The organism is Thalassospira lucentensis, from assembly GCF_050516545.1.
Taxonomy (GTDB): domain Bacteria; phylum Pseudomonadota; class Alphaproteobacteria; order Rhodospirillales; family Thalassospiraceae; genus Thalassospira; species Thalassospira lucentensis_C.
This window is the reverse complement of record NZ_CP191544.1, coordinates 560,172-617,842: the sequence shown is the minus strand read 5'-3', so window position 1 is coordinate 617,842 and position 57,671 is coordinate 560,172. Positions and strand designations below refer to the sequence as shown.

Annotated in this window: 52 protein-coding genes (2 of these 52 cut by a window edge); 26 read left to right on the top strand and 26 right to left on the bottom strand. The window is 53.8% G+C overall.

Features of this window, described 5'->3' with window-relative positions; genetic code table 11:
- The 5 genes in view from ACQ0MK_RS02685 to ACQ0MK_RS02665 are tightly spaced (at most 54 nt apart) and all read left to right on the top strand, a layout consistent with a single transcriptional unit that may run on beyond the window.
- Positions 1 to 362: the 3' portion of a branched-chain amino acid ABC transporter permease gene (locus ACQ0MK_RS02685; RefSeq protein WP_350043055.1), read on the top strand. 511 nt of this gene lie to the left of the window's left edge; the window shows 362 of its 873 coding nt (coding positions 512-873); its start codon lies off the left edge, out of view; its stop codon occupies positions 360 to 362.
- Complete coding sequence (locus ACQ0MK_RS02680) at positions 359 to 1,345, top strand: branched-chain amino acid ABC transporter permease (RefSeq protein WP_430474713.1); 987 nt, start codon at positions 359 to 361, stop codon at positions 1,343 to 1,345. The genes ACQ0MK_RS02685 and ACQ0MK_RS02680 overlap by 4 nt, the downstream gene beginning before the upstream one ends.
- Positions 1,342 to 2,076 (top strand): ABC transporter ATP-binding protein, encoded by a 735-nt coding sequence (locus tag ACQ0MK_RS02675; protein ID WP_430474712.1) that lies wholly within the window; start codon positions 1,342 to 1,344, stop codon positions 2,074 to 2,076. The genes ACQ0MK_RS02680 and ACQ0MK_RS02675 overlap by 4 nt, the downstream gene beginning before the upstream one ends.
- A complete protein-coding gene (locus ACQ0MK_RS02670) occupies positions 2,069 to 2,785 on the top strand; it encodes an ABC transporter ATP-binding protein (protein ID WP_350046301.1) in 717 nt (238 codons plus the stop codon). Before ACQ0MK_RS02675 ends, ACQ0MK_RS02670 begins: the two co-directional genes overlap by 8 nt.
- Positions 2,786 to 2,839: 54 nt before the next feature.
- Positions 2,840 to 4,297 carry an aldehyde dehydrogenase gene (locus ACQ0MK_RS02665; protein WP_430474711.1) on the top strand — a complete coding sequence of 486 codons (1,458 nt, stop codon included), beginning with the start codon at positions 2,840 to 2,842 and terminating at the stop codon, positions 4,295 to 4,297.
- Between the two features lie 183 nt (positions 4,298 to 4,480).
- On the opposite strand, the gene ACQ0MK_RS02660 is transcribed toward ACQ0MK_RS02665, so the two are convergent.
- The 6 genes from ACQ0MK_RS02660 to ACQ0MK_RS02635 all read right to left on the bottom strand — a co-directional run bounded on the left by ACQ0MK_RS02660 (position 4,481) and on the right by ACQ0MK_RS02635 (position 9,221).
- The gene (locus ACQ0MK_RS02660) at positions 4,481 to 4,954 is read right to left on the bottom strand and encodes a YaiI/YqxD family protein (protein WP_350043060.1); all 474 of its coding nucleotides are present in this window, start codon (positions 4,952 to 4,954) and stop codon (positions 4,481 to 4,483) included.
- A gap of 38 nt (positions 4,955 to 4,992) precedes the next feature.
- Complete coding sequence (locus ACQ0MK_RS02655; protein ID WP_430474710.1) at positions 4,993 to 6,237, bottom strand: MFS transporter; 1,245 nt, start codon at positions 6,235 to 6,237, stop codon at positions 4,993 to 4,995.
- Positions 6,238 to 6,359: 122 nt separating this feature from the next.
- Complete coding sequence (locus tag ACQ0MK_RS02650; RefSeq protein ID WP_350162549.1) at positions 6,360 to 7,088, bottom strand: amino acid ABC transporter ATP-binding protein; 729 nt, start codon at positions 7,086 to 7,088, stop codon at positions 6,360 to 6,362.
- On the bottom strand, positions 7,075 to 7,728 hold the full coding sequence (locus tag ACQ0MK_RS02645; protein ID WP_430474709.1) for an amino acid ABC transporter permease: 654 nt from the start codon (positions 7,726 to 7,728) through the stop codon (positions 7,075 to 7,077). Before ACQ0MK_RS02645 ends, ACQ0MK_RS02650 begins: the two co-directional genes overlap by 14 nt.
- Positions 7,721 to 8,392: an amino acid ABC transporter permease gene (locus tag ACQ0MK_RS02640; RefSeq protein WP_350046306.1), complete on the bottom strand. Its 672-nt coding sequence runs from the start codon at positions 8,390 to 8,392 to the stop codon at positions 7,721 to 7,723. The genes ACQ0MK_RS02645 and ACQ0MK_RS02640 overlap by 8 nt, the downstream gene beginning before the upstream one ends.
- Positions 8,393 to 8,438: 46 nt before the next feature.
- Positions 8,439 to 9,221, bottom strand: coding sequence for a transporter substrate-binding domain-containing protein (locus tag ACQ0MK_RS02635; RefSeq protein WP_430474708.1), 783 nt, complete (start codon positions 9,219 to 9,221; stop codon positions 8,439 to 8,441).
- Positions 9,222 to 9,422: 201 nt separating this feature from the next.
- Here ACQ0MK_RS02635 and ACQ0MK_RS02630 point away from each other — a divergent pair, with 201 nt between their 5' ends.
- A complete protein-coding gene (locus ACQ0MK_RS02630; protein WP_430474707.1) occupies positions 9,423 to 10,100 on the top strand; it encodes a FadR/GntR family transcriptional regulator in 678 nt (225 codons plus the stop codon).
- 125 nt (positions 10,101 to 10,225) lie between these two features.
- On the opposite strand, the gene ACQ0MK_RS02625 is transcribed toward ACQ0MK_RS02630, so the two are convergent.
- The 3 genes from ACQ0MK_RS02625 to ACQ0MK_RS02615 form a co-directional block, all read right to left on the bottom strand.
- Positions 10,226 to 10,435: a cold-shock protein gene (locus tag ACQ0MK_RS02625; RefSeq protein WP_008892034.1), complete on the bottom strand. Its 210-nt coding sequence runs from the start codon at positions 10,433 to 10,435 to the stop codon at positions 10,226 to 10,228.
- A gap of 80 nt (positions 10,436 to 10,515) precedes the next feature.
- Positions 10,516 to 12,309, bottom strand: a complete 1,794-nt coding sequence (locus tag ACQ0MK_RS02620) for a DEAD/DEAH box helicase (RefSeq protein WP_430474706.1) — start codon at positions 12,307 to 12,309, stop codon at positions 10,516 to 10,518.
- A gap of 323 nt (positions 12,310 to 12,632) precedes the next feature.
- On the bottom strand, positions 12,633 to 13,466 hold the full coding sequence (locus ACQ0MK_RS02615; protein WP_430474705.1) for an HNH endonuclease: 834 nt from the start codon (positions 13,464 to 13,466) through the stop codon (positions 12,633 to 12,635).
- Between the two features lie 173 nt (positions 13,467 to 13,639).
- On the opposite strand from ACQ0MK_RS02615, the gene ACQ0MK_RS02610 reads away from it, so the two are divergent.
- Positions 13,640 to 14,182: a hypothetical protein gene (locus tag ACQ0MK_RS02610; protein WP_430474704.1), complete on the top strand. Its 543-nt coding sequence runs from the start codon at positions 13,640 to 13,642 to the stop codon at positions 14,180 to 14,182.
- 67 nt (positions 14,183 to 14,249) lie between these two features.
- On the opposite strand, the gene ACQ0MK_RS02605 is transcribed toward ACQ0MK_RS02610, so the two are convergent.
- The 3 genes from ACQ0MK_RS02605 to ACQ0MK_RS02595 form a co-directional block, all read right to left on the bottom strand.
- The gene (locus tag ACQ0MK_RS02605; RefSeq protein WP_430474703.1) at positions 14,250 to 15,461 is read right to left on the bottom strand and encodes a YeeE/YedE family protein; all 1,212 of its coding nucleotides are present in this window, start codon (positions 15,459 to 15,461) and stop codon (positions 14,250 to 14,252) included.
- A 113-nt stretch (positions 15,462 to 15,574) separates the two neighbouring features.
- Positions 15,575 to 16,498 carry a sulfurtransferase gene (locus ACQ0MK_RS02600; protein ID WP_350162554.1) on the bottom strand — a complete coding sequence of 308 codons (924 nt, stop codon included), beginning with the start codon at positions 16,496 to 16,498 and terminating at the stop codon, positions 15,575 to 15,577.
- A gap of 151 nt (positions 16,499 to 16,649) precedes the next feature.
- Positions 16,650 to 17,393, bottom strand: a complete 744-nt coding sequence (locus ACQ0MK_RS02595) for a TetR family transcriptional regulator (RefSeq protein WP_430474702.1) — start codon at positions 17,391 to 17,393, stop codon at positions 16,650 to 16,652.
- A 197-nt stretch (positions 17,394 to 17,590) separates the two neighbouring features.
- Between ACQ0MK_RS02595 and ACQ0MK_RS02590 the strand changes: the two genes are divergently transcribed.
- Both ACQ0MK_RS02590 and argE read left to right on the top strand, forming a co-directional pair.
- Positions 17,591 to 18,358, top strand: a complete 768-nt coding sequence (locus ACQ0MK_RS02590) for an NAD kinase (protein ID WP_430474701.1) — start codon at positions 17,591 to 17,593, stop codon at positions 18,356 to 18,358.
- Positions 18,355 to 19,533, top strand: coding sequence for an acetylornithine deacetylase (argE, locus tag ACQ0MK_RS02585; RefSeq protein ID WP_350046317.1), 1,179 nt, complete (start codon positions 18,355 to 18,357; stop codon positions 19,531 to 19,533). Before ACQ0MK_RS02590 ends, argE begins: the two co-directional genes overlap by 4 nt.
- A gap of 78 nt (positions 19,534 to 19,611) precedes the next feature.
- On the opposite strand, the gene ACQ0MK_RS02580 is transcribed toward argE, so the two are convergent.
- From ACQ0MK_RS02580 to ACQ0MK_RS02560, 5 genes are all read right to left on the bottom strand, one after another.
- On the bottom strand, positions 19,612 to 20,304 hold the full coding sequence (locus ACQ0MK_RS02580; protein WP_350162557.1) for a dienelactone hydrolase family protein: 693 nt from the start codon (positions 20,302 to 20,304) through the stop codon (positions 19,612 to 19,614).
- Between the two features lie 121 nt (positions 20,305 to 20,425).
- Positions 20,426 to 20,968, bottom strand: a complete 543-nt coding sequence (locus tag ACQ0MK_RS02575) for a sarcosine oxidase subunit gamma (RefSeq protein ID WP_430474700.1) — start codon at positions 20,966 to 20,968, stop codon at positions 20,426 to 20,428.
- Positions 20,961 to 23,936: a sarcosine oxidase subunit alpha family protein gene (locus ACQ0MK_RS02570; RefSeq protein ID WP_430474699.1), complete on the bottom strand. Its 2,976-nt coding sequence runs from the start codon at positions 23,934 to 23,936 to the stop codon at positions 20,961 to 20,963. The genes ACQ0MK_RS02575 and ACQ0MK_RS02570 overlap by 8 nt, the downstream gene beginning before the upstream one ends.
- Complete coding sequence (locus tag ACQ0MK_RS02565) at positions 23,933 to 24,211, bottom strand: sarcosine oxidase subunit delta (protein WP_430474698.1); 279 nt, start codon at positions 24,209 to 24,211, stop codon at positions 23,933 to 23,935. Before ACQ0MK_RS02565 ends, ACQ0MK_RS02570 begins: the two co-directional genes overlap by 4 nt.
- A 24-nt stretch (positions 24,212 to 24,235) precedes the next feature.
- Positions 24,236 to 25,489 (bottom strand): sarcosine oxidase subunit beta family protein, encoded by a 1,254-nt coding sequence (locus ACQ0MK_RS02560; RefSeq protein ID WP_430474697.1) that lies wholly within the window; start codon positions 25,487 to 25,489, stop codon positions 24,236 to 24,238.
- Positions 25,490 to 25,635: 146 nt separating this feature from the next.
- Between ACQ0MK_RS02560 and ACQ0MK_RS02555 the strand changes: the two genes are divergently transcribed.
- The 4 genes from ACQ0MK_RS02555 (at position 25,636) to ACQ0MK_RS02540 (ending at position 31,201) form a co-directional block, all read left to right on the top strand.
- Positions 25,636 to 26,700 carry a GlxA family transcriptional regulator gene (locus tag ACQ0MK_RS02555; protein WP_430474696.1) on the top strand — a complete coding sequence of 355 codons (1,065 nt, stop codon included), beginning with the start codon at positions 25,636 to 25,638 and terminating at the stop codon, positions 26,698 to 26,700.
- Positions 26,701 to 26,993: 293 nt separating this feature from the next.
- Positions 26,994 to 28,340 carry an ammonium transporter gene (locus tag ACQ0MK_RS02550; protein ID WP_430474695.1) on the top strand — a complete coding sequence of 449 codons (1,347 nt, stop codon included), beginning with the start codon at positions 26,994 to 26,996 and terminating at the stop codon, positions 28,338 to 28,340.
- Positions 28,341 to 28,375: 35 nt separating this feature from the next.
- Positions 28,376 to 28,540 carry a hypothetical protein gene (locus ACQ0MK_RS02545; protein WP_350043083.1) on the top strand — a complete coding sequence of 55 codons (165 nt, stop codon included), beginning with the start codon at positions 28,376 to 28,378 and terminating at the stop codon, positions 28,538 to 28,540.
- Positions 28,541 to 28,816: 276 nt separating this feature from the next.
- Positions 28,817 to 31,201 carry a DUF1989 domain-containing protein gene (locus ACQ0MK_RS02540; protein WP_430474694.1) on the top strand — a complete coding sequence of 795 codons (2,385 nt, stop codon included), beginning with the start codon at positions 28,817 to 28,819 and terminating at the stop codon, positions 31,199 to 31,201.
- A gap of 146 nt (positions 31,202 to 31,347) precedes the next feature.
- Here the strand turns inward: ACQ0MK_RS02540 and ACQ0MK_RS02535 are convergent, their stop codons facing one another.
- The 5 genes from ACQ0MK_RS02535 to ACQ0MK_RS02515 all read right to left on the bottom strand — a co-directional run bounded on the left by ACQ0MK_RS02535 (position 31,348) and on the right by ACQ0MK_RS02515 (position 36,625).
- Positions 31,348 to 32,712 carry an NAD(P)-binding domain-containing protein gene (locus ACQ0MK_RS02535; RefSeq protein ID WP_430474693.1) on the bottom strand — a complete coding sequence of 455 codons (1,365 nt, stop codon included), beginning with the start codon at positions 32,710 to 32,712 and terminating at the stop codon, positions 31,348 to 31,350.
- A 68-nt stretch (positions 32,713 to 32,780) separates the two neighbouring features.
- The gene (locus ACQ0MK_RS02530) at positions 32,781 to 33,821 is read right to left on the bottom strand and encodes a heme-dependent oxidative N-demethylase family protein (protein ID WP_430474692.1); all 1,041 of its coding nucleotides are present in this window, start codon (positions 33,819 to 33,821) and stop codon (positions 32,781 to 32,783) included.
- 14 nt (positions 33,822 to 33,835) lie between these two features.
- A complete protein-coding gene (locus tag ACQ0MK_RS02525; protein WP_430474691.1) occupies positions 33,836 to 34,801 on the bottom strand; it encodes a PDR/VanB family oxidoreductase in 966 nt (321 codons plus the stop codon).
- On the bottom strand, positions 34,798 to 35,409 hold the full coding sequence (locus ACQ0MK_RS02520; protein ID WP_430474690.1) for a dimethylamine monooxygenase subunit DmmA family protein: 612 nt from the start codon (positions 35,407 to 35,409) through the stop codon (positions 34,798 to 34,800). The genes ACQ0MK_RS02525 and ACQ0MK_RS02520 overlap by 4 nt, the downstream gene beginning before the upstream one ends.
- A gap of 82 nt (positions 35,410 to 35,491) precedes the next feature.
- Entirely contained in the window at positions 35,492 to 36,625 is a 1,134-nt protein-coding gene (locus ACQ0MK_RS02515; protein WP_430474689.1) for an aminomethyltransferase family protein, read from the bottom strand.
- 441 nt (positions 36,626 to 37,066) lie between these two features.
- Here ACQ0MK_RS02515 and ACQ0MK_RS02510 point away from each other — a divergent pair, with 441 nt between their 5' ends.
- The 6 genes from ACQ0MK_RS02510 to purU all read left to right on the top strand — a co-directional run bounded on the left by ACQ0MK_RS02510 (position 37,067) and on the right by purU (position 43,228).
- Positions 37,067 to 37,708: a helix-turn-helix domain-containing protein gene (locus ACQ0MK_RS02510; RefSeq protein WP_430474688.1), complete on the top strand. Its 642-nt coding sequence runs from the start codon at positions 37,067 to 37,069 to the stop codon at positions 37,706 to 37,708.
- A 118-nt stretch (positions 37,709 to 37,826) separates the two neighbouring features.
- On the top strand, positions 37,827 to 38,723 hold the full coding sequence (locus tag ACQ0MK_RS02505) for a class II glutamine amidotransferase (RefSeq protein WP_430474687.1): 897 nt from the start codon (positions 37,827 to 37,829) through the stop codon (positions 38,721 to 38,723).
- Between the two features lie 24 nt (positions 38,724 to 38,747).
- The gene (locus ACQ0MK_RS02500; RefSeq protein WP_430474686.1) at positions 38,748 to 39,494 is read left to right on the top strand and encodes a protein GlxC; all 747 of its coding nucleotides are present in this window, start codon (positions 38,748 to 38,750) and stop codon (positions 39,492 to 39,494) included.
- Positions 39,495 to 39,541: 47 nt separating this feature from the next.
- The gene (locus ACQ0MK_RS02495; protein ID WP_430474685.1) at positions 39,542 to 40,870 is read left to right on the top strand and encodes an FMN-binding glutamate synthase family protein; all 1,329 of its coding nucleotides are present in this window, start codon (positions 39,542 to 39,544) and stop codon (positions 40,868 to 40,870) included.
- A gap of 86 nt (positions 40,871 to 40,956) precedes the next feature.
- Positions 40,957 to 42,261, top strand: a complete 1,305-nt coding sequence (gene glnT / locus ACQ0MK_RS02490) for a type III glutamate--ammonia ligase (protein ID WP_430474684.1) — start codon at positions 40,957 to 40,959, stop codon at positions 42,259 to 42,261.
- 82 nt (positions 42,262 to 42,343) lie between these two features.
- Positions 42,344 to 43,228 carry a formyltetrahydrofolate deformylase gene (purU, locus tag ACQ0MK_RS02485; RefSeq protein WP_430474683.1) on the top strand — a complete coding sequence of 295 codons (885 nt, stop codon included), beginning with the start codon at positions 42,344 to 42,346 and terminating at the stop codon, positions 43,226 to 43,228.
- 80 nt (positions 43,229 to 43,308) lie between these two features.
- Here purU and ACQ0MK_RS02480 read toward each other — a convergent pair whose 3' ends face one another.
- Positions 43,309 to 44,673, bottom strand: coding sequence for an ATP-binding protein (locus tag ACQ0MK_RS02480; RefSeq protein WP_430474682.1), 1,365 nt, complete (start codon positions 44,671 to 44,673; stop codon positions 43,309 to 43,311).
- Positions 44,670 to 45,368 (bottom strand): response regulator transcription factor, encoded by a 699-nt coding sequence (locus tag ACQ0MK_RS02475; RefSeq protein WP_430474681.1) that lies wholly within the window; start codon positions 45,366 to 45,368, stop codon positions 44,670 to 44,672. The genes ACQ0MK_RS02480 and ACQ0MK_RS02475 overlap by 4 nt, the downstream gene beginning before the upstream one ends.
- Before the next feature lie 256 nt (positions 45,369 to 45,624).
- Here ACQ0MK_RS02475 and ACQ0MK_RS02470 point away from each other — a divergent pair, with 256 nt between their 5' ends.
- The 3 genes from ACQ0MK_RS02470 to ACQ0MK_RS02460 are packed head-to-tail and all read left to right on the top strand — an operon-like array spanning position 45,625 to position 50,315.
- Entirely contained in the window at positions 45,625 to 46,815 is a 1,191-nt protein-coding gene (locus ACQ0MK_RS02470) for an efflux RND transporter periplasmic adaptor subunit (RefSeq protein ID WP_430474680.1), read from the top strand.
- Positions 46,816 to 46,817: 2 nt separating this feature from the next.
- Complete coding sequence (locus ACQ0MK_RS02465; protein ID WP_430474679.1) at positions 46,818 to 48,818, top strand: MacB family efflux pump subunit; 2,001 nt, start codon at positions 46,818 to 46,820, stop codon at positions 48,816 to 48,818.
- Between the two features lie 15 nt (positions 48,819 to 48,833).
- On the top strand, positions 48,834 to 50,315 hold the full coding sequence (locus ACQ0MK_RS02460; RefSeq protein WP_430474678.1) for an efflux transporter outer membrane subunit: 1,482 nt from the start codon (positions 48,834 to 48,836) through the stop codon (positions 50,313 to 50,315).
- Between the two features lie 200 nt (positions 50,316 to 50,515).
- On the opposite strand, the gene ACQ0MK_RS02455 is transcribed toward ACQ0MK_RS02460, so the two are convergent.
- Positions 50,516 to 52,678 (bottom strand): dihydroxy-acid dehydratase, encoded by a 2,163-nt coding sequence (locus tag ACQ0MK_RS02455; RefSeq protein WP_430474677.1) that lies wholly within the window; start codon positions 52,676 to 52,678, stop codon positions 50,516 to 50,518.
- A 75-nt stretch (positions 52,679 to 52,753) separates the two neighbouring features.
- On the bottom strand, positions 52,754 to 53,515 hold the full coding sequence (locus tag ACQ0MK_RS02450) for an SDR family NAD(P)-dependent oxidoreductase (protein ID WP_430474676.1): 762 nt from the start codon (positions 53,513 to 53,515) through the stop codon (positions 52,754 to 52,756).
- 241 nt (positions 53,516 to 53,756) lie between these two features.
- On the opposite strand from ACQ0MK_RS02450, the gene xylF reads away from it, so the two are divergent.
- The 4 genes from xylF to ACQ0MK_RS02430 all read left to right on the top strand — a co-directional run.
- Positions 53,757 to 54,788 carry a D-xylose ABC transporter substrate-binding protein gene (gene xylF, locus ACQ0MK_RS02445; protein ID WP_430474675.1) on the top strand — a complete coding sequence of 344 codons (1,032 nt, stop codon included), beginning with the start codon at positions 53,757 to 53,759 and terminating at the stop codon, positions 54,786 to 54,788.
- A 100-nt stretch (positions 54,789 to 54,888) separates the two neighbouring features.
- Positions 54,889 to 56,154 (top strand): sugar ABC transporter permease, encoded by a 1,266-nt coding sequence (locus ACQ0MK_RS02440; RefSeq protein WP_430474674.1) that lies wholly within the window; start codon positions 54,889 to 54,891, stop codon positions 56,152 to 56,154.
- 11 nt (positions 56,155 to 56,165) lie between these two features.
- Positions 56,166 to 57,029, top strand: coding sequence for an ATP-binding cassette domain-containing protein (locus ACQ0MK_RS02435; RefSeq protein ID WP_350046335.1), 864 nt, complete (start codon positions 56,166 to 56,168; stop codon positions 57,027 to 57,029).
- Positions 57,026 to 57,671 carry the 5' portion of a fumarylacetoacetate hydrolase family protein gene (locus ACQ0MK_RS02430; protein WP_430474673.1) on the top strand. 539 nt of this gene lie beyond the right edge of the window, so only the first 646 of its 1,185 coding nucleotides appear in the window; the start codon lies at positions 57,026 to 57,028; its stop codon lies off the right edge, out of view. The genes ACQ0MK_RS02435 and ACQ0MK_RS02430 overlap by 4 nt, the downstream gene beginning before the upstream one ends.

Genomic DNA, 57,671 nt, shown 5'->3' with positions numbered 1-57,671 from the left:
GCGCGGTTGCTGTTGATCCGACCTCTGCCCGTCTGGTTGCGATTGATGTCAATTTTGCCTCCTGCTTTGCCTTTGCCCTTGGTGGTGCGATGGCCGCTGTCGGTGGCGTTCTGGTCAGCATGTTTCTGACCTTCTCAACATCGATGGGCGTTGTCTTTACCATGAAGGCATTGATTGTTGTGATCATGGGCGGAGTTGGCAACTTACTTGGTGCGCTGATCGCCGGACTGATCCTTGGCGTGGCGGAAAGTCTGGTCGCGACCTATGTTGATCCGGGCCTGACCATTGCGGTGACTTACGTCATCTTCCTTCTGGTCTTGCTGATCAAACCATCCGGCCTGTTCGGGAGGGCATCTTCATGAGCATCCTGAAACCTGATTTCATCAAGCCGGTTGGCTTGGCTGCCGTAATCTTTGCCGCCCTTGCCTTCCTGCCGACCTTTGTCGACAACTACTATATGTCGCTTGCCATCAGTGTGGTCAGCTTTGCCGTGCTTGCGACCGCATGGTCGATGTTTTCTGGCCCGACGCGCTATATCTCGTTGGCAACCGTCGTGTTCTTTGGCATCGGTGCCTATACCGTGGCCGTTCTTGGCGAACATATGGCCTTTCCGCTGGTTCTTGTCTGTGCCGCACTGGCCGGTACGGTCGTTGCCCTTCTCGTCGGGTTCTCCACCCTGCGGCTGGCCGGTGTTTACTTCGTGATCTTTACCTTTGGCCTGACCGAACTGGTGCGTCAGGTTGTCAGTTGGTACGAAGTCAATGTCACCCGCGAAATGGGGCGCTATGTCTTTCTTGATATCACCCAGAACGACATTTACTGGCAGTTGCTTGCATTATTTGCCGTCCTGCTTCTGACCGGCTTTATCTTGGCCCGCTCCCGGCTTGGCTTTGCGCTGCGCATCATTGGCGAAGACGAAACCGTTGCCAAACATTGCGGCATTGATGTTACCCGCGTCAAAGTTGCCCTGTTTGTCCTGTCGGCTTTGTTCATGACCCTGACCGGTGCCATCATGGCGCCACGTTGGACCTATATCGATCCCTTGATTGCCTTTAACCCGATGCTGTCCTTCCAGGTTGTCATTATGGCGCTTCTGGGTGGTCCGCGCCGGTTACTCGGTCCGCTGTTGGGGGTTATTCCACTGACCTTGCTGTTTGAAGTTCTGACCGCAAATTTCCCGAACCATTTCAGCATCCTTCTGGGCTGTGTGTTCATGGTGATTGTCTATCTTTTGCCCGGCGGTGTGCTTGGACTTTATGAAAAGTACCGTGTGCCGAAAAAGCGCACCCTTTCGCCGCCGGATGGCACAGATGGCACCACCAAGTCAGAGGAGAAAGCAGCATGACATCGCAAATTCTTCTGTCGATTGATGGTCTGCACAAGGCCTTTGGCGGATTGATTGCCGTCAACCAGATGCAGTTTGATGTCCATGAAGGCGAAATTGTCGGCCTTTTGGGCCCCAATGGATCGGGCAAGACAACCGTGATGAACCTGATATCGGGTGCCCTGTCACCTGACGAAGGCAAAGTCATTATTGGCGGCAAAAACATCACAAGCCTTCCGGCCCACAAAATCAGCCATTCCGGCATTGCACGTACATTCCAACTGGTGCGCGTTTTGCCCGATCTTGATTGCATCGAAAATATCGAAGCCGGTCTTGCCTATCGCAACAATCCGCTTTGGGGTGAAAGTGCCCATAAAGCAGCCCATGACCTTCTGGACCGGATCGGTCTTGCCAAACAAGCCCACACACCTGCTGGTGATCTGACCTATATCGATCAAAAACGTTTGGAACTGGGTCGTGCCTTGGCCCTGCAACCCAAGTTATTATTGCTCGATGAATGGCTGGCCGGGTTGAACCCCTCGGAACTTCAAGATGGCATCACGCTGGTGCGCAAACTCAAGGACGAAGGTCTGACCATCATCATGGTAGAACATGTCATGGATGCCATCCGCAGCCTGTGTGATCGCTGTGTTGTCATGAATGCCGGGGCCAAGATTGCCGATGGCACGCCTGATGAAGTTCTTTCCGACCCGGAAGTTGTCCGCGCCTATCTTGGAGACAGCCATGCTTGAAATTAAAAACCTGTCTGTTTCCTATGGCAAACATGCCGCCCTGCGCGGGGTTGATGTCAATGTTCAGCGCGGTGAAATCGTTGTCATGCTTGGTGCCAATGGTGCGGGGAAAAGCAGCCTGCTCAAAGCCTGTGCCGGTCTGGTCACCGCTCATGATGATACCAGCATCAATTTATCAGGCAGCGAGCTTACCGATCTTCCAGCCCATAAAATTGTCGAGGCGGGCTTGGCCCTTGTCCCCGAAGGTCGCGGGATTTTCGGGGAACTGACAGTGCGCGAAAATCTTGAACTGGGCGCCTTTGCCAAACGCGCCCGCGCGGCGGAAAAGCAAAATCTCGAACGTGTGATTGATCTTTTCCCCAAACTGGCAGAACGGCTTGATCAAGCCGCCCGCACCATGAGCGGCGGCGAACAACAAATGGTCGCCATTGGTCGTGCCTTGATGTCCAACCCGGATATCCTGTTGCTTGATGAACCTTCCCTTGGTCTGTCGCCGATTATGACCGGCGATTTGTTCAAGGCACTTGCCGCCATTCGAAAAACCGGGGTTGGTGTGCTTCTGGTCGAACAGAACGCCCATCAGTCCCTTGCCATATCAGATCGGGGATATCTGATCGAAAACGGGGCCATCACCGGGCAGGACACTGCCAAGGCCCTGCAATCCGACCCTGCTGTGCAAAAGGCCTTCCTTGGCCTTGGGGCTGCATAACATGCCGCTTTTCGCCACCTCACAGCAGGCCATGAGGAACTCAGGAGAAACGTCATGAACGACATAAAACTGTTGATCGACAATCAGGATGTAAGTGCTTCAAACAACCGCACGTTTGAACGCAAAAACCCGGTGACCGGTGAAACGGCAACCGTTGCCGCTGCCGCCAGTGCCGCCGATGCCCGCAAGGCGGCTGATGCGGCTGCCGCGGCTTTTCCGGAATGGTCCAAAATGGGTCCGGGCGCACGGCGCAAGATCCTGTTAAAGGCCGCTGACATTATGGAATCAAAGGCCGGTGAATTCGGCCAGCTGGTTCTTGATGAAACCGGAAGTACCCGCATGTGGGGCGGCTTTAACGCCAATCTCGCAGCAAACATGCTGCGCGAAGCCGGTGCCATGACCACCCAGATTCAGGGCGACATCATTCCGTCTGACCATCCGGGCCTGATGGCGATGGGCATTCGCCAGCCGGTCGGTGTTGTTTTGGGCATCGCCCCTTGGAATGCGCCGGTTATTCTTGGCACCCGTGCGATTGCCATGCCGCTTGCCTGCGGTAACACCGTGATCCTCAAGGCATCCGAACTCTGCCCGGCCCTGCATCACCTGATTGGTCAGTGTCTGGTCGAAGCTGGCGCCCCGGCCGGTGTGGTCAATGTTGTCACCAACGCCCCGGAAGATGCCCCGGAAATCGTTGAAACCCTGATTGCCCATCCGGCGGTGCGTCGCATCAACTTTACCGGCTCCACCCGTGTCGGGCGCATTGTTGCCAAACTGGGTGCCGAACATCTTAAACCGGTTCTGCTTGAACTCGGTGGCAAGGCACCGTTCCTCGTTCTCGATGACGCCGACATTGACGAAGCCGTCAATGGTGCAGCCTTTGGCGCCTATATGAATCAGGGCCAGATTTGCATGTCGACCGAACGTTTGATCGTCGATAACGCCGTTGCCGATGACTTTGTTGCCAAACTGGCCGCCAAGACCAAAACACTCACCGCGGGCGACCCGGCCAAGGCCGAACATATCCTTGGTGGTGTGGTCAGCGTTGAGGCCATCAACCGCATCGAAGAACTGGTCGAAGACGCCGTTTCCAAGGGTGCGAAACTGGTTGCCGGTTCGGGCAAAGCCAAAGACGGCGTTCTGATGGATGCCACCTTGCTTGATCACGTCACCCCGGCGATGAAGATCTATTCCGAAGAAAGCTTTGGTCCGATCTGTGTGGTTATTCGTGCCGGTAACGAAGACGAAGCCGTGCGCATCGCCAATGACAGCGAGTATGGCCTGTCATCTGCGGTCTTCTCGACCAACATCCCGCGCGCGATGGAAGTCGCCAAACGCATCGAAAGCGGCATCTGCCACATCAACAGCCCGACCGTTCAGGACGAAGCACAAATGCCGTTTGGTGGTGTCAAATCGTCTGGCTATGGCCGGTTTGGTTCGCAGGCATCGATCGATGAATTCACCGAAATGCGCTGGATCACGATCCAGAGCGGCAAACGCCACTACCCGTTCTAAGCCGCAAACACCTTAAAACCGGGTGGTCATCCACCCGGCATTCCATGGATATTCGAACACGCAGGGGGGAAGCCTGATTTGTTCTAGTTCCCTTACAAATCAGGACCTGTGTGCAGGCCGTCAGTTCTTAAATGAATTGGCGGCCTGCGTCGTTTCAGGCTGTGGCAAGATCGATCTTGCGGATTACCCCCGCAAAACCGCCTGCACCAAAACTTCAAGTGCGCTGGAAAATTTCGACCGGTCTTTCTGGGTAAAGGACGCATTGCGCCCTTGCTCGCCAGTGACTTCGCGCATATGGGCGGCAATTTCGCGGCCTGCCAGCGCATTACCGATATTGGCTTCGGTGAATTCCTGCCCGTTGGCTTTTAACACCCGCGCGCCAATTTCAATCCCGCGTGAGGCCAGTGGAATATCATTGGTAATGATCACGTCACGGGCGCGCGCATTTTCGGCAATCCAGTCATCGGCCGCATCGGGTTCGGGCGGCACAATGACATTTCGGATCAACGGATTACGCGACGGGCGGATACCACCGTTAGAGACAACAATCATCTCGATCCGGTGACGTTCAGCCACACGTTCGCATTCCACCTTTACCGGGCAGGCATCGGCATCAACAAACAAACGCGGGCGACTATTTTCAACTATCTCAGACATGGCGCGATCATCGCCGGGACGCGGTGAAAGTCAAGACTTCATGAAGCATCCCTGATCCGTTCGTCAGGTCTGGCATCGCCCATCCCCATCAAAACCACACCACCGATCAAGGCAAAGCCACAGGCCAAAACAACCGTAGTCTGGAAATCAAAGATGCTGGCGACCACGCCGGTCAGAAGATTACCAATAAGCCCGCCAACAAAAAGCGTGCTGACATAATAACTTGTCGCGACACCGGGTTGATCGGGGGCAAAATTCTGAACGAACGTCATGCTGATCCCGGCAAAGATGCCGTAATAAATGCCATCCAGCACAGCCAGAAGCAAAACATCTTCAAGACTGCTTGCGTGATAGATCAGGCCAAAAAATACCGCCGCCAAAACCGATGCGATCAACATGCCTTTGCGTTCGCCAACGCGCCTGATCAGGGACGCACAGAAATAAATCGCCACCACTTCGACCAGGCATTTAACGCTAAGCGCAAAGCCCGCCGATGAGGCGATCAATCCGATTTCGGTCGAGAAATAAAGCGGCATGGCCGAGACAAACACCACATTGGCCGCACCAATGAAAAAAACCGGAATACAGGCCTGCAACAGGCCAAAATTGAACGGAATTTTTTCACCAACTTTAAGGCTGTTGGGGTGGTGGGTTTTAAACGCATTTGGCACAATCAAAAGACAGGCGGCAAACCAGATCAATGATAGTGCGGCGATCCCGTAATAGGTCGCAGCAAAGCCAAACACACCATAAAATGACAGCGACGCCGCCGGTCCCACCATCCAGCCCAATGATGTCTGCATGCGCAAGAACCCGTTGAACTTTACGACATCGCGGTTGGTTTGTTCTGCAAACAACCGGCCGAACGAATACATCACGGACAAGGCCCCTGACCCGATCCCGAGCAAGATCGACACGATACCGAGATAAACCCAATAAATTTGAAACACACCAAGGATCAGCATCCCGGTGCCAAAACACACAATGCTGGTCACCAGCAAAATCTTGACCGGCACCCCCCGGTCAATCGCCCGGCCAAAGGCCCGGTTGGTGATCAGCGTCACGCACACCTGCACAATGGCAACCATGCTAAGCTTCCAGGGGGATTGCCCCAAACCTTCAACCACATAAAGCCCGGCCAGGGGCACCGCACAGGAGGATGTAAACGCCCCGACAAGAAGCAATCCCAACACCAAAACGGGATAGCGATCCAGAACTGCGATGACAGACCCGCGCTGTCCATTCCCGCCTTGTCCAAGATCGTTGGTGACGTCGTCTTTCATCTGCAGCACATCCCTTATCCACCCCTATCGGCATCAAGGAAACGTTCTACAGGTTCAACCGAAAATGGTTAAACATTTCCGCACACTACGGAAAAGATGTCATAAAACCATCATCGGAAAACTTATGAAAGCCCGCCAACAAAACTGGAAAGTTCGGGGGTTTTGGGATTGGAAAAGACTTCTTCGGGATCGCCGGTTTCATGAATGCGCCCCTGATGCATAAAGACCAGCTTGTCGCAAACTTCGCGGGCAAAGCGCATTTCATGGGTGACCATCACCAATGTCATGCCTTCTTCGGCCAGTTGGCGGACGACGGCCAGCACCTCGTTCACCAGTTCGGGATCAAGGGCGGAGGTGACTTCGTCGCATAAAAGAACCTTTGGCTGCATCGCAAGGGCGCGCGCAATGGCAACGCGTTGTTGCTGGCCACCGGAAAGCTGATCTGGGTAATGCATCATCTTGTCGGCAAGACCCACCTTGGCCAGCATTTCTTCGGCAATTTCCTTTGCCTCGGCTTTCGATTGCTTTTTCACCACCTGCGGGGAGAGCATGACGTTCTCAAGGGCGGTGTAATGGGGAAACAGATTGAACTGTTGAAACACCATCCCGACCTGAAGCCGCAACGCCAAAAGATCGGAATCGCGGTCGCTGACCTTTTTACCGCCAACCATGATCACGCCATCATCAATCGCCTCAAGCCCGTTGATCGTGCGCAGCAATGTACTTTTGCCCGACCCGCTTTTGCCAATCAGGGCAATGACCTGACCTTCTTCAATCGAAAGGTCGATGCCCTTAAGGACTTCCAGCGCGCCAAAACTTTTATGAATGGCGTGCAGTTCAACGAGCGGCATGACGGAACTTCCCTTCCAGATGACGGGCAAAAAGCGACAGCGGATAACAAATCAGGAAATACATCACCGCGACACAGCCATAGACGGTAAACGGCGCATAGGTCGCATTGGTGATCATGGTGCCGGCCTTGGTCAGTTCGACAAAACCGATAATCGATGCCACGGCTGTTCCCTTGACCACCTGCACGGAAAAACCAACCGTTGGCGGAACCGCAATCCGCAAGGCCTGTGGCAGAATGATGTAACGCATCTGTTGGGTGAACCCCATGCCAAGACTGGCCGATGCTTCCCATTGGCCTTTGCCAATCGATTCAACACATCCGCGCCAGATTTCGGTCAAAAACGCACTGGTAAACAGCGTCAGGCCAAGGATCGCTGCCGCCCAGGGCGACACATCAATCCCGATCAAAGGCAAGCCAAAGAACACGATGAAAAGCTGCATCAAAAGCGGCGTGCCCTGAAACAGTTCGACATAGCCGCGCACAAGCCGGATCACCCATGGGTTTCCCGCCGTGCGCAACATCAAAAGCACCACACCGACCAAGCCCCCCAGAACAAAGGCGCTCAGCGACAGTAAAACAGTCCAGCGCCCGGCAAGCAGCAAGTTATAGACAATATCCCACAATGAAAACTCAGACATGACGCCGCCGTTCAAACAGGAAGTTGCCCAAAACCTTTAACCCCATGCGAAGCAAAATCGACATCACCAGATAAAGTGCTGTGACAACGAAATAAACTTCAAACGCCCGGAAATTAAGGGCCTGAATATAGTTCGCCCCAAAGGTCAACTCCTCGGCCGCGATCTGCGAACAGACCGATGATCCAAGCATGACAATCACAATCTGACTGGAAAGTGCCGGCCAGATTTTCTGCAACGCCGGCAAGATCACCACATAGCGGAAAATCTGAACCCGGTTCATCGCAAGCGTCTGTGCCGCTTCAATTTGCCCTTGCGGGATGGCCTGAATACCGGCCCGGACAATCTCGGTCGAATAGGCCCCCAGATTGACAATCATCGCCAAAACCGCAGCCTGAAATTCCGTCAGTTTGACGCCAAGTGCCGGAAGCCCGAAGAAGATAAAAAACAGTTGAACCAGAAACGGGGTGTTGCGGATCAGCTCGACATAGATCCCGACAATCGGACTGATTACCGGGGCGCGTGATGCCCGTGCCCACGCGCCCAGGATTCCGAACCCGACACCAACGACCGCACCGATAACTGTCAGCTGCGTGGTTAAAATAACCCCGTCAAACAGCAATTCCCAATGTGGCACGATGGCGCCGAAGTCAAATTTATATGCCATTGATCTGCAACAATCCCGTCAATTCCGGCAAGTCCGTCAAAGGGGCTTAAAGTTCCGCCGGAAGCGGAATGCCAAGCCATTTTTCGGCAATCGCATTCAGGCGACCATCATCCATGGATGCGGCAATGATCTCGTTGACCTTCGCCATGAATTCCGGTTCTTCCTTGTTCAAACCGACATAGCATGGCGAATTTTTGATCAGGAATTTCGGTTCCGGTTTGCGCGGCGGATCACGTTCAATAATCGCAGCCGCCGTCACATTCCCCGTCGCAATCAGGTCAACCTGACCGGACAGGAAAGCCGAAATCGTGCCGTTATTGTCTTCATAGCGTTTGATATCAACATCAGACGGGGCGATTTTGGTCAGTTCAAGGTCTTCGATGGCACCACGGGTGACACCAACCGACATACCGGCAAGATCAGCCGCCTTTTCAACCGAAAAATCCGCCGGGCCAAACACGCCGTTATAGAACGGAGCGTATGGATCGCTGAAATCAATCACCTTTTCACGGTCCGGGTTTTTGCCAAGGCTGGAAATCACCAGATCAACCTTGCCGGTGGTCAAATACGGAATGCGGTTGCTGGATGCAACCGGCACCAGCTCAAGCTTCACACCAAGTTCTTCCGCAATCAGCGCTGCCATATCGATGTCATAGCCCTTTGGCTGCATATCGGTGCCGACCGATCCAAATGGCGGAAAGTCCTGTGGGACGGCGACCTTTAAGACACCGGCTTCGGCAATGCTGTCCAAAGCACCAGCCGATGCTGCACCAAGTGGTGCGGCAAGCATCGCCACAGCCGCAATCGCGGTTTTGAAGAATTGTTTCATGAGCCTCTACCCGTTTTGCTGAAAGTTTAATGCACTTTTTTTAACCTGAAACGAAGGCTGCATATTTTTTGATCTTTTGTCTATGAATATTTTTTTCCTAAGCGTAAATTCAATTCATCGAGCAACGATAAATGGCAGAACCTAGGGAATTTCGGGATACATGCCCGCCCCTTACTGGTCTGACCAGCATAAGGAACGCAGATGACACGCAGCGAAACCGCGCCAGAACGCGCCGCGCGAGACATTCGAAATTTGATAAAAAACAAGGGGCTAGGCGCTGGTGACTCGCTACCTCCTCAGCGAAGCCTCGCCAACGAGCTTGGCATTAGCCGCACCAGCCTCCGCGAAGCATTGGCCACCCTTGAGGCCCTTGGCATCGTCCATATCCATGCGGGCAAAGGCGTATACATCACTGATCGCCAAATTCACACACCGATGGATCAGAACCGCAACCGTCATGCCGCACAGGTCTATCAGTTCCGTCTGGCGATTGAACCCTATGTCGCAGGGTTGGCGGCCCAAATGCGCAATGCAGACCATCTGGAAACACTTGCAAACAGCATCAACGACATGCGCGCGGCCCTTGAGGCCGACGATTTGATCGCGGCCGCCATGGCCGATACGGAATTTCATGAAGTTCTTCTTTTGGCATCAGGCAATCCGATGTTTGCCGATGCGATGCATCCGGCAGCCCAGATCATTCATGAAAATCAGATGCTGCCCTTTGCCAACGCAAATGCGATTGCCGCCCCGCTCTCCGAACATGAACAGGTCTTGCGCTATATCCGCGACCACAACCCGTCAGGTGCCCGCGATGCCATGCATTTCCATGTTCTAAGTGCCGCGACCCGTGCCAAGATCGCTTTCTTGCGGCCCTAGGACCACATATGCCATTGCCCGCAACCATGGCGATAGCTTCGGGCAAAAACACAAAACCCCCACCCGCTTTCGCGGATGGGGGTTTCGTATAATACGGTGCCGTTCAAAAAGAACGACAAGCCGAATTAAGCAGCAGTCAGGTCGTCAGCCGAAACGCGGCCCGAACGTGAGTCGGTACGCAGTTCGTAATTGATTTTGTCGCCTTCCTGTGGGTGACCCATACCAGCGCGTTCAACAGCGCTGATGTGCAGGAATACGTCATTTCCGCCTTCGTCCGGCTGAATGAAACCAAAACCTTTAGTTGCGTTGAACCATTTAACTGTACCAGTTGCCATCTTTAAATCTCCTTATCGAGTATTGATTGGCGTTACGACACACCCCGTGTGGGTGGGCCTATTTGTGTTCGGTAATCAAATCAGGCGTGGTCACGCTTTCTCTGATTACCGGAAGATGTATCGCGGCCCGCCCCACCCGGCTGCCCGCCAGGTTGTGGACCACGTTGATTGCGATTGCGGTTCGCACCGCCGCGCTTGCCTTGCGGTCTGGCGGTCCGGGCGGCATTGCCCCCGTTGCCATTCGCGCGGCGTTCCTCGGTGCTTCCCATAAAGGAAAGACCGGAAGAAATTGAATTGTCACCTTGCACACCGTCGCGGCGGTTTCCATTGGAATCCACACGTTTCGTCGGGCGCTTGCGACCATCAGCTTGACCCGTGCCGTTACCGGCACCGGTGCCACGACCATTTTCCGGCTTGGATTTAATCCCGCCTTTAAAACGGCTTTTCGATTTTTCCAGGGCCGGATTCACCTCGGCCTTTTCAGTCGAACGGGCATTGACTTCGACGTCACGACGCACCGCAGGTTTGCGGGCATCATCCGGGCGACGCGGACCACCAGCAGCACGACCATCGCGGTCATTCCGACCAGCAGATGCGCTGCGGTTGCCTTCGCCACCACGACGACCATTATTATTGCCGCCATTGTTGCGACCACCGTTGCCGCGCGGCTGACCACCACTGGAACGACGTCCACGGTTGGTTTCGCGGGGCTCGTCCGACAGCGCTTCCTGCTCAGCAGCAAGCTTGGCATCGCGACGATCAATTACCGGGATCGTCTGACGGGTTGTTCTTTCGATATCGCGCAGCAAACCACGTTCTTCGGCATCACAGAATGCAATTGCGCAACCGCTGGCACCGCCACGGGCCGTACGGCCGATACGGTGGACATAGCTTTCCGGGACGTTGGGAAGTTCGAAATTCACGACGTGAGTCACAGCATCAACATCAATACCGCGTGCTGCGATATCGGTTGCAACAAGCACACCGATCTGACCGTCCTTAAAGGCGTTCAGAGCGCGCTCGCGCTGGTTCTGACTTTTATTGCCGTGAATAGCTGCTGCACTGATCTTGTTTGCCTCAAGATGACGGGCAACACGATCGGCACCACGCTTGGTCCGGGTAAAGACCAAGGTGCGTTTGAAAACCGGATTATCAAGAAGCTCAGCCAAAAGCTGACGCTTGCGGGTCCGCTCGATCAGATAAACTGACTGCTCGACACGTTCCTGAGTGGTCGCAACCGGGGTTACCGACACTTTGACCGGATCTGAAAGCATATCACCAGCCAACTGACCGATCTGTCCCGGCATGGTTGCCGAGAAGAACAGGTTCTGACGGTTACGCGGCAGCATTTTAATGATGCGTTTGATCGGCGGCAGGAAGCCAAGGTCAAGCATATGGTCGGCCTCATCAAGAACCACGACGTCAACATGCTTAAGGCTCAGCTTGCCACTATCAACATGATCAAGCAAACGACCAGGGGTGGCGACAAGCACCTCAACACCGGGGTTAATCGCTTTGATCTGGGGACCAGGTGCAACACCGCCAACGACCACGGCAACGCGGACATTCAAGAAGCGACCATAAGCACGGAAACTTTCACCGATCTGCGCAGCAAGTTCGCGCGTCGGAGCCAGCACCAGCACACGGCAAGCACCTTTGGGTGTACGACCTTCGGTTTTGGAAAGACGATCTAGGATCGGCAACGCGAATGCTGCCGTCTTACCGGTACCGGTCTGAGCGATACCAAGCAGGTCCTTACCTTGGAGCAGGGACGGGATGGATTGCGCCTGAATAGGGGTTGGCGCATCATATCCTTCTTGCGCTAGTGCGCGAAGGACCGGCTCGGCCAGGCCGAGTTCGGAAAACTGGGTCAAATAAGAGTAACTCGTAAATTAGAGGCTGCAGACAGCTGGGCTATCGCCCGGTGAATTTTAGTAATCAGGTCTGCGCCTTGCAGTTCTGGAAGCACCCGCGTAGCTGGATACTTCATTGCGTTCTTACGTCAATCACTCAACAGGGAAGGACTTGCATCCCGTCTACGCTTCTGGAGCGATCAAATATCAACTACACAATGCGCAGAGTTTATTCGGCTTGTCAAACGCCATATTCACCCAAGCCCCGCGTTTTACGCAAACAGGCCCCGCAGATTTGCGCGCCACCCTGTTGTAAACTAACCACGAACGAGACGAACCAACGATCATTTGCCCAAAACCGGCTCAATCTTAGCGAAGCGGTTTTCTCTATGCCATGCGATGGATTCCTTGGATGGCATGTAACGAAATGGTTGATGAATGTCTTTACCGTCAAACGAGACTAAAACATCCTCAATTCGCTCGTCGTGTTTAATCAGAGAATGAACGCGACTGTCCACTTCGATACGATAGTCATCCCTCAGAGTCCAATAACCACAGTCAAAAGCGCGATGATGGTTTCGGCATAGAGAAAGCCCATTATCGGGCCTAAGACGGTGAATTTCGTCTTCGCTAGCGCTATGGTCAATGATATGCGCGGCCTCCAACATTCGCGTCAAAGACAACCCGCATACACAGCAACGATTCTTATATCCCGTTAAGACGGCATCCCTAAAGAACTTCTGCCCCACTCGAACCGTCACTTCAGCACGAGAAGCTGTTTTCCGTCCTGAAACATCAAACGTTCCCGGGCTCTCATGCATACCGCTTAAGGTTAGATCACTTGTACCTCCCCCTAACTCCCGAGGTTTTCTAGTTGAAACCTCAAACCGCTGGATGGCATTGGCCATTTCTTCGATCACTCGCTCCGGAGATCGATGGAAACGCTCTATAAGCTCTTTGTCAGCTTTACTGACATTTGAGAAACCTTTTCGGTCAAGAGTGGGGTCTAGGTTTGCAAAATTGCCCAGCTTGAAGGATATGGCACTCGGCGACCGACCAATCACCTCTGAAAGCGCGATAACTTTCTTGTTTCGATGATCAAACTGGCCAAACTCAAGCTCAAAATACAAGCTCAGCGCTGCGTAACGCTGCTCATTTGTCCAATTATTACTCGCCAATACGCATCTCCTTCGTAACTCTCTGAAATCTACTTCTTTTCAAAGGGTTGCGAAATAGGAAACATCAACTGGCAGAACAGGGATTCGCAGCCCCGCACGGGTTCACAGCAGCACATGGGTTAGATGGCGCACACGGATTACCTGCCCCACACGGGTTAAATGCCGCACATGGATTGGCGCTGCAAGGTGATGCTGCGCACGGATTATATCCCGCACCACATGGATTCCCGGCCGAACAGGGCGACGCGGCACACGGGTTATACCCTACCCCGCATGGATTCCCAGCTGAACACGGCGATGCCGCACAAGGATTCGCCGCAGCACAGGGATTGGCCGCACCGCATGGATTATACGCCCCACACGGGTTTGCACCACAAGGTGACGCCGCACACGGGTTATACCCTGCCCCGCATGGATTTCCGGCTGAACACGGCGATGCTGCACAAGGATTCGCTGCGGCACAGGGATTGGCCGCACCGCATGGATTGTATGCCGCGCACGGGTTTGCACCACAAGGTGACGCGGCACACGGGTTATATCCTGCCCCGCACGGGTTCGCGCCACACGGGTTTGCCGCACAGGGGTTCGCGCCGCAAGGATTGGCGGCACACGGATTGGCCGCACATGGATTAACGCCGCACGGATTGCTGCCCACGGTCGGGAACGCAGCAGGTGCGGGATTGGCAACTGCCGGAATATTTGCGGTGTGGCTATAATGGTCCAGGGCAACCGCCCCGCTGGCAGCAAGGAAGACCGCACCAAACAGAAGTGTGTTTTTCTCGCTCATTTCCGGAAACCATCCATTCCAAAGACAGGACGCAGTGCAATGCCAAGCCAACTGCCCGCAAAGGCCAGAACAAACCACAACCAGCCATGAACGCTGCCCGATGCAATCCCGCTAAAGAACGCACCGATATTGCAGCCAAATGCCAAACGTGCGCCATAGCCCATCAACACCCCACCGATCGCGGCTGCAACCAGCGACGCAAGCGGCACAGAAACCTTCGGCGCAAACTTCCCGGCAAGGGCAGCCGCAAACGCAGCGCCAATCACAATGCCGAAATTCATCACCGACGTATTATCTTCAAGAACCGAATTTGCCAGCGCCTTTGCCGGCCCGGGCCAGTTCCAGAATTCCCATGTATCAACGGAAATACCGATCACTTGCGCGATTTTCGCCCCCCAAAGGCCAAACCCGAACGTGATCGACCATGGGTGACCGGCAATCAAAAGCGTCGCAACATTCAACCCGGCCAACAAAAGCCCGGTCCAAATCAACGGCCAGGGGCCATGAACCAACCGTGCAATCCCGGCGCGCGGTGCGGCCGGGGTGACTTCAAGGGTGCCATGCGCGCGCTTTTCAATCAGCACCGTAATAAGCGCGATCAGGGCCAAGCCGCCAAAGGTAACGACAAGACCACCGGTCATGCCAAATTCACGGCCAAGGCTCATTGGCGGGAGTGCCGGAAGCTCAAGCCACATTGGCAAATGCGCCGTCCCGATCACCGCACCAATAATAAAGAAGACAAGGGTTAACAACATGCGGGCACTGCCGCCGCCAACCGTAAACAGGGTTCCCGACCCGCATCCACCGCCAAGCTGCATGCCAAGCCCGAACAAAAACGCCCCGATCAGAACCGATGTCCCGACCGGTGCCACCGCCCCGACAATCGGATTGCCAAGCGGGCTTCCAAGCGCCAGCATCGGGATAAAGGCCGCAGCAGCAACACCGATCATTAAAAGCTGCGCCCGCATCGCGCGCCCGCGCTTCTCGACCGAGAAACGGCGCCAACCGCCGGTAAAACCGAACGATGCGTGATACAGCGCAATGCCAAGTATCCCGCCAAGACCATAAAGAACGGCCTGATGCAGATCGACGGCCTGCGCAATCGCAATCCCGACAATGACAAACAGCACAGCCGTAATCGCAGCCGGACCCTTGTCAAATTCAAAGCCCGATATCTGCGGGCGCGCTTTTAAGGTCGTTTCTGACATGGTGACGCTCAGTAACCTTGAATAAATTCATCAATCATGAAGCACGAACGGAACCGGGCAAAACCCGATTCCGTTGAAATTTAACCTGCCATAAAGCCAAAGGAAATGCCGGATTATTCCGGAATAACCATTTCGCGGCTCGGATCAGCAGCCCATTCGGTCAAGGAGCCATCATACATTGCAGTGTTCTTGTTGCCCATGACTTCGGACAGACCAAACCATGCAACCGATGCCCAGTGACCGGTGTTGCAATAGGTGATTTCTTTGGCGTCTTTGGCAACACCGGCATCCGCAACCAGACCTGCAATCACATCCGATGCAACAAAGGCACCGTTCTGATCGTTATAAAACTCGGACTGGGCGATGTTTTTTGCCCCCGGAACGGCACCCGCACGGGCAACAACACCGCTTTTGGTTTCGCCTTTGAACTGCGATACCGGACGGGCATCAATCAGCGCGACACCATTGGCTTGCGCCTTGGCGACATCATCGGCAGACGCCAGAAGTTCCGGGCGGAAATTGGCGTTAAAGGCAACCGCATCTGGCGCGACCGAGTCTTTTGAAACGTCTTTGCCTGCGGCAAGCCATGCGCGCTGACCCCCATCAAGAATGGTTACCGCATCGTGACCCAGAACCTTGAAGGTCCAATAAACACGGGTTGCGGCCCCAAAGTCCGAGCTGTTCTGACCTGCAGGCACAACAACCACCTGTTTGTCATTATCAATGCCAAGCGATCCGATGCGTTTGGAAATCACATCAACCGGCGGCAGCATGCCGACAACATTGTCGACCTTCGCCCGCCAGCCAAACGTGCCATATGGCGCATAAACCGAACCGGCAATGTGACCGGCATCATAGGGGCTTCCTTCTTTGGTCATCGAACGGATATCGACAACAACCAGTGACGGGTTGCCAAGATTGGCTTCGACCCAGTTGGCATCCACCAGCGGCTTGTCGGTCAGACGTTCCGCCTGCGCAGCCGTGCCGGCAAAAACAAACGCTGCTGCGGCAACAGCAGAAAGAATAAGAGAACGCATGGGGCCTGTCTCCATATTGCAAAAGTATCATAAAACTGTGGGACAGATGTAATCACGCACAGGTAAATGTCAATAACTTCATTAACACACTAATATTTTGTTTAATATGGCAAAGCAAAGAATTCACCCCCTATGCCCTTGAGCCATAAGGTCATGCGCCGCCCGGGCGCAGTCCGTTTAGATAGCGGGCAAATTCACGGGCAAACGCATCCTGGGTTTCCAGATTGCGCAAGGCCGGTGGACGGGTCAGGAACCCGTGCAAGGCAGCAATCAGGAATTCTGCCACGGCAGAGGGTTCAACATCGGTCCGCACCGTCTTGTTAAACTGTGCCTTGCCAATATGCGATGCCAGACTACGCCGCCAATAGCGATAGACACCATCGATGCGTTTGCGCAGGTTCTCATCAAGCTCCCCGGCCCCCGATGCCAACCGCGCCAAGGGACAGCCGCCTTCAAGCAAGGTCGGCGCGTCATCGCTGCCAAGCCGGTCGACCTGCCCCATCATGACCGGCAGGATGTCATCGACACCTTCAAGTTCATCAAGCCAGACTTCATCGACATAGCCCGGCAGGCAATCCTCGATCACGGCATTGACCAGCTTGGCCTTACCGGCAAAGTGGTGATACAGCGCACCCTTGGTCACACCGCTATGATCAAGGATATTATTGATCGACGCCCCGCCAAAACCGGCCCGGCGAATTTCGCCAAAGGCGGCATCAAGGATCCGTTGGCGTGTGGCATCGGGATCGCGCACCCGTTTGGGCACCAGTGCGCCGTTGGATGTGCTTTCAACTTCCATGCCTTCGCCCACTTCAAGAACCTGATCACCATCAAGGTCATCGGAACGTGAAATCCGTGAAAGGGCGGCAGAGATGCTAAAAGGTTCTTTGGACATTGCGCCAATCGGAACTGGAAAATGATCTGGAATGTCAGGTTCCACTCTTTTGGCAACAAGGTCAACAAGGCAACCCGGTTCTCAAACCTTTCTGTGATCACGAACATGACGCAGACCCTTGCAATTCAACGCAAAGCGTACTCTATTGTTGGCGAATGTCCCTATGGGGACAGCCCCAATTACCCTTCGGATAGCAGATGCAGACTGATTCCATCGCCTTCGTCGCAGCCGACACCAAGATCGCACAGGATGCAATGTATCGGCTGAAACACCGATACGGTCACACAGCCCCGGATAAGGCTGAGGTGATTGTTGCCCTTGGCGGCGATGGTTTCATGCTTGAAACCCTGCACCGTTACATGGGCCGCAAGGTGCCGATTTATGGCATGAACCGCGGAACGGTCGGGTTCCTGATGAACGAATTTCGCGAAATCGATCTGATTGATCGCATCGCCGAAGCCCAGACCGTTGAACTCAACCCGCTTCAGATGGAAGCCCACACTGTATCTGGCGAAAGCCTGTGTGCGCTGGCAATCAATGAAGTATCGCTGTTGCGCGAAACCCGACAAGCCGCCAAATTGCGCATCAAGGTCGATGGTGTTGAACGTCTGGCCGAACTGGTCTGTGATGGCGCGCTGGTCTGCACACCTGCGGGAAGTACCGCTTATAACCTTTCGGCACATGGCCCGATCCTTCCGATGGGAAGCGGGCTTTTGGCCTTAACCCCGATCAGTCCGTTTCGCCCGCGTCGTTGGCGCGGCGCGCTGTTGCCCCACGGGGCCGAAGTCGTATTCCATATCGAAAACCCGGAAAAGCGCCCGGTATCGGCTGTGGCCGACTATACCGAAGTGCGCGATGTTTCCCATGTGACGATCCGCGAAGATCGCACCATGAAGATCAAATTGCTGTTTGATCCGGAACATAATCTTGAAGAACGCATCTTGAAGGAACAATTCGTCGAATGACCACCGCCGCACTTTCACCGTCGCAATCCACCATTGACTGGTGCACGAAACTCATCGCCCACCCGTCGGTGAGCATGACGCCAAACATGGATCTGATCGACGAGGTCAAAGCATTCCTGGAAGGGCTTGGCTATCAGACGCTTGTTGTGCGCGATGAAAGCAACACCAAGGCCAATCTTTATGCCTCGATCGGTCCGGCGGTTGATGGCGGCGTGATCTTATCTGGTCACAGCGACGTGGTTCCGACCGAAGGCCAGAACTGGGCATCCGATCCCTATACCGTTGATATCCGCGATGACAAACTCTATGGCCGCGGATCATGCGACATGAAGGGGTTTCTGGCCTGCCTTCTGGCCAAGGCCGAAGCCTTTAAAAACGCTGATCTGCGCGTGCCGATCCATCTGGCCTTTACCTATGACGAAGAAGTCGGCTGCCTTGGTGTGCCAAGTCTGGTGGAGGCGATCAATAATCTGCCGAACAAACCCGCCATGTGCATCGTCGGTGAACCGACCGAGATGAAGGTCATCACCCAGCACAAAGGCAAATATTCCGCCCGCGCGCATTTCACCGGCCGATCCGGCCATTCGTCCCTTCCGGGCGAAGGTGTTAACGCGGTCGAGTTTGCATCGGAATTTGTTGTTTTCCTGCGCAAACTGGGTCGCCAGTGCCGCGATCACGGCCCGCATGACAATGATTTTGTCCCCAATCACACCACATTCCATACCGGCGTGATCAAGGGCGGCACGCAGCTTAATATCATCCCACAGAACTGCTTTGTCGATTTCGAATTCCGCAATCTGCCCAATGATGATCGCAATGCCCTCAAGGCATCCATTTTCGCCTATCTCGATGATACCCTGATCCCGGAAATGCGCGAAACCTATGACGATGTCGGGGTCGAGATCGAAGTTATCTCTGACATGCCCGGCCTTGCGACTGGCGATGACGAAGAAGTCACCAAACTGGTCATGGCCCTGACCGGGGCCAACACCACCGGCAAGGTCAGCTTTGGCACAGAAGCCGGCGTCTTTTCCGCCCTTGGCGATATCCCCACAGTCGTTTGCGGTCCGGGCAATATCGAACAGGCCCATAAGCCCGATGAATTCATCGAGATGGATCAGCTTGGCCGCTGCGAACTGTTTCTTGATAAATTGCTTGGCGTATTAACGAAGTAAGTCCCCAGACACACGACCACGACAAAGGGCTGCGAAATTCGCAGCCCTTCATAGTTCGGATCGATACAATCGACTGGCCTAGACCAGATTGGCGTCAAAAAACTCCGCCGTCCGCGCATTCGCCGTTTGCGCATCACCTTCGTCGTAATGCGCCCCGCCCTTCCGGGCAAAGGCATGGTCGCGGTCGGGATAGAAATGAAGCTCGGTCAAGGGATGATCGCCCAGCGCATCCTTGATCACGGCCTGCGCATCCGCCGGGATATATTCATCCTTACCGGCCAGATGAACAATCAGCGGGTTCTTGATGTTATCGGCTTCATTCATATAATTATTCATCCCCCCGCCATAATAGGCGGCAAAGGCATCACCATCGGTCCGCGTTGCCGACAGAAACGTCAGCAATCCACCAAGACAGAAGCCAACAACCCCGACCTTGCCGTTCGATCCCTCAATACTGCGCGCGGCCTTCATGGTGGCGGCGATATCTTCAACGCCCTTATCGACATTAAATGCCTGATAATAGCCAAATGCCTGTTTCCATTCGGCTTCGGACTTATCAGTAATGTCGATGCCCGGCTCAATCCGCCAGAACAGATCAGGACAAACCGCAATATAGCCCTGCTTGGCATAGTCATCGGCAATGCCGCGCATCACTTCATTGACGCCAAAGATTTCCTGAATAACCACGACAATCGGTGCCGGCAGCATGTCCGGCATGGCGACATAACAGTCAAAGGCACCATCCGGGGTGGTCACATTCAGCTTGGTCATCGTAAGCGTCCTCCTTGTTTTGATCTTTATGTCCAATCAATTATCGCAAGATTGTGACATGACAAGGTTTCAGGATCAAAAAATCCGCAGTTACATCGACCAGAATTTCACGCCGCCAGCGTTATTCGAACTCTGCTGCCATATGATGAAGCTCATCCCACAGGCTGACGGCAAAGCTGCGCAGCACCATGATTTCAAAACAATCTTCATCGGTGCGCGTGATCATCGCCCCGATATGCCCGATCTGGGTCATGGCCGATGTGCCCACCGCAAAGACTTCCGGCGCAAGATCAATCATCGCCCCCTTTGCCAACACATCGCGGACCTTCCCCCCGGAAACCGAAAGCCTGACACGCCCATGGGTCTGATCGGATATGGCAAAGTCATCCGGCAATTTTGCCAGAATTTCGCCCTGCCGATCCTGTGATACCTCACACGCCCCGATCCAGAACCACTGACCGGGCGACGGACTGCGAAGATCCCCGCCCACATCCGGCGCGATATCATGGATAAGCTTTTTAAGGCTGGCCTCATCTGCCTGCGCATTGCCCAAGATATGAAAAACAAACCCCGCACCAATTGGCGCGATATGCACCGCGGCATGACCATTGGCCGCAGGTTTGGCGGGAAACGGCGATACGTTATTAAGGGGGAAATCACGCATGAAGCTTCTCATTCTCTGGATCGACAAAGGCAGGATTGCAAATAATGCCGGTGACAGCCGATCCGGCCAAACCATTCCAGATAACAACTTCATCGCCATAGCGATCCGGCCCACCTTTGATCAGGGCCAGACCAATGGCATGACCCAGGCTGGGTGAATGGCACATCGATGTGACGTAACCCTGATCATTCTCAAGGCTGACTTCATCGCCGACATTTAAAATATGCGATCCGGTGGCAAATTTATCAGACGGTGATTTCGGCTTGATCCCGACCAGTGCCGGACGGGATGGATCAACCAACCCGTCGCGCAAATTCATCACCTGCCCGATAAAGTCATCCTTCTTGGTTGACACCATCCGCCCCATCCCAAGATCGGCCGGGGTGACCGTGCCATTAATCTCGGCATGGGTGACATGGCCCTTTTCAATGCGCATCACGCCAAGCGCCTCTGTCCCATAGGGTGCAATGCCATGATCCTTGCCTGCGACCATGATCGCATCGGCAACACTGTCGCCATAGCCTGCCGGGACGGCGATTTCAAACGCCAACTCGCCAGAAAACGAAATACGGAACAACCGGCCCCTAAGCCGCCCACCAAACATCGATACTTCCCGTGCGGCCAAAAACGGAAAGGCATCGTTTGAAATATCATCATCAATGATCTGACTCAGAACATCGCGCGATTTGGGCCCGGCAACCGCCATTTGCGCCCATTGATCGGTGGCCGATGCCAGACGGACATCAAGCTCCGGCCACAAAACCTGCGCACAAAATTCCAGATGGGTCAAAACACCGGCCGCAAGGGCGGTTGTCGTCGTCATGAAATAATGGTTTTCGCCCATGCGGCTTGTCGTGCCATCGTCATACACAAACCCGTCTTCGCGCAGCATGATGCCATAACGTGCCTTGCCCACCGGCAATTTCAAAAACGCATTGCAATAAACCCGGTTCAGGAATTCTGCCGCATCCGCACCAAAAATCTCGATCTTGCCAAGGGTCGATACATCGCAAATGCCGACATTGGTGCGAACGTTTAAAACTTCGCGGTCCACGCTATCACGCCAGAACGTTTCCCCGTCTTTCGGGAACCAGCTTGACCGATACCAAAGCCCGGTTTCGACAAACCTGGCCCCGTTCCCCATCGCCCAGCCATGCAGTGGCGATTTACGAACCGGTTGAAATTCAAACCCTTTGGATGCCCCGACCAGTGCGCCAAACGAAACCGGCGTATAAAACGGGCGGAAGGTGGTTGTGCCGATCTCGCCCGGGGAAACGCCCTTATTCTCGGCCAGAATGCCAATCGCGTTTACATTCGATGTCTTGCCCTGATCGGTCGCCATGCCGTTGGTGGTATAGCGCTTGGCAAGCTCGACATGATCATATCCCTCGCGCATCGCAAGATTGATATCACCGGCCGTAACATCGTTCTGAAAATCAACAAACGCCTTGCCTTTGGATGACGGAACCGACCAAAGGGCAAATGTGTGCTGACCAATATCACCGGCCTCCGCGACACCCGCAAGACTTGCCCCCTGTGCGGCAAAACCAAGCCCGCCCAATGCCGCCACGGCCGCATTGGCCCCGGCATCAAAGCAGGCCACAATGCCAACCAACCCCGTGACCGCGCCCGCAGGCGTCATGCCATCTGTGGTTTCAGGTGGCAGGAACCCGACATCCGCATCGGACCAAACCGGCTTTGCCCCGCGATGACACGCCAGATGAACAATCGGGCTATAACCGCCCGATACCGCAAGCGCATCCACCCCGATCACTTCATCGCGCCCGTCGTCATGACGCACCGTGATGGATTTAAGCCCCTTACGGCCGGATGTATCCCGGACCATCGCACCGGCGATATGGCGCGCCGTGCCTTCATAAGGCGCATTCGGGCAGTTGCGCGGATCAATGATCGCCGCAACCTCGATCCCGCGCGCTTCAAGATCAATCGCGGTTTGATAGGCCTGATTGTTATTGGCAAACAACGCAACGCGCTTGCCCGGCGCAACGCCATAGGCGTTTAAATATGTCCGCATCGCACCGGCCATCATCACGCCGGGTCGATCATTGCCACCAAACACAATCGGGCGTTCTTCGCTCCCGGTTGCCAGAATGGTGTGTTTGGCAACAATCCGCCAAAGCCGTTCCATCGCCCGGTGGGGATTGATCGCACTTTCCGCCAGATGCTTTTGCACCCTCTCAACCGCGCCAAAAACCTGATCGTCATAGGCACCAAAGACCGTCGTGCGTTTCTTGATCTCGACATTGGGCAGTGCATGAAGCTCGCCAACAATATCGGCCAATGTGACATCTGCGGGCTTATCCCCGATCATGCCGCCTTCGGCCAACATCCCGCCGCCCAACTGCGCACCTTCATCGGCAATGATAACCCGTGCGCCGGATCGACCGGCGGTCAATGCGGCGGCCAATCCAGAAGGCCCGGCACCAATGACCAACACATCGCAATGCGCCCAGCATTTCTCGTAATAGGCCGGATCGGGATCATAGCTTGCCCGGCCAAGTCCGGCTGCCTTGCGAATGATCGGCTCATAGACCTTTTCCCAAAAGGCCGCAGGCCACATGAATGTCTTGTAATAGAAACCGGCCCCCAAAAACGGGCCCAGCAATCCGTTCACCGCGCCAATATCAAAATCAACATTCGGCCAGCAATTCTGTGATCTGGCTTCCAGCCCGTCAAAAAGCTCCACCATGGTGGCACGGGTATTGGGATCGCGCCGCCCGTCGCGCCCGATGGTCAAAAGCGCATTGGGCTCTGCCGCCCCGGCACTCAGAATGCCGCGCGGTCGATGATATTTAAAACTGCGCCCAACCAGTTGTTTGCCATTGGCAAGCAAGGCCGAGGCAACCGTATCGCCGCCAAACCCGCTAAGTTTCGTGCCGTTGAATGTAAAGTTGCGCACATCACTGCGGTCAATCAGCGTGCCGCCATCAATCCGGAAACTGCTCATACCTCGCCCCCGATCTTCAAGGTGCTGGCATCAACAACGTCACTAATGTCGTGGGTCACGGTGTTGCGGCTTAACACCAACCACCGGCGGCATCCCCCGGCATGGTGCCAATATTCGCGGTGTTCGCCGCGCGGATTATCGCGCAGATAAACATGATCGAACCATGTGCTTTCATCCGCACCCGCCTTGGGGCGCGGGGTTGCGACTTCGCCGCGCACTGAAAATTCCTCGCGGGGGCGAAGGCCACAATGGGGACATTTGACAAGACTGCTCATTTCCAAATTCCTTATGCGACTTAATCAGTGCAGGTTGGCTTGGGCACCAACGCCCTTTTCGTCCAGAAGGTATCCACGCGCGAACCGATCCATGCGGAATTCGGTCGCGGTTTCATGCGGCGTGTCCTTTGCCAACAAATGGGCAAAGCAATAACCAGATGCAGGCGTCGCCTTGAACCCGCCATAGCACCAACCGCCATTGAAATAGAGATTGCCAAGATGGGTGCGATCCATGATCGGCGATCCATCCATGCTCATATCCATGATCCCGCCCCAACTGCGCAAAATGCGTACCCGCGAAAGGGCCGGGATCATCGCCATTCCGGCCTCGGCAACATGTTCAACACAGGCAAGATTTCCGCGCTGGGCATAGGAATTATATCCCTCAATATCTCCGCCAAACACCAAACCGCCCTTATCTGACTGCGACACATAAAAATGCCCGGCGCCAAATGTCACCACAGTATCGATGAAGGGTTTTAGCCCCTCGGACACAAAGGCCTGAAGCGCGTGGCTTTCAATCGGAAGACGCATACCGACCATTTGCGCCACATGGCTTGAATTCCCGGCAACGGCCATGCCGATTTTGTTGCACGTGATCGCACCGCGCGTGGTTTGAACACCTGTGACCTGATCACCGTCACGGTCAATCGCCGTGACTTCGCAGTTCTGGATGATATCAACCCCGTTCTGATCCGCCCCGCGGGCAAATCCCCATGCCACCGCGTCATGGCGCACGGTGCCGCCGCGCTTTTGCATCAGACCGCCCATAATCGGGAACCGGGCATTTTCATAATCAAGGAAGGGCAGTTTTTCGCGCAACTGATCACGGCCCAAAAGATCGGCATCAACCCCGTGCAGGCGCATGGCATTGCCACGGCGGGTATAGGCATCGCGCTGCGCATCGGAATGAAACAGATTGATCACGCCGCGCTGGGACACCATGGCGTTAAAATTGAAATCCTGTTCCAGCCCTTCCCACAGCTTCATGGAAAATTCGTAGAACGGGTTATTCCCCTGCAACAAATAGTTCGACCGAATGATCGTCGTGTTGCGCCCGACATTCCCCGAACCCAGATATCCCTTTTCCAGCACCGCCACATTGCGCACGCCAAACACCTTTGACAGGTAATAGGCCGTCGCCAATCCATGCCCGCCGCCACCAATAATGATCACGTCATAATGCGGTTTCGGGTCCGGATTGCGCCATGCCGGCTTCCAGTTCTTGTTCTTGGAAAAGGCATTGCCAAGCAATGACAGGGCTGAATAACGCATCATGGTTCTTTCGCTGTTGCCCGGTTTAGAAATCCTGAAGGACCAACCGATCTTGACACAGCCTTGAAATGCAGCTTGTCTAAAAAGGACATCTAATAACAAATTTGCGACATGCGTTTTTACGCATTCCCATCACAAGGCAGCAGGCCATGACATCAAACAGCCAGACGCCAATCCACAAGACGTCACCCCACAAGACGCCAACCCACAAAACATTGCCCCGCACAACAGCGGCAAATACCGGCCCATCCCATCCCGGCGGTGCTGCGTTGCCAGCGGTCCAGAACATTGGGTTCTTATTGCTGCCTGACTTTGCCTTGATGTCTTATGCCTCGGCGATAGAACCCCTTCGTGCTGCCAACCTTCTTACCGGGCAGTCAATTTATAGAATCCTGAATTATTCGGCATCCGGCGGGAATGTATTATCGTCATCTGGCACGATGGTCCCCACCACGCCAATCGCGCAGGCCCCAACCAGCTTGCACAGCTTGTTTGTCTGTGCCGGTGGTCATCCATCTCAATGGCAGGCACCGGGCATGTTTCCGGCTTTACGCAAACTGGCCCGCTGGGGCGTTCGTTTGGGCGGTATATCAAGTGGGGCTTATATTCTGGCTGCGGCCGGGTTGCTTGCCCAACGACAATTCACCATTCATTGGGAACATGCCCCGGCCTTGATCGAAGCATTTCCCGATTTGGAACCGCAACGTGCCCGGTTTGTCATTGATGGCGACCGGATCACCTGTGGTGGCGGGGTTGCGCCACTTGATATGATGCATGCCATGATCGCCGAAAATCTGGGGTCCGATTTTGCCACCCGCGTATCGGACTGGTATCTTCATACCCATGTTGGCGTTTCAAGCGGATCACAACGCGCATCCCTTGCCGAACGCTATAACGTCCATCATGCCGGGTTGCTTCGGGTTCTGGAAAAGATGGAAACCACCATCGAAGATCCCAAATCCCGCGATGAAATGGCCCGCTTCGCCCGCCTTTCAAGCCGCCAACTTGATCGTCTTTTTGTTCAGCATCTTGGCAAATCGTTCCTTGAAACCTACCGACTGGTCCGTTTGGATCATGCCAAAAAGCTCCTTACCCAAAGTGCGCTGAGTATTTCAGAAATCGCCTTCGCCACCGGCTTTTCCAACAGCAGCCATTTTTCGCGCAGCTTCAAGGAAACCTATGGTGTCACTCCCGGCAAAGCCCGTCGTACCTGAACCCACCCTTTTGGCGAACATCCTGTCCAACCGAAGGATGCATTTCCCGAACCCTGATTTCGACAGAATCGGCACGACTCAGCGAGTCTGATTATTAGATGCGCAGTGATTTTTGACGTCTAATTTTTACGCATATCAAATCTCACGCACATTTCAGCAAATTTAACATATTGAATTTATTATATTTATTGCGACGCACAATAAAAAACACTTTTCAACTTGTTCACTACAAGGAATTGATTTTTAATAAAAGGAATGTCCATCGGGGGGCATTTTGTGATGGAGAGACTAAAATGGAACAATCCGTACCGGAGTTGATGGCGAGGCTTGATAGCCTTGAGACATCGCTCAGCATGGCAACGACCATCAATTCCGAAGTTTTCTATTGGTGGTGCACAGCGCTGATGCTTGCCATTCATGCAGGCTTCCTTGCTTATGAAATGGGTGCGTCACGCGCAAAGAACGCACTTGCTTCTGGCATGAAAAACCTGATCGCGTTCGCATTCTTGGTCCCAACCTTCTATTATGTCGGTTGGTGGATCTACCTTGCGTTCCCGACAGGTTTCAGCATTTCCGAAGGATCCGAGGCAGGTCTGCCCTGGAGCCAATATATGGGGCCGAACCTGACCGATAACGCATCGGGCATTTTCTATGCGGCCTTCACGCTGTTCGCAGCAACCACCGCCTCGATCATGTCGGGTTCGGTGATCGAACGTATCCGTATTTCCGGTTTCACGATCCTTGCGATCTTCCTTGGCTCGGTTGTCTGGATTCTTGGCGCATCCTGGGGCTGGCACCCAGATGGCTGGCTTACCACCGAGTGGGGCCTGCATGACGTTGGTGCCGCAGGTGCGGTTCATACTGTAGCCGGTTTCTTCACCCTTGGTGTTCTGATCAATCTTGGCCCACGTATCGGTCGCTTTAACGCCGATGGCACGGTCAACAATATCAATGGCCATAACATGCCGATGTCGTTGATTGGTCTGATGCTCATCGTGATGGGCTTCTTTGGCTTCCTCGGCGGTTGCATCATCTATACCGGCGACACCTGGATGACCATTTACAACACCCCGGCAACCCTGTCGGCATTCGCATTCAACACCCTGATGGGCGTTGCTGGCGGCATGATCGGTGCGTATCTGGTGACCCGTGATCCGTTCTGGATGATGTCTGGTGCCCTGATCGGTGTGATCTCGTCTGCTCCGGCACTTGATCTTTACTATCCGGGCCTTGCATTCCTGATCAGCTTCGGCGGCGGTTGCGTCATGCCGAAACTTAACGACATCCTCGTCGAGAAATTCAAAATCGATGATGCTGTTGGTGCGGTTGCCGTGCATGGCTTTGGCGGTGTCTGGGGCCTTGTCATGGCGGGCATCTTTGCGTCGGGTTACCCGAACGTTGCCGGTCCTGAAATCTCGTTTGTTGGTCAGCTTTCAAGTGCTGTTGTCTTCATGGTTCTCGGCTTTGCTCCGGGTTACGTCCTGTCCTACATCCTCAAGGTTGTTGGACTGCTGCGTGTCACCGAGAAAGCAGAGATTGCCGGTCTGGACATCGCCGAAGTTCCGACAAGCGCCTATCCGGAAAGCACTGTTCCGGCTGCGTTTGCCAACGATCCTACTTCGCCGACCCCGGCTGAGTAATCTTGTTCTGAACGTTTAGACAAGGAAACTGAAAAATGAATACAGCTCCGCTTACAAGCTGGGAAGGTGCAGAGGCCTATTTCACCTTTGCTGACAAACCGGCCCTTCTTGTTCTGTTCACGCTGATTGGTGTTGGCGTCTGTGTATGGACCATTGCTTCGATGGCCATGCATGAGAACAAAGCATACAAAGACATGTAATCTGATGGATTGTCCGGGTGTGTTGCCAACCTGCCCTGAACCCAACCGGCAACACACCCTTCAACCACAATCAGAAAGGCCAGCATCATACTGGCCTTTCTGTCTTTCTTCGGAAAATCGCGATTAAGGATCGGGACGAAAAGAGTGTAAAATGCCGCAACGCCTGCAAAACTGACTGGCCTTCCCCTGCACACCGCACGCCGCACGCATTTGGCCCCTAACATCCACCATCCCCGCTGCCTTAGGGCCCATAGTCATACACCGCATGAGGCCACGATGATCAACCCCGCCCAAGCATCTGCGCCCTACCCCCATTCTGTGCGTGCCGCACGCCCCAGTCGCATCCTCAATGCCGGGCGTACCGACATGGCCCGCAATACCGAACGCTATGAAATTCCCGGTCGGGGTGCCGCCCTGATCCCGATACGCGAAGGCGATCAGTTGGTTCTGACCAATGCCGAAGGCATGCAATCGGTCGAACTGATTGCCCTTGATCCGGACGGCAAATCCTGTCCGTCGATCTTTCACCGTTTGCCACACGGGGCACCACGCGGCTTGATGGAACTTCTTAGCACCGCCTTTGATGAAAGCCTGACCCGCTTTGCCCGCACGTTAAAACGCCGCGATGTGCAACTTGAAACCTGCATGGCATTCCGGCTGTTTGGCAATAGCAGCCCGGCCGGCGACACAATCGAGCTAACCGCAAATCTCGATGGCTTTGTCATTATCGCCACCCCGGCACCCTTGATGCAGATTGATGCCCATAACACGGCAAGTCCGGTGACCGCCCTGATCACGCGTGCGCGCCATACCGACCCTTACAGCTTTGCCCTGCCTGATCCTTTGTCTGATCCCAAACTTGATCTTCGGATCAATGCCGCCACCGCGCAGGCTTATGAAATCAAGGCCGGTGACTACATCCAGATTCTTGATGTTGATGGTCGGCAATGCACTGATTTCCAATGCTTTGACGCCCGCAAACTGGATCGCGGCATTCAGAACCCGCTGGATGTCACCACCACCCGGACCCTGATGGGCCATGCCTATCCGATGCCCGGTCTGCATGCGAAATACTATGATCAGGACATGGACCCTCTGGTTGAAGTTATTCAGGACACCTGCGGGCGGCATGATGCCTTTGCCATGGCCTGTGCGGCAAAATATTACGATGATATCGGCTATCCGGGGCATGTGAACTGTACCGATAATTTTAACATGGCCCTTGCCAATCACGGCGTTGATCAGCGCGCGGGCTGGATGGCGATCAATTTCTTTTTCAACACCGGCATTGATGATCATGGGGTGATGTATGCCGATCAACCATGGTCGCGCCCCGGCGATTACGTTTTGCTGCGCGCCATGACTGATCTTGTCTGTGTCTCATCCGCCTGCCCGGATGACACTACTGCCGCCAATGGCTGGAAACCCACCGACATCCATATTCGAAGCTATGACGCGACAGAAAAATTCACCCATGCCGTTGCCTGGCGTCCCACAGCAGAGGCCGAAGCAAAAATGACCAAAGAAACTGCCTTCCATTCCCGTTTTGGCGAACTGACCCGCAATTTCGTCGATTATAAAGGCTTCTGGCTGGCGCATGAATACACCGGCTTTGGCATGATCGAAGAATATTATGCCTGCCGCCAAAAGGCCGTGGTGATTGACCTGTCCGCCCTGCGCAAGTTCGAAGTCACCGGGCCTGATAGCGAAGCCCTTTTGCAATATTGCCTGACCCGCAATGTCAAAAAACTTGGCATTGGTCAGGTCGTCTATTCTGCCATGTGCTATCCCCATGGCGGCATGATTGATGATGGAACGCTCCTGCGACTTGGGCAGGATAATTTCCGCTGGATTTGCGGTGACGATTACAGTGGTGTGTGGCTGCGCGAACAGGCTGAAAAACTGGGCCTACATGTCCTGATCCGATCCTCAACCGATCAGATGCACAATATCGCCGTTCAAGGCCCAAAAAGCCGCGATATCCTGCGTGACATCATCTGGACACCCCCGCATCAGCCAAAACTTGATGAAGTCGGCTGGTTCAAATTCACCATCGGACGGATCGGTGATGCCAAGGGCGCACCTGTTGTCGTCTCGCGCACGGGCTACACTGGCGAACTTGGTTATGAAGTCTGGTGCCACCCAAAGGATGCAACAACGGTCTTTGATGCCATCTGGGACGCCGGTATTCCCCATGAACTGACACCAATGGGATTGGCCGCCCTTGATATGGTGCGGATCGAAGCCGGGCTGATTTTTGCCGATTACGAATTTTCCGATCAAACCGACCCATTCGAAGCCGGGATCGGCTTTACCGTGCCGCTTAAATCCAAAGAAGATGATTTCATCGGCCGCGACGCCCTGATCCGGCGCAAGGAACATCCATCACACAAACTGGTCGGCATCGAGATTGATGGCAATGTCGCCGCTGGCCACGGCGATTGCGTTCATATTGGTCGGGCCCAAATTGGCGAAGTTACCAGTGCGATGCGATCCCCAATATTGGGCAAAAACATTGCCCTCGCACGTGTTGATATTGCCCACGGGGAAATCGGCACCGATGTCGAGATTGGCAAGCTTGATGGTCAGATGATGCGCCTGCCCGCCAAAATCACAGCCTTCCCCCATTACGATCCGGAAAAGACCAAACCGCGGTCCTGATCTCGGCATTCGATCCGGGGACCATATCGGGCAAAAAAGCAATCCTCATACAAAAAGAACCCCGCGCATGATGCGCGGGGGTGACTGCGAGTTTGCTTTGCCAAGATGGCCGGGTTTTATTATTCACTTTTTTTGAATAATCAGGCTTATTCTGCAGCGTTGGTTTTTAATCCGGTCTGCAAATAAGCTTCCAGACTGTCGTCAAGTTCTTCAAGCCACGGTGTGTGATGGGCGGGCGACATATTGCCGGTCATAAGCGACCGATAGGACTTGTTGCGATAGCCCATAATGTCATGCGCCTTGTCATGTTCCCATTCCTCAAACGTCTTGTTCACCCCTTCGATGTCAAACATCGGATAGTCTGTCATTTCAATGAGATGGGCGGTATAATCGCCCTGGAACCAGATCATGTCATGATCATCTTTCAGCGCTTCTTCCCGGTCGCGCCATGCCTGACTATCGGCCTTCATTTCATCTTTGTCCGGGATCGCAATCCGCCCCATCACCACATCACGCGCATACCACGCCTGGGCATCAAACATGTTGAAGGTATAAAACTGATCCTGCATGCCAAGATATAAAAGCTTGGGATTTTCATCCCAGACAACGCCCTTATAAAGTCCAAGCGGCCACAAACGGTTAGCGGTTTTCAAACGCAGATCATCGGTCAAAAACGGGAAGTGGTGCTGATAGCCGGTACACAGAATAATCGCATCCACATCGCGGGTTGAGCCATCCTTGAAATAGGCCGTATTGCCCTCGACCTTTTCCAGAAGCGGCACTTCTGACCAGTTATCAGGCCAGTCAAAACCAATCGGATTGGTCCGGTGGCTGACCGTGACCGATTTACAGCCATATTTATAGCATTGCGATCCGATATCTTCGGCCGAATAGGACGTGCCGATAATCAGGATATCCTTGTCTTTGAATTCCAGCGCATCGCGGAAATCATGGGCATGGAGGATACGCCCGCCGAACGTATCAAAACCGGGGAATTCCGGCACATTCGGGGTTGAGAAATGCCCGTTTGCGACAATGACATAGTCAAATTCTTCGGACGCGACGACATCGTTTTCAAGATCGTGCGATGTTACCGTGAAGGTCTTGCTAAAATCGTCAAATTCGACACTGCGCACAGGGGTTCTGAACCGCACCCATGATCGCACATCAGCCTTTTCAACCCGGCCCTTGATGTAATCCCAGACCACCGCACGCGGCGGATAGGATGCGATGGGCTTGCCGAAATGTTCTTCGAACGAATAATCGGCAAATTCCAGACATTCCTTTGGCCCGTTTGACCACAGATAGCGATACATCGATCCATGGATCGGTTCGCCATATTCATCAAGCCCGGTGCGCCATGTGTAATTCCACAATCCGCCCCAGTCGTCCTGCCGTTCAAAACAAACGATTTCGGGGATTTCCGCCCCCTTGGCAGCTGCGGATTGAAAGGCACGCATTTGTGCCATGCCCGACGGGCCTGCCCCAATGATAGCAACGCGAAGTGTCATAGCCTTATATCCCCTGATAAACCTTTTTTGGTCGTGTCCGCCGAGCGTTTTTTATGCAAGGCGGTTGATCAGTCGGGGAAAATCCCCGGTGACGTCGGCGCACCGTCGTCAAATTGCGCAAGCCACGCCACCAGCATCGGGTGGTAGCGCGACAACCCTTTGTATTCGACAAGTTCCGGGCGCAAATCGCGCATCACACGATGCAGGCGGCGGCCCCATTTCGGCTGGGTGACGACTTCGTTCATCGCCATCAAATATGTCCGGATCGGAAACAGGATCGCGTTGGAGCGCGGCAGACGCCAAAAGGTCTGAAGTTCCACCCGCAGATGGATTTTTTCACCGATATTATCGGGCGTTACCGTCATCCGGTCCGGGCCCCATTTGGGATAGTTTTCCGGACTGGTATCCAGACGCGGATTGACCGTCAGCGTCCAGTTCAAACGCCGCGACGGTTGGCCTTGTGGCAAGGATAACAGGTATTTCAAGGCCCGCTGAAACACACCCAACTCATGGGCAAGTGGAACCGGCGCATGCCATTCGAAAAAGTTCATGCCGATATCAAAATCAAGCGACCAGTCGGCCTGTGCGGTAATGATCCCGGCATCCAGCCAAAGATTACCATCGCGCTGATCCAAAATGGCGTGGTCGCCCTGCACCTGACGGCCGATATATTCCATCGGATGGCACGGCAATGTCGATGTATCGCCAAAGGTAAATGTATCGTCGATCTGAAGCGGCTTGTTGATCCAGTGCCAACGATCCCCGTCCATGGTCAGTTCAAACAGGTCGGGATAGTCCCGCGCCTTGGAGGCCATCACCAGTTCAAGAAAATCCCATCCGGCGGTTTCCATATGCGGCAAGGCCTGACACCGGCCCGGATCATCAGCCAGCACAAGGGCGCGATCCTTCATTTCCGCGACGTAATGTTCGTCCACATCAAAGGCATGTTCAAACGGGCTTCCGACCCGCGTTGCGTGATGCGGTTCCACATTGGTCGAATACATGTATGTGTCTTCGGGAAACGGGAACGGAAAACGCGGGATATTTCCCGGACTGTTGGCATAGGTGAAATCGTTGCGGAAGGTTTCGTTTCTAAACTGAATGGTCATGTTTCCATCCTCCCTTACAGATCAAGTTCAAGCCGCTTGCCGCTAAACCGCGACACGCAAGGCATGATGAATTTCTTGGACTCACGCTGATCACCTTCAAGCCAGTGATCATTGTGGACAATGTCCCCGTCACAGGCGACAATTTGGGTCTCGCACTGCCCGCAGGCGCCGGAACGACACAGGCAATTCACCGGCGTCCCGGAAGCCTCGATTGCTTCAAGCAGGCTTTCCTCCGGCCCGACATCAATATCGATCCCGGCCTTGGCCAGATGGACCGAAAATGCCTTGCCCATCGGTGGGGAAAGGAAATGTTCGAAATGAATGTGCGCTGCGGGCCAGCCAAGACTGGTTGCGGCCTGAACTACTGCTTCGATCATGCCTTTGGGACCACACACATAGACATGCGTGCCAAGCGGCTGATCCGATAACAGCGCATTTAGATCCAGCTTGTCGCCAACATCGTCGCAGCAACAATTCACGACATCGCCAAACTGGTCTTTGAGACTGTCCATATAGGCCGCTTGCGATGCTGAACGGGCCGTATAGTGCAATTCAAACGCCATCCCCAATTCACGCGCCTGGGTCATCTGGGCGATAAACGGCGTGATGCCAATGCCGCCTGCGATCATCAAATGCTTCTTCGCCCGCAGATCGAGGGCAAACAGGTTCACCGGGCTTGAGATTTTCATCTCCATCCCCGTTTTGACCTTTTCATGCATGAATTTCGATCCACCGCGCCCGTCATCATCGCGGCGGACGGAAATGGCATATTGCCCGCGCTCAAACGGTGAACTCATCAGCGAATAGGCATTTTTGCGCTTGGTCGGACCGTCGTGCATTTCAACCACGATATGCGCCCCGCCGGAAAAGGCCGGCAGGATATCGCCGTTGATATGCTTGAATTCAAACCGCTTGATGATTGAATTAACGTCAACAACCTTGCTGACAACCACCGGGATCAAATGATCGGACGCACTCATTTGAACACCTCCCTGATCTCGACCGTTTCCGAGCGGTCTTCGGCATTGATGCACACCCCCTGAAAGGCGGCCAGTCGGCGGGAATAGTGATCGCGCACCAACAATAGCAAATCACAAGACGGACATTTGGCCGGCTGGGTGGTGACGTTTTCGATCATGGTTTTGCAATGAACGCACTGAACGCGCCGGGCAAGACTGCCGCGATGTTCACAGTGAACAGCACTATGGTCCAAACCGCATTCTTCGCCCTTGGCAACCGCCTTGCCAATCAGGCCTTCGGTCCCGGCAAGGTAAAGCTGGCTGCCCATCTTGGCATCTAGCAGCCATTCACCCAGTTTGGTGACGGCTTCATCTATGGTCGGGAAATGTTCGAACTGCTTGGCACCAAGGGCATAAAGGGCCGTGATCAGGCCATTTTCGCCCGGTGTCGGCACGTAAAGGATATGGACCTTTTCCATAAATCCCTTGGGTGCTGCCTCGGCAACCCGAATGACACATTCGGCACCGGATGCATCAGCAACAAAATAATGCGCCAGCCCCGGCGCAATCGCCAAGGTGCCATAGGTCGGCCGGGATAGAATACTTTCTTCGATAAGACTCTCAGACATGGTAGCGGGGTCCCATTCTGTTAGAAACCACATGGATCAGGCAGGCGATCCGGGGGCGTCTAACAGCCCCCGGTGTGGCCTGTTATCCTTTGGCTGTTCTTTTTGATTTGCTTGGATCATCGAACGGCATCGTGTGGGCAATTGCGCCTAGCGGGCCACTTTCGCCGACGACTTCAAGCCGCACGCCTTGCTCCGCGCATTCGACCGCCATCCGGCCAATCGCCATGGTTTGATCTTTGAGCGGGGAATACATCGCACAGGTCACAACACCAACCTTGGTGCCGTCCTTCGATATTTCCGCGCCTTCGGCCGGAACTTCTTTGCCGTCAAACAAAAGGCCAAAGATTTTAAAGCGTTCCTTGCCCTTAAGACGGTAATGTTCTTCGGCCCCGCGGAAACCGGTTTTGCCGGGGCTGACCGTGAAATCAAGGCCAAGTTCCCAAAGCGTATCGCCCGGACCTTCATTTTCGAACGGATACATCTGCGAGTTATCATACGGATAAAACAGCAGGTAACTTTCGACACGCAGCATATCAAGGGTGGTAAAGCGCGACGGGATGATGCCCATATCGGCACCTTCGGCAACGATCCGATCCCAGATCATGCCGGCATCCTGCGCACGACAGAAAATCTCATACCCCCGTTCGCCGGTATAGCCGGTCCGTGAAATCATCACCGGTGCGTCAAACAGACGTGTCTGCATATGATGGAAATACGGCAAGTCGCGAATGCCCGGCACATATTCGGCGAGATAATCCACCGCAATCGGCCCCTGCAGGGAAAGATCATGCAGATCATCATCAAAGCGGATCGATACATCGCGGCCAACGGCGGCCTTGGTCAGTTCTTCATGGCCTGTGCCCGATCCATGGACAACCATCCATGAATTCGGCCCCATGCGATAGATGACGCAATCATCGGTGAACTTGCCCTGATCATTGAGCATGCAGGCATAAACAGACTTGCCCGGATAGATTTTTTCGACATTACGGGTCGTGGCATAATCAATGACATGGGATGCGTGTGGACCTGTGATGTGGACCTTTTTCAGGCCCGATACATCCATGATCCCGGCCTTGGTCCGGATCGCGATATATTCTTCGTCCCAGTCCTTATCATACGTCCAGGCCGTGCCCATTCCGCTCCAATCTTCAAGATTGGAGCCAAGGGCGCGGTGTCGGTCGGCAAGGGCGGAAAATCTCCAGCTTGCAGTCATTGTTATGGCCTCCTGATTATAGTCGCCGCGGCGCACAATCAGCACGCAAACACTGGCTTTTTATGGTGCGTATTCTGGCCGTATCTCATTCGCTAACGCAACAATTATTTTCATTTAGTTCAATATTTATTCCTCATGGGCTATTTTAGCACGGCATTGCAACATTCAAATTGCGTCCTCATATCCAGATCAGGCCGACAATTATTTTCCCATCAGTTGATAAACCTTTCCTGACAGTTTAGATGTGACAGGAAGGGCGGCGCATGAACCAGCGCCCGACACAAAAAAACGGGCCGTAAAAAACGGTCCAAATGGAAACCCAGGAAACGAACAGCAAACGCACCGGGCAATGCCCCGGTGACGAAGGAAGCCGCCGATATGGCAAGCGAAAAGACCAAGAAACCGCACCCGACCGACATGACACGCGCGCAAGGAGTACACATGGATCCCATGAATAAACCGGTTGCCCTCACCCAGGACCCGCATGCCCTTCGTGAACCGAAGGAAAACAATCTGGAAATCGCGATCGGACATGAAGTCCGTGCCCTGCGTAAGAAACTTGGCATCACGATTGCCGACCTTGCATCTGCCACCGGCATCTCGATGGGGATGCTGTCGAAAATTGAAAATGGCGTGACTTCACCATCCCTGACATCGCTTCAGGCCCTGGCAAGTGCACTTGGCGTGCCCCTGACCGATTTCTTCCGACGTTATGAAGAACCGCGCAATGCGGTGTTTGTGAAATCGGGCGAAGGCATTGCGATTGAACGACGCGGAACCCGCGCGGGTCATGAATATAACCTGCTGGGCCATATCGATAACAACACAAGCGGTGTTGTGGTCGAGCCGTACTTACTGACCCTGACCGAGGAGTCGAGCAGCTTCCCCGCCTTCCAGCATGAAGGCATGGAACTCATCTATATGCTTGAGGGTGAAGTGCGCTATCGCCACGGCGATCAGCTTTTTTACATGCAAGCGGGTGACAGCCTGTTTTTTGATGCTGATGCGCGTCACGGACCCGAAGAACTTCTTTCATTCCCAATACGTTACCTGTCGATCATCTGTTACCCGGCGCGGGGGTAAACTTTCCTGATGGTGAAAATTATAATTCACCCTCATGAAATTTTTATTCTTAACAGTTGATTCCGTAAATTTGAGCAGCTAGTCTCCATTCGACAAACAGAATGGAGACTGTCCTGCCATGTGCGGCATTGTTGGTTTATTCTTAAAAGACAAAAGTCTGGAACCGCAGCTCGGCACCTTGCTGTCCGAAATGCTGGTGACCATGACCGATCGCGGCCCCGATAGCGCGGGCATCGCCATTTATGGTGCAGATCAGAACAATCTGGCCAAACTCACAATTCAGTCCCCGGATCCGGAAACCGATTTCGCCGGATTGACCGAAGAATTGCGCAACAGCGGCATTGCGAACGTATCCATCCTTCCCAAAAGCACCCATGCGGTGATCACAATTCCCGCGGATCAAATGGACGCCACCCGGGCCGCCCTTGGCGAACTTCGCCCGAACGTGCGTGTTATGGGCACGGGCAGTGTCATGGAAATCTATAAGGAAGTCGGCCTGCCGAAAGATGTGCTGGAACGCTTCAAGATTTCCGATATGTCGGGCACACACGGGATCGGCCATACCCGCATGGCAACCGAAAGTGCCGTGACCACCCTTGGCGCGCACCCGTTTTCAACCGGATCGGATCAGTGTCTTGTGCATAACGGATCGCTTTCCAATCACAACAATCTGCGTCGCGAACTTTCCCATCAAGGCATTCACCTTGAAACGGAAAATGATTCCGAAGTTGCCGCGGCCTATCTGACCGGCGAACTGGCCAATGGCAAAAACCTTGGGCAGGCATTGACCAGCGCGCTCGATGATCTCGACGGGTTCTTTACCTTTGTCGTTGGAACCAAGTCGGGTTTTGGCGTTGTCCGTGATCCGATTGCCTGCAAACCCGCTGTCATGGCCGAAACCGATGCCTATGTCGCGTTCGGGTCGGAATACCGGGCCTTGGTCAACCTGCCGGGCATCGAAGACGCCCGTGTTTGGGAACCGGAACCCGCCACGGTTTATTTCTGGGAACATTGATTAAGAACCCCGTCGGATGCAGCGATGACGCGCAGCCGACTGATCGCAGAATTTCACATGCGGTCATATGAGGAAGGAACACACATGCCAGTGTTTGATCTTGCAACCACGACCTTGCGCGATTTGAACCAGTCGCTGCATGCGCTTGATAAAAGTGGTGCAAACGAGCAATTCGAAGTCACCAATCCGCGCGGCAGCCACGCCGTTGCTGTCGGGATTGACTCCGCGGTTGATGTCCATATCAAGGGCAGTGTTGGCTATTACTGTGCCGGTATGAACGAAACAGCAACCATCACGGTGCACGGCAATGCCGGGCCGGGGGTGGCTGAAAACATGATGTCGGGCAAAGTCGTCATCAAAGGCGATGCCAGCCAATATGCCGGTGCCACCGCCCATGGCGGATTGCTGGTGATTGAAGGAAATGCATCATCACGGTGCGGCATTTCGATGAAGGGTATCGACATCGTGGTCAAAGGCAATATCGGCCACATGTCGGCCTTCATGGCGCAATCGGGCAATCTGGTTGTTTTGGGCGATGCCGGTGATGCGCTGGGCGATTCACTTTATGAAGCCCGCCTGTTTGTCCGTGGCACCGTCAAAAGCCTTGGTGCGGATTGCATCAAAAAGGACATGCGTCCCGAACATATCGAAATTCTGAGCAAGCTTCTTGAGGACGCCGGGATCACGGATGTGAAGCCTGAAGAGTTCACACGATATGGCTCGGCCAGGACGCTTTATAATTTCAACATCGACAATGCCGACGCTTATTGACGCGCAGAGCTGAAACAGCGTTTTCAGCCCAGAAACAGGATCAGACCATGAGCCACAAAAATCCCGTTACCACGCCGCGCAAATCGGCAACGTTTGATGATTATACCTTGTCAGAAATCCGTCGTGCCGCCGCGACCGGCATCTATGACATTCGCGGCAGTGGTGCGAAACGCAAGCTCCCGCATTTTGATGATCTGTTGTTCCTTGGCGCATCGATGTCGCGTTACCCACTCGAAGGATACCGCGAGAAATGCGAAACCTCGGTCACGCTGGGCACGCGCTTTGCCAAAAAACCGATTGAACTTAAAATCCCGATTACCATTGCCGGGATGAGTTTCGGCTCCCTATCCGGTCCTGCCAAAGAAGCCCTTGGCCGTGGTGCGACCATTGCCGGTACATCGACAACCACGGGCGATGGCGGCATGACCGAAGAAGAACGCGGACATTCCCAAACCCTTGTCTATCAATACCTTCCTTCACGTTACGGCATGAATCCGCGCGACCTTAAACGTGCGGATGCGATTGAAATCGTCATTGGTCAGGGGGCAAAGCCGGGCGGTGGCGGGATGCTGCTGGGTCAGAAAATTTCCGATCGGGTTGCCCATATGCGCAATCTGCCAAAAGGCATTGATCAGCGGTCTGCCTGTCGTCACCCGGACTGGACCGGCCCGGATGATCTGGAAATCAAGATTCAGGAATTGCGCGAAATCACCGATTGGGAAAAACCGATCTTTATCAAGGTCGGTGGTGCGCGCCCATACTATGACGTTGCGCTTGCGGTCAAGGCCGGTGCGGATGTCATTGTTCTTGATGGTATGCAGGGTGGCACGGCCGCGACACAGGAAGTGTTTATCGAACATGTTGGTCAGCCAACCCTTGCGTGCATCCGCCCGGCGGTAAAAGCATTGCAAGATATGGGCATGCATCGCAAAGTACAGTTGATCGTGTCTGGTGGCATTCGTAACGGTGCCGACGTGGCAAAGGCATTGGCACTTGGTGCGGATGCGGTTTCCATCGGAACGGCGGCATTGGTGGCCATTGGCGACAATGATCCGAAATGGGAAGAAGATTACGCCGCACTTGGCACCACGGCGGGTGCTTATGACGATTGGCATGAAGGTCGTGATCCCGCAGGCATCACGACCCAGGATGCCGACCTGATGAAACGGGTTGACCCGATCGCCGCCGGACGGCGTTTGGCCAACTATCTGAAGGTCATGACCCTTGAAGCGCAAACAATTGCGCGCGCCTGCGGCAAAAATCATGTGCACAACCTCGAACCTGAGGATCTATGTGCACTGAATATCGAAGCGGCGGCCATGGCCGGTGTACCGCTTGCCGGGACCAGCTGGATTCCCGGTCAGGGAGGATTCTAGAACATTAACGCACCACCGGACCCGGTGTGCCTTTTGGCGCGCCGGGATAACGGTTGGCACTGCATAAAATTCGTCAGGGGACTTCAATGACCAAGGATCTATCAGCCTTCGCCCGGGAACGCGGCATAAAGTATTTCATGATCAGCTTTACCGACCTGTTTGGTGGACAGCGTGCCAAACTCGTCCCCACCCAGGCGATCGCTGACATGCAGGAAGACGGGGCCGGCTTTGCCGGTTTTGCCACATGGCTTGACCTGAGCCCGGCCCACCCGGACATGTTCGCCGTTCCTGATCCGGATTCGGTCATTCAATTGCCGTGGAAACCCGATGTTGCATGGGTTGCTGCTGATTGCGTGATGGAAGGCAAACCGGTTGAACAGGCACCGCGCAATGTCCTGAAAGCCCAGATTGCCAAGGCCAGCAAGCTTGGCCTTAATGTTAAAACCGGGGTTGAAGCAGAGTTCTTTCTGATCACGCCGGATGGCGCGGAGATTTCCGATCCCGCCGATACCGCCGAAAAGCCGTGCTATGACCAGCAAGCCGTCATGCGCCGCTATGATGTGATTGCCGAGATTTGCGATTACATGCTTGAACTTGGCTGGGGCGCTTATCAAAACGATCACGAAGACGCCAATGGCCAGTTTGAAATGAACTGGGAATTCGACGATGCGCTTAAGACCGCAGACAAGCATTCCTTCTTTAAGTTCATGGTCAAATCGATTGCCGAAAAGCACGGGCTGCGGGCGACCTTTATGCCTAAGCCGTTCGCCGGTCTGACGGGCAATGGGTGCCATTGCCATGTGTCGGTCTGGGATGAGGCAGGCAAGAATGCATTCGCCGATGATGATTTGCCCTTTGGACTGTCAGAACAGGGCAAGACATTCCTTGGCGGGATCATGAAACATGCATCCGCCATGGCCGCAATTACCAACCCGACGGTGAATTCCTATAAACGTATCAACGCACCGCGCACCATGTCGGGTGCAACCTGGGCACCAAACAGCGTGACTTGGACGGGCAATAACCGAACCCATATGGTTCGTGTTCCCGGACCGGGCCGGTTCGAATTACGTTTGCCAGACGGGGCCGTTAACCCTTATCTTCTCCAAGCTGTGATTATGGCTGCGGGACTTGATGGCATGGCGAATGCCGCCGATCCGGGACCGCACTATGACATTGATATGTACGAAGAGGGCCATCTTGTAAAAGATGCACCGCTTCTGCCGCTTAATCTTTTGGATGCGCTACGGGAAATGGGACGCAATTCAGCCCTTCAAGCCGAACTTGGCATGGAATTTTCCAAAGCGTTCCTGAAGCTTAAGCAAAAGGAATGGAATTCATATGTTTCGCATTTCTCAGCTTGGGAGCGCGAAAACACGCTTGATATTTGATGTTTTTGCCCGGCCCCGCAACATTCCCCGATGGACGGGGCCGGGTGACTTTTAAAAACTGCTAGTTTGAAAGCTGGAAGAGATGAAAAGCTACGTTCTGACAGTCACCTGCGCCTCTCAGCGCGGGATCGTTGCAGCCATTTCCACCTACCTGGCCGAACAGGGTTGCAACATCACCGACAGCTCCCAGTTTGACGATATGGAAACCGGCCTGTTCTTTACCCGAGTCGCCTTTGTAAGCGAACAAGGTGTTGATCAGGAAGCACTGACACGTGGCTTTGATGGTCGCGCAACCGAATTTGGCATGTCCTATCAGTTCCACGACAGCGACCAGAAGATGAAAGTTCTTCTGATGGTATCGCGGTTCGGCCACTGCCTGAACGATCTGCTTTATCGCTGGAAAATTGGCGCTTTGCCGATTGATATCGTCGGTGTGGTTTCAAACCATTTCGATTACCAGAAAGTCGTGGTCAATCACGACATCCCGTTCCACCACATTCCGGTGACCAAGGACAACAAGCCAGAAGCTGAGAAAAAGCTTCTTGATCTTGTCTCGGACAGCGATGTCGAACTGATTGTTCTTGCCCGTTATATGCAGGTTCTTTCGGATGGTCTTTGCAAGAAAATGAGCGGTAAGATCATTAATATCCACCATTCGTTTCTGCCAAGCTTCAAGGGTGCCAATCCTTATCGTCAGGCATATGAACGTGGGGTCAAACTGATCGGTGCAACCGCGCACTATGTTACCGCAGACCTTGATGAAGGTCCGATCATTGAACAGGATCTTGCGCGCGTTACCCACAGCCAGAATTCAGCCGACTATGTGTCCATCGGACGCGATGTTGAAAGTCAGGTTCTGGCACGTGCGGTTCACGCCCATATTCATCACCGATCCTTCATCAATGGCAATCGCACGATTGTCTTCCCGCCAAGCCCGGGAAGCTATGCGTCCGAACGCATGGGCTGATCGCCGACGCCATAAGCGATAGAAAACGCCCCGACCATAATTGGTTCGGGGCGTTTTCTATTCATCGATTTCTTTGATTATCACATGTCAGCATCGCGAAGCTGATACGGCAAAAAGATCAAAACACGTAAACCACCTTCGTCGAGGTTTTCGATTTCGATATCGCCGCCATGAGCCCGGATTGCACGCTGAGCAATCGACAATCCCAGACCAAATCCCGCACCCCATGTATTTGCTTCGCCGCGGACAAAAGGTTCAAACAGGTCTTCAAGTTTGGCAACGTCAATGCCCGGACCTTGGTCAGAAATGCTGATACAGAACTGTTCCTCAACCCGGTCATCATCAGCGGTGATTTGGACAACCTGCCCTTCCGTTGAATGGCGCAAAGCATTGCGCACAACATTCTCAAACGCGCGGCGTAATAATTCAGGGCTTCCCATCAGAACAGGCATCTGACCATGATCGCCTTGCCGGCCACCAAAATCAGCCGATACCGTCACGCCGGTTGCTTCGGCTTCGAACCGGGCATCGCCGACCACACGACCGAGCAAATGGTCAATATCGATCCATGTTTGCTGCTGGGCAGCACCACTCTCGACCCGCGATAAGGTCAAAAGTTCGCCAACCAATTCATCCAGCCGCACGGCTTCTTTTTCAATGCGGTCCAGCGATGTCGCACTTTTGTCGGGCTTTTGCCGAGCCAAGCCAACGGCAAGCTGCATCCGTGCCAACGGGGATCGCAATTCATGCGAAACGTCATTTAACAATCGATCCCGCGATGCCACCAACCGCTGTAAGCGTTCGGCCATTACATCAAAATCACGCGCCAGATCGGCAATTTCATCGCGGCGACGCCCAATGTTTTTCCCCAGACGATAATCAAGGTTGCCCTTTGAAAGTTCTTCAAACCCGTCACGCAATTTGATGATCGGTCGCGTTAAATACCAAGCCAGAACCGCGCTAAAGATAAAGGCGCCAAACATGCCGACATAAATCAGCGGGCTGGGGACTCTCCATCGTGATCGTTCGGGCATTTCGGCAATGATATCGCTCACATCAAAGATAAGTCGAATATTCTCACCTTCCGGCCCAACGACCTCCTGAATCAGTTCTGGATGCTCCAACAGCTGTTCTAGCCATTCAGAAGACTGATTATCCAGCCTCGGGACATCAGAAATCGCCCCGTCATCAACTTCAAGGATCAGGCGTTCACGGTCAGATGCCGGCCAATATGCAATTGCGGTTTTAACTGCATCAACACCACCGCCCTTGGCCACCTGTGCTGCGGTGTCGAGATAACCCGGTGCGGTACGCTTAAGATACCCGACATGAAACGGTTCAGGCGGACCACCATATAATTGCAACAGCGACCACACCCCAACCGAAATGCCGATAAAGGTGATGACAAACCCAATCAGGATTTTCCAGAAAAGCAGTCTTTTCATACGCTTTTCCTTAAACGATAGCCAAATCCACGGACAGTTTCGATCACCCCGGCATCACCACTAACGGTTTGTAATTTCTGGCGTAGGTTACTCATATGAACATCAATCGACCGGTCATACACTTCGCGGGGACGGCCCAGAACCTTGCGCGATAATTCATCTTTTGAAAGGGCGCGTTCACCTGCGCGCATCAAGACTTCAAGCAGATTGAATTCCGATACAGTCAGATCAAGCGGATCACCGTCATATTGCGCCATACGGCTGGCGGATTTCAGGATCAGATTCCCGTAATGCAGCTCGTCGGTTGTTTCTGACGATGCCTCTTCGCTGACGGGGTCCACCCGACGCAACACCGCCCGTATCCGTGCGACCAATTCACGCGGGTAATACGGTTTGGGAATATAATCATCCGCGCCAAGTTCCAGCCCAACCACCCGGTCCACATCATCGCCCTTGGCGGTTAACATAATCACCGGCACCCGGCTTTTAGCACGCAATTCCCGCAAGACCTCAATCCCGCCCATGCCGGGCATCATGATGTCAAGCAGGATGGCGGCATATTCCCCTTGAAGGGCGCGTGCGAGGCCTTCTTTGCCGGTATAAGCTTGGGATACGTCAAAGCCTTCACCTTCAAGATATTCAGCCAGCATGGCACCAAGTTCGGCGTCATCATCAACAAGCAATATGCGGGTCACTGTGCGGGGTCTTTCCTAAACGACAAAACAGTCTCATGGGTAACCTAGGGTCAGGCCCCTTAACGTATGGCGTTATTTTTATTGTTGCCATTCTACCGATGAATTTGCGCGTTAAAAGAGGCCTTGGGCCATCTTTACACATTCCTTACACATCATTTTCGCCCCCCTCACCCTCAATGGATAATTGGTTTGTTATCTCTGTCTCATCAGGAATGCGCATGCCGCGCAACTGACTGACTTCAGGAATGAATGCCCGATGAGCAAAACCACTAAACGTATCCGCAACATTGTTATTATCCTCGTTACCGTTGCGGGCATGGCGTGGGGATTACAGGCCTATCTGTTTCCCAGCAGTGCCCAAACCACATATGTCACAGCAAAACCACGCATTGGCACGATTGAAGATACCGTCCTTGCAACCGGCACCGTTAGCGCATCCAAACTGGTCAGTGTTGGCGCGCAGGTTTCCGGGCAGATCAAGGCACTTCATGTGGACCTGGGTGAACAAATCAAAGAAGGCGATTTGATTGCCGAAATTGATCCATCAACCCAGGAAAACGATTTAAAAGAAGCCGAAGCATCACTTGCCAATATCAAGGCAGAGCTTGCCGCCCAAAAAGCAACCTTGGCGCAGGCTGAACTTGATTTCGCGCGGCAAAAGAAAATGCGCGCCCTTGATGCCTCCCCACAGGAAGATTTTGATGCCGCGGTCGCCACCCTTGCGATTGCGCGCGCTGATATTGATGCGCTAAATGCCCAGATCGCACAGGCCGAGATTGCGGTTGATACAGCGCGTATTGATCTCGGCTATACCAAAATCACCGCCCCAATGGATGGCACGGTCGTTGCCCTTCCGGTCAAGGAAGGCCAGACCGTCAATGCCACGCAAGAAGCCCCCACCATCATCAAATTGGCCAAGCTTGGCACCGTTACGATCAAGGCCGAAGTATCCGAGGCCGACATCATCCGCATCCATGAAGGATTACCGGTTCAGTTTGCGGTTCTGGGGGATGCCAGTAGCGTTTATCAAAGCACCCTTCGCGCCATCGAACCCGCCCCAACCGGCATCGAAGATGCTGATGAAAACACCGACGACGAAGCGGTTTATTACAACGCCCTGTTTGATGTTGAAAACCCTGATCGATTGTTGCGCCTTTGGATGACAGCAGAAGTCACCATTACCCTAAACAAATCCGAAAATGCCCTGATCGTTCCATCCGCATCCCTTATCGGCCCAACGCCAGAGGGCACCTATATTCTTGATGTCATCAACCCAGATGGCCTGCCCGAACACCGCACAGTTACGGTCGGCTTGAACACCAATATCAATGCGGAAATCACCAGCGGGTTAGATGCGACTGACGAAGTTATTGTCGGCATGGCAAGCAGTAGCGATGTGGCCAGTTCAACAAGCACCCGACGCGGTCCTGCGGGTGGAATGTTTTGATCATGCGTGATGAAACCACACCAACCACCCAAACCGGGTCAACTGCGGGCGCACCGCTGATTGAAATCCGCAATCTATGGCGCCACTATCCCGCTGGCGAAGAACAAATCGCCGTGCTTAAGGGTGTTGATCTTACGATTGAACGCGGTGAAATGGTCGCGATCATTGGGGCTTCGGGGTCTGGCAAATCAACCTTGATGAACATTCTTGGCTGTCTTGATCGCCCGACCGAAGGCGAATACCGCATTAATGGGCGCATCACGGGTGACCTTGAACCCGATGAACTTGCCGCCCTGCGCCGGGAATATTTCGGCTTTATCTTTCAACGCTATCACTTGTTGTCAGACCTAAGCGCGCTTGGCAATGTCGAGGTTCCCGCGATCTATAGCGGTGCGGATGCCGATGAACGCGCATCACGTGCGACCGATATTCTGACCCGTGTCGGGTTGGCAGACCGCATCCACCACCGCCCAAGTCAGCTTTCCGGAGGTCAACAGCAACGCGTTAGCATTGCCCGTGCCTTGATGAATGGTGGCGACGTCATTCTGGCCGATGAACCAACCGGCGCGCTTGACAGTCAAAGCGGGGCACAAACACTTGATCTGTTGCGTGATTTGCACCGTGACGGTCATACCGTAATTTTGGTCACCCATGACCCAGAAGTTGCCGCCCACGCCGAACGCATTATTGAAATCCGCGATGGCGAAATTATCCGCGATGAACGGATTGCCGCCAAATCCGCAAATTCGACAAAACCGTCCCTTATGGACCCGGCCCGCTCAACCGATGCAGGATGGCGATCACAGATCAATCGTTTTGGCGAAGCATTCAAAATGTCATTGATCGCAATGAATGCCCATCGGTTGCGGACGTTTTTGACCATGCTTGGCATCATTATCGGTATTGCATCGGTGGTATCGGTTGTTGCCCTTGGCAAAGGATCGCAGGAACGCATTCTTTCCGACATCAGCCAAATCGGCACCAGCACGATTGACATCAACCGCGGCAAGGATTTTGGCGATCGTGATGCCGATCAAATCAGAACCCTGACCGCGGGCGATGCCGAAGTGCTATCAAGCCAATATTTTGTCGATAGCGTCACCCCACGTGTTTCAAGCACGGTTGCCCTGCGCTATCGCAACATAGAAGTTGATGCCAGTGTGACCGGCGTTGGTACTGATTACTATCGCGTACGCGGCTATGAAATGGCCGACGGCATCTGGTTTGATCAAGGGGCCATCACCAAACGCGCACAGGTCGCCATCATTGATGACAACACCGTCCAAAAACTGTTTCCCAACGGGGAAAATGCCGTTGGCGAAGTCATCCTTCTGGGATCGGTTCCGGTGCAAATCATTGGTGTGACGGCAAAAAAAACCAGCACATTTGGCAATCAGGACAGTTTGAACATCTGGGTGCCACACAGCACGGCCTTAACCCGCATTCTGGGGCAAAACTACCTCAGCAGCATAACCGTGCGTGTCGCAGATAGCGTCGATCCCGCTGTTGCAGAAGCCCAGATCACGAAACTCATCAGCCAACGCCACGGCACCAAAGATTTCTTTACCATCAACAGCGACAGCATTCGCCAGACGGTCGAGAAAACCACAAGCACCATGACGCTTTTGATTTCTTCGATCGCGGTTATTTCGCTGATCGTTGGGGGTATTGGGGTGATGAATATCATGTTGGTATCGGTCACTGAACGTACCGGTGAAATCGGGGTCCGCATGGCCGTGGGTGCGCGTCAAAATGACATTCTGCGTCAATTCCTGATCGAGGCGGTCCTGGTTTGCATCCTTGGCGGTGGCCTTGGTGTACTTGGCGCACTTGGTATTGGCGTTTTGTTTGACGTCATCGGCAGCAGTTTTTCGATGGTTTATTCCGCCGGATCAATCATCGGTGCCTTTGCCTGCGCGACATTGATCGGCATGACTTTTGGCTTTTTACCTGCTCGCAATGCCGCACAGCTTGACCCGGTCGACGCCCTGTCGCGCGACTAACAGAGATATATGAAAATGAAAAAAATCCTGAAAACCGGAACCATCTTGTCGATGCTGATCCTTGCCGGGTGTTCAAGCTTATCAGAAGTCACCTATACCCAGCCCGATATGGCGATGCCAAATCAGTGGGGTGTTGCCACAAGTGCGGTTTCACAAACCCAATTGTCTGCAACGAATGATGATAAAACCCGTGCCGAAATTCTTGCCAAAACCGGCTGGTGGAAGAACTTTGACGATCCTCAGTTAAACCTTCTGATCGCCAAGGCACTTGAAACCAACAACGATCTTGCCGCCGCCACGATCAAGGTCCGTCAGGCACAATTAACCGCAGGCTTGGCCGAAGATGCGCTGTATCCTGATTTATCCGCAGGCAGTGACACATCCATATCGCGCCAGTTTGACAGCCAAGATAACAACAGCAACGGCGACATCAACCGAAGCTTTGGTCTTGAAGCAGGGATCAGCTATGAACTTGATTTGTGGGGTAAGCTTGGTCACGACTATGACGCGGCCAAATGGGAAGCCTTGGCAACCTTAGAGGACCGCGAAAGCACCGCCCTGTCATTGATCGGCACCACTGCAACGCTTTATTGGCAGGCAGTCTATTATCAGCAGCGTCTTGATATTGCACAGGCCAGCATTGATTACGCCCAACTCACTCTTGATCTGGTCGATGTGCAATATGCATCTGGTTCAACCTCCTCGCTTGAAGTCAACGAGGCACGCAGCAACCTTGAAAGTCAACGCGCGGCCGTTACCCAGATTGAACAAAGCCTGACGGAAACCAAAAACGCCCTGTCGATCCTGTTCAATCAGCCGCCATCAGATATCACGATCACCCGAACTGCTTTACCTTCTGGTTTTTTGCCAACCATCCCCGAAGGTTTGCCTGCCGATTTACTTGAACGGCGCCCGGATGTGCGTGCGGCTGAACTGCGTTTACGTGAAAGTGTCGAAGAACTTAATTCCGTAAAAACCAGCTTGCTGCCAACCATCAGCCTGACCAGCACATTGGGATCAAGCAGCGATCAATTGCGCAATCTTCTATCCAACCCGATTGGCGCCCTTGGTGCCAGTCTGGCGCTGCCATTCCTGAACTGGAACGAAGGGCAGCTTAACATCAAAGTATCCGAAGCCGAATATGAACAGGCCATCACCGAATTCCGCCAGACCACCTATCAGGCCATGGCAGATGTGGAAAATGCCCTGTCGGCACGCACCAATTATGACCGCCGGGCTGAACGGCTTGAAGCCGCCCTTCGCGCATCGGCAAACGCCGAACGGATCTATGAGGCGCGTTTCCGGTCTGGTGCGGTTGCCATGCAAGACTGGCTGGATTCCCAGGAAGACCGTCGCACGGCCGAAGAAACCGTTATCGACAATCAACTTGAACGTATCACCAATCTGATCACGCTGTACCAGGCATTGGGTGGCGATGCGGTTAAAGATACCGCCCAGCTTAAGGATCAAACAGCCGATCAGGTCACACCGACCTGATCGGCCGGCGTATTGATTAATTTTGCCGAATTATAAAGGTCTGAGATATGCGTATTTACCGCCATGAAAAGGCATCTTTGATTGGACGCATCTTGATGCTGATGGGCGGCGGATTATGTTTTGCCGCCCTGATCCTGACTGTGCGGGAATCAAATATTCTGGCACAGGGCGATGTGATTTTGAAACGCCCGCAAAGTGGTTTAACGCCAAGCCTTGATTGCACGGCGATCAACTGCCCTTGGGACGATGCCGCGCGCAGCATTTCCAATCGCATCGAGAACATTGCTCGCGGCGATATCGCATTGCCGGGCTTCCATCCGCGCCATCCGCCCTTCGAAGAATTCAACCCGTTCCGCGAGCCGCCTTGGATCGGCGGCTAATTCTTTGCCATCATGAAATGCTTCGGGGTCCAGCCAATCCAATGTCAGCGTTGTTAAGTTAAGCCGTAACACATCACCATCGCGCAAATAACCAATCCCGCCGCCGGCAAAGGCTTCGGGAACCATGTGACCAATGCAAGCACCCTTGGTCACACCGGAATAACGCCCATCGGTGATCAACATCGATGATGCTTCGAGAATGCGGTGATGGCGCAAATTCTGTGATGGGGCAAACATTTCGGGCATGCCATAAGCTTCTGGTCCCTGCCCGCCAATGACAAAGGCAAAAGAAAGATGCCCTTGTTCAAACATCTCCTTTGGCGCATCCATATCAACCCGGTTACCACCATTACGCCGGACCACAGCAGCAATCAGGTCTTCGTCAACGCCGTCCGTTTCAATCAGGCGCGTGACCAGATCAGGCGATGCAAAATCGGCATTACAAACATGTTCGTTCTCGTAATAGCGCACGATGAAAACATGATCGTCAAAATGCGATAGCAAATGATCGCTCATGCCCGATGTTTTCACCGCGCAATTTTCAAAGAAACTGCCGGTGATGACATCCACCCCAGAACGCTTTCGCACTGGGGTTGCCCGGATCACCGACGCATCCCCCAACGTTAGATCAATCGGGTTTTCAAGGGTTTCAATCCGCTCCGCCCACGTTTTACCAAGGATTGTTGGTGCATCCAGATCCATCGCAACCCCCAAATCAGACAGAATGCGATAGATGCTTTCCATACCCCGATTTTTGCCTTCGGCCATTTGCTGGGCCAGAACAAACGTATCGCGGTTTTCAGTCAGGCTATGGGCGAATATTTCTGGCACCGGTGTTTTGGTGCGGACATCCTGATAGTCATCAATCGACACATCAAACCCGGCATAACGCATCATGAAAGGCAGGTGCAAAAGCATATTGCTGCTTGATCCGGTGGCATTATGAATGCGCACAAAATTGGCAAAATTGGCCTTTAGCAAATTGCCAATCGCATATTCCGGTTTGTTAAACACCCCAAACAGCGCGTCAATGCCCGCCGCCACGGCGGCATATGGCGGAACATCGGTCAGCAATTCCAACTCTGGCGGGGTCAGGCCAAAAGCCGCCAACATGGTGCGAGATGAATTCCCCGTACCGTTAAAGGCACAAATACCGCCCTTGGAATCACAGGTTGCCGCCGCCAATTGATCCAGCACCCGGCGTTCCAGCCCGGCATCAATCAAGCCCAGCAACCTTGCGCGTTCCAGCAATCCGGCAAAGGCCTCGTCCGAGGTGCATTGCAGGATATAGCGCATGTTTTCACGAATATCGGACCCCAGATCATTATGCCCGGCCTGATCGGCATCCTTGGCGATGTTTTCAAGTAAACGGCGTGTTCCATCAGGAATTTCACCGCCCTTTAGAACATGCGATGGCGCAAACACCGCCCAAACAGGTGCCTGATCTCCGCGATAAGCCCGCGCATGATCCGCAGATGCCAATCCGGCCACCACGGCGGCGGGGGATTTGTCGCATCCGGCAATCACATAGGCGGCGTGATAGCTATGCCCTTCAAAGGTGATGTTAACTGCGGCTGCCGTATGATTGCGCGATGCTAGGGAGTAGCTTTGCCCGATATTGTTCTGTGCCGTGCCATCGCAAATGACCGGCACATGAAACAGGAACGGCACCCCGCCCATTTCCCAAATACGGATGGCTGCCATCAAGGCCTGCGGCCGATCCAAAAGATGGGCCGGGTGGTCTGGCGCACCGGCAATGATCGCAACACGCGGCCGGTTTTCAACCAGACGCCCGACCACATCCTTTATCTCCGGCACATCAAAATGGAGATCACGCGCCAGAACCGGGTTTTCATTCACCGCGTCGCGCAAAAGTCTGATCACTGTGATCGGCTGATTGGCCAATCCCTGAATACAATCGCGATACGGATTGGCCTTCTCATCAATGATGATCGGGGATGCTGGCAAATTGGTGGGCGACATGGCGTTATGTTCTCAATTCATGGCGAGTGGCGCGGGTAACAGCAACGGGAACAGGATTAAGCACGAAGATGCCGGTCAGACAATACCACCATCAACAATGAAGTTCTGCGACGAGCACGCAGAAGATACATCAGATGCCAAAAACAGCACCATTTGTGCAACATCATCCCCCACCAGGCGGCGCTTGACGCATTGCTGTTCCTGAATGCGTTCTTCATCTTCGGGCGTAATCCAGAGATCAAGTTGCCGCTGGGTCATGATGCAGCCCGGTGTGACCGCATTAACCCGAATGCCATCGTGGCTCCAGTCGCGGGCAAGTGCCCGGGTCAGGCCAATGATCCCGGCTTTTGCGGTTTCATAGGTCACCAGATCGGGCAAGCCCATCATATAACTTACCGAACTGAAATTAATAATGCTGCCAGCCCCTTTTTCCTTCATGCCCGGCGCAACCGCCTTGGCGCAAAAGAAATGATGGCTCAAATTCACATCAAGCCCGTCACGCCATTGCTCAGGCCCGATATCCTCCGGTGCGTGGCGGTCATCGCGTGCGGCATTATTGACCAGAATATCAATCACCCCGATGGCAGCAGACACTTCACGCACTGCACCGGGAATCGCGGCCTGATCGCGCAAATCCAATGATTTATAGACCGGTGTAACACCGTGTTCGCCGCGGATTTCATCGATAAGCGATTGCGCCGCGTCATCGTCAATATCAAAGAACCCGACATGGGCACCCTGCGCACAGAATGCGCGCACGATAGATGCACCGATCCCCGACGCACCGCCGGTAACAAGCACGGATTTCCCGTCAATGTCGTGATAACTCGCTGTCATAACGTTCCCTGCCATTTCTTTGCTTTATTTTAGACTACCAAATTAAATGACGCACTGCACCATGGATAAACCACCACAAATCAACTGTAGATGCCGACATATGGGTCATTTGATCGTCAAAAGCACTGTTTTTAATTTATTCACTAAAAAAAATTTGACAGGACGGCTTCTTCACGTCAACATTTTTTCGACAATAAAAATAAATGTCGCCGCAAGACACACTCATTCAGGGAAGAAACCGATGAAAAAACTCCTCTCAACGGCCATGTTGGCCGGTACCGTTCTGCTGTCTGCAAATGCTTTTGCAGCCGATCTCACCGTTGGCGTAAGCTGGTCGAACTTCCAGGAAGAACGCTGGAAAACAGACGAAGCCGCCATTAAGGCAGCTCTTGAAGCAGCCGGTGCTGAATATATCAGTGCCGATGCACAAAGCTCACCGTCCAAGCAGCTTTCCGATATTGAAAGCCTGATCGCGCGCGGTGCAAATGCACTGATCGTTCTGGCTCAAGACTCGTCTTCGATCGGCCCGGCTGTTGAGCTGGCCCTTAACGAAGGCATTCCGGTGGTTGGTTATGACCGCCTGATCGAAAACAAGAACGCCTATTACATCACCTTCAACAACAAAGAAGTTGGTCGCCTGCAGGCAGAAGCTGTTTTTGCCGCTCAGCCAAAAGGCAATTATGTCTTCATCAAAGGTGCACCGACCGATCCGAACGCAAATCTTTTGCACGAAGGACAGCTTGAAATCCTTCAGTCTGCAATTGACGCTGGCGACATCAAAGTGGTTGGTGAAGCCTATACCGATAGCTGGCAGCCAGCTGTTGCCCAACGCAACATGGAACAGTTCCTGACCGCAGCAGATAACAAAGTTGATGCCGTTGTAGCCTCCAACGACGGTACAGCCGGTGGTGTGGTTGCCGCCCTTTCTGCGCAGGGCATGCAAGGCATCCCTGTATCGGGTCAGGATGGCGATTTTGCCGCACTGAACCGTGTTGCGCAGGGCACCCAGACTGTTTCGGTCTGGAAAGACGCGCGCCTTTTGGGCAAGCGTGCAGCTGAAATAGCAGTTGATCTGGCAGCAGGCACCAGCCTTGGCGATGTTGAAGGCACCCAAGATTGGCAGAGCCCGAATGGTGTGACCATGAAATCTTACTTCCTTGATCCGGTCGCCATCACCCAGGACAAACTTGGTCTGGTCATTGATGCCGGTTGGGTTGGCAAAGACGTCGTCTGCCAAGGCGTTTCGAGCGGCAAGGTAGCAGCTTGTAATTAAGACAAACTGCACTTCTTCCGACCTTGCTTAACCCGGGGCCGACAGCCGTATCTATGCGCAGATCATAGGATGCCGGCCCCGCTGCTTTATGAGCTTTTTCATGTCACGACTACTTTCGAAAATGGAAGTCGACCGTCGACTGGTTGGCCTTGCCGTCGTTTTACTGATCATCTGGGTCGGCTTTGATATCGCCTCTGGCGGACGTTTTATTACGCCACGAAATATCTTTAACCTGTCGGTTCAGACGGCGTCCGTTGCCGTTATGGCCTGCGGGATGGTTTTAATTATTGTTACCCGCCACATTGACCTTTCTGTGGGTGCGATCCTGGGCGTTCTTGCCATGGTCATGGGGGTTGTTCAAACCGACTTCCTGCCGCAATTCCTTGATTACAATCATCCGATGACCTGGATCCTGACCCTTTTGATCGGCATTGTTCTTGGTGCTGCGATTGGCGGCATTCAGGGTCTGGCAGTCGGGTATCTTGGTGTCCCGGCCTTTATCGTCACACTGGGCGGTCTTCTTGTCTGGCGTGGTTCGGCATGGTGGGTCACACAGGGGCGTACCGTTGCCCCGCTTGATCAGAATTTCATTTTGCTGGGTGGTGGCATTGAAGGCACCATTGGCGCAACCTGGAGCTGGATCGTCGCGCTGATTGCCATTCTGGCCATTATCTATGCCGCGATTATGGAGCGCCGCCGTCGCTTGTCCTTTGAATTCCCGGTGAAACCGATCTGGGCCGAATATACCAACACCCTGATTAAGGCCGGTCTGGTTCTGGTCGCGATCACGACATTGAATGCCTATCATTTGCCAACCCGTGCGGCTGAACGTCTTTTGGAAAACAAGGGCATCCCGGTCACACCGGAAAACATTGAAATTTCACATGGCATTCCCATCCCGCTTCTGATTGTTGCCCTGGTTGCGATTGTTCTGACCATTGTCGTCAAACGCACCCGGTTTGGTCGTTATATCTTTGCCATTGGCGGCAACCCGCAGGCGGCTGAACTTGCCGGAATCAATGTCAAACGCATGACTGTTGCTGTCTTTGCCTTAATGGGTGTTTTGTGTGCCATCAGTGCCGCAATTTCATCTGCACGCCTGCAATCGGCTGGCAATGATCTGGGCACGCTTGACGAATTGCGTGTGATTGCAGCAGTCGTTATTGGCGGCACATCATTGGCTGGTGGTGTCGGCACGATTTACGGTGCGTTGATTGGCGCCCTTGTGATGCAAAGCCTTCAAAGTGGCATGGCGCTTTTGGGTGTTGATACGTCGCTTCAAAGCATCGTTATCGGCTTGGTCCTTGTTCTGGCTGTCTTTAGCGACAAGTATTTCCATCGCCGTTACAGCGACCCGACCGCGTAAGGAGACCGGACATGACAGATAGCAACATCAACAAAGATCCGCTGGTCGAAATGCGCGACATCCATATCAGCTTTGGCGGGGTCAAGGCGGTTGATGGCGTTTCCATCGACCTGTACCCCGGCGAAGTGGTCGGTGTGCTTGGCCATAATGGTGCGGGCAAATCGACCTTGATCAAAATCCTGTCGGGCGCGTATCAAGCCGATAGCGGCCAGATCATTGTCGATGGCAAAGAAGCCAAAATCGAGAATGCCCGTGATGCGCGCGACAATAATATCGAGACGATTTATCAAAACCTTGCCTTGGCCGATAATCTTGATGCCGCCCAGAACCTGTTTTTGGGACGCGAATTTGTCGACAAGTTTGGTTTTCTTGACGATGCCAAGATGGAACATAAGGCGCGTGAAGTTCTTCATCGTTTAAACCCGAATTTCAAGAAGTTCACATCGCCCGTTTCCGCCCTGTCGGGTGGTCAACGCCAATCGGTTGCCATTGCGCGCGCGCTTTTGTTTGAAGCCCGCGTCCTGATCATGGATGAACCCTGTGCCGCCTTGGGCGTGCATGAAACCAAAATGGTTGGCGAACTGATTGATCAGCTTAAACGCGACGGGTTGGGTATTTTGTTGATCAGCCACGATCTTCATGATGTGTTTGATCTTTCTGATCGTCTGCATGTCATGAAGAACGGCAAACTGGTCGGCAGTGTCCGCACCGAAGATGTCACCCATGATGATGTACTTGGCATGATCATTCTGGGTAAGATGCCCGAACATCTTTTGCATCTGGCCGGACCGGGTGCGACCAATATTCCTGCATCATCTGATGCAGTTAGCGAGACAAGTGCCATTAACAGCGAAACAAGCGAGACCACCTTATGACCGACGGCTTTCCGGTGACCCAAACCGATATCCTGCCCGATGATGCCAACCGCGCCATTCTGGTCGGGCGCATCTGGGACCCACGCGTATCAGGCCCGACACCGGTTCTGGTTGATGGCGAAAATCTGCGCGATATCAGCAGCCTTGCCCCGACCATAAGCCAGCTTCTTGAACGTGACGATCTGGTGGCGCGGCTGTCGAATGCGGCAAGCTTCCCGACCGTTGCATCGTTTGGCGATATCCTTGCGCAATCGCGCCCGGGCACAGATGCGAAAACCGCACATTTCCTTAGCCCAAATGACCTTCAGGCCATCAAGGCAAGCGGTGTCACTTTTGTCGCCAGCCTGCTGGAACGCGTGATCGAAGAACAAACCCGCGGGGATGCCAGCAAGGCCGATCAGATCCGGACTGAAATCACCGGCATCATTGGTGATGACCTGTCGCAGGTTAAACCGGGGTCGGAAAAATCCGCCGAGATCAAGCGTATCCTTATTGAGAAAGGCGCATGGTCGCAATATCTTGAAGTCGGCATTGGCCCGGATGCGGAAATTTTCACCAAATCGCCGGTTATGTCCGCCGTTGGCCATGGGGCGCATGTCGGCCTGCACCCCATTTCAACATGGAACAACCCGGAACCTGAAG

Bases quoted from the DNA above. Each gene is read 5' to 3' on its own strand.
- ACQ0MK_RS02590 (WP_430474701.1), top strand. From the start codon at position 17,591: ATGCAGACTGATTCCATCGCCTTCGTCGCAGCCGACACCAAGATCGCA.
- ACQ0MK_RS02600 (WP_350162554.1), bottom strand. From the start codon at position 16,498: ATGCGTTCTCTTATTCTTTCTGCTGTTGCCGCAGCAGCGTTTGTTTTT.
- ACQ0MK_RS02575 (WP_430474700.1), bottom strand. From the start codon at position 20,968: ATGCGTGATTTCCCCCTTAATAACGTATCGCCGTTTCCCGCCAAACCT.
- ACQ0MK_RS02520 (WP_430474690.1), bottom strand. From the start codon at position 35,409: ATGTCTGAGAGTCTTATCGAAGAAAGTATTCTATCCCGGCCGACCTAT.
- ACQ0MK_RS02660 (WP_350043060.1), bottom strand. From the start codon at position 4,954: ATGTCTGAGATAGTTGAAAATAGTCGCCCGCGTTTGTTTGTTGATGCC.
- ACQ0MK_RS02500 (WP_430474686.1), top strand. From the start codon at position 38,748: ATGACGCGCAGCCGACTGATCGCAGAATTTCACATGCGGTCATATGAG.
- ACQ0MK_RS02670 (WP_350046301.1), top strand. From the start codon at position 2,069: ATGCTTGAAATTAAAAACCTGTCTGTTTCCTATGGCAAACATGCCGCC.
- ACQ0MK_RS02535 (WP_430474693.1), bottom strand. From the start codon at position 32,712: ATGACACTTCGCGTTGCTATCATTGGGGCAGGCCCGTCGGGCATGGCA.
- ACQ0MK_RS02560 (WP_430474697.1), bottom strand. From the start codon at position 25,489: ATGATGCGTTATTCAGCCCTGTCATTGCTTGGCAATGCCTTTTCCAAG.
- ACQ0MK_RS02565 (WP_430474698.1), bottom strand. From the start codon at position 24,211: ATGAGCAGTCTTGTCAAATGTCCCCATTGTGGCCTTCGCCCCCGCGAG.
- ACQ0MK_RS02450 (WP_430474676.1), bottom strand. From the start codon at position 53,515: ATGACAGCGAGTTATCACGACATTGACGGGAAATCCGTGCTTGTTACC.
- ACQ0MK_RS02625 (WP_008892034.1), bottom strand. From the start codon at position 10,435: ATGGCAACTGGTACAGTTAAATGGTTCAACGCAACTAAAGGTTTTGGT.
- purU (WP_430474683.1), top strand. From the start codon at position 42,344: ATGAAAAGCTACGTTCTGACAGTCACCTGCGCCTCTCAGCGCGGGATC.
- ACQ0MK_RS02515 (WP_430474689.1), bottom strand. From the start codon at position 36,625: ATGACTGCAAGCTGGAGATTTTCCGCCCTTGCCGACCGACACCGCGCC.
- ACQ0MK_RS02510 (WP_430474688.1), top strand. From the start codon at position 37,067: ATGGATCCCATGAATAAACCGGTTGCCCTCACCCAGGACCCGCATGCC.
- ACQ0MK_RS02680 (WP_430474713.1), top strand. From the start codon at position 359: ATGAGCATCCTGAAACCTGATTTCATCAAGCCGGTTGGCTTGGCTGCC.
- ACQ0MK_RS02495 (WP_430474685.1), top strand. From the start codon at position 39,542: ATGAGCCACAAAAATCCCGTTACCACGCCGCGCAAATCGGCAACGTTT.
- ACQ0MK_RS02540 (WP_430474694.1), top strand. From the start codon at position 28,817: ATGATCAACCCCGCCCAAGCATCTGCGCCCTACCCCCATTCTGTGCGT.
- ACQ0MK_RS02570 (WP_430474699.1), bottom strand. From the start codon at position 23,936: ATGAGCAGTTTCCGGATTGATGGCGGCACGCTGATTGACCGCAGTGAT.
- ACQ0MK_RS02545 (WP_350043083.1), top strand. From the start codon at position 28,376: ATGAATACAGCTCCGCTTACAAGCTGGGAAGGTGCAGAGGCCTATTTC.
- glnT (WP_430474684.1), top strand. From the start codon at position 40,957: ATGACCAAGGATCTATCAGCCTTCGCCCGGGAACGCGGCATAAAGTAT.
- xylF (WP_430474675.1), top strand. From the start codon at position 53,757: ATGAAAAAACTCCTCTCAACGGCCATGTTGGCCGGTACCGTTCTGCTG.
- ACQ0MK_RS02465 (WP_430474679.1), top strand. From the start codon at position 46,818: ATGCGTGATGAAACCACACCAACCACCCAAACCGGGTCAACTGCGGGC.
- ACQ0MK_RS02525 (WP_430474691.1), bottom strand. From the start codon at position 34,801: ATGAGTGCGTCCGATCATTTGATCCCGGTGGTTGTCAGCAAGGTTGTT.
- ACQ0MK_RS02435 (WP_350046335.1), top strand. From the start codon at position 56,166: ATGACAGATAGCAACATCAACAAAGATCCGCTGGTCGAAATGCGCGAC.
- ACQ0MK_RS02440 (WP_430474674.1), top strand. From the start codon at position 54,889: ATGTCACGACTACTTTCGAAAATGGAAGTCGACCGTCGACTGGTTGGC.
- ACQ0MK_RS02650 (WP_350162549.1), bottom strand. From the start codon at position 7,088: ATGCCGCTCGTTGAACTGCACGCCATTCATAAAAGTTTTGGCGCGCTG.
- ACQ0MK_RS02480 (WP_430474682.1), bottom strand. From the start codon at position 44,673: ATGAAAAGACTGCTTTTCTGGAAAATCCTGATTGGGTTTGTCATCACC.
- ACQ0MK_RS02665 (WP_430474711.1), top strand. From the start codon at position 2,840: ATGAACGACATAAAACTGTTGATCGACAATCAGGATGTAAGTGCTTCA.
- ACQ0MK_RS02635 (WP_430474708.1), bottom strand. From the start codon at position 9,221: ATGAAACAATTCTTCAAAACCGCGATTGCGGCTGTGGCGATGCTTGCC.
- ACQ0MK_RS02460 (WP_430474678.1), top strand. From the start codon at position 48,834: ATGAAAAAAATCCTGAAAACCGGAACCATCTTGTCGATGCTGATCCTT.
- ACQ0MK_RS02530 (WP_430474692.1), bottom strand. From the start codon at position 33,821: ATGACCATTCAGTTTAGAAACGAAACCTTCCGCAACGATTTCACCTAT.
- ACQ0MK_RS02455 (WP_430474677.1), bottom strand. From the start codon at position 52,678: ATGTCGCCCACCAATTTGCCAGCATCCCCGATCATCATTGATGAGAAG.
- ACQ0MK_RS02645 (WP_430474709.1), bottom strand. From the start codon at position 7,728: ATGTCTGAGTTTTCATTGTGGGATATTGTCTATAACTTGCTGCTTGCC.
- ACQ0MK_RS02595 (WP_430474702.1), bottom strand. From the start codon at position 17,393: ATGTCCAAAGAACCTTTTAGCATCTCTGCCGCCCTTTCACGGATTTCA.
- argE (WP_350046317.1), top strand. From the start codon at position 18,355: ATGACCACCGCCGCACTTTCACCGTCGCAATCCACCATTGACTGGTGC.
- ACQ0MK_RS02605 (WP_430474703.1), bottom strand. From the start codon at position 15,461: ATGTCAGAAACGACCTTAAAAGCGCGCCCGCAGATATCGGGCTTTGAA.
- ACQ0MK_RS02555 (WP_430474696.1), top strand. From the start codon at position 25,636: ATGACATCAAACAGCCAGACGCCAATCCACAAGACGTCACCCCACAAG.
- ACQ0MK_RS02655 (WP_430474710.1), bottom strand. From the start codon at position 6,237: ATGAAAGACGACGTCACCAACGATCTTGGACAAGGCGGGAATGGACAG.
- ACQ0MK_RS02675 (WP_430474712.1), top strand. From the start codon at position 1,342: ATGACATCGCAAATTCTTCTGTCGATTGATGGTCTGCACAAGGCCTTT.
- ACQ0MK_RS02580 (WP_350162557.1), bottom strand. From the start codon at position 20,304: ATGACCAAGCTGAATGTGACCACCCCGGATGGTGCCTTTGACTGTTAT.
- ACQ0MK_RS02550 (WP_430474695.1), top strand. From the start codon at position 26,994: ATGGAACAATCCGTACCGGAGTTGATGGCGAGGCTTGATAGCCTTGAG.
- ACQ0MK_RS02470 (WP_430474680.1), top strand. From the start codon at position 45,625: ATGAGCAAAACCACTAAACGTATCCGCAACATTGTTATTATCCTCGTT.
- ACQ0MK_RS02505 (WP_430474687.1), top strand. From the start codon at position 37,827: ATGTGCGGCATTGTTGGTTTATTCTTAAAAGACAAAAGTCTGGAACCG.
- ACQ0MK_RS02630 (WP_430474707.1), top strand. From the start codon at position 9,423: ATGACACGCAGCGAAACCGCGCCAGAACGCGCCGCGCGAGACATTCGA.
- ACQ0MK_RS02640 (WP_350046306.1), bottom strand. From the start codon at position 8,392: ATGGCATATAAATTTGACTTCGGCGCCATCGTGCCACATTGGGAATTG.